The following is a 57671-nucleotide window of genomic DNA, read 5'->3' as shown; positions in this document are numbered from 1 at the left end:
CTGTTATAATAAATGTACCACAAATTATAGTGTTGAAGGTGATTAAATGGCGTATCAGGCAATATATAGAAAGTTTAGACCCAAGACCTTTGACGAGGTTTTAGGGCAAGAGCATATTACTACCATATTAAAAAATCAATTAAAAAATGATAATATAGCCCATGCCTACCTTTTTTCTGGAACCAGGGGAACAGGTAAAACATCTACTGCCAAGATATTTGCTAGAGCTGTAAATTGCACAGATAATATTGATGGCAATCCCTGTAATAACTGTGAAGTATGTAATGGGATACTAGAGGAAAACATAATGGATGTTGTAGAAATGGATGCTGCATCTAATAATAGCGTAGATGATATTAGAGAATTGAGGGAAAAAGTCAAGTATTTACCTGCAAAGGGTAGATACAAGGTCTATATTATAGACGAGGTCCATATGCTGTCAAAGGGTGCTTTCAATGCATTATTAAAGACATTAGAAGAACCTCCAAAGCATTTATTGTTTATATTGGCCACAACAGAACCCCAAAGGTTACCAGCTACAATACTATCACGATGTCAAAGGTTTGACTTTAAAAGACTTACTGTAGATACGTTAAAGACCAATATGCAGAATATATGTGAAGAAATAGGGGTCAATATAGAAGATAAAGCAATGAGCCTCATAGCTAGAAATGCCGATGGTGCCATGAGAGATGCCCTTAGCATTTTAGATCAATGTATATCCTTTGTGGATACTTCTGAAGGGGCAAATACTATAACTTATGACTATGTGACTTCAGTACTGGGAACAGTAAATAATGATACACTTTTTCAAATGTCAGATTATATAATAAGTAAAAATTTAGATGAAGGTCTAAAGTTGATAGATTATATAATGAGACAGGGGAGAGATATTAAGCAATTTGTAAAAGAGTTAATAATCCATTTTAGGAATATAATGATAATAAAAACTACTGAAGATGTATATGATATCATAGATGGCACTGAAGAAATGATAAATATGCTTAAAGAGCAAAGTCAGACCATACAACTTTCAGAGGTTATAAGGATATTGAATATATTATCTGATATAGAAAATAAGACTAAGTGGGCATCACATCCTAGGATATATTTGGAGACTGGATTAGTAAAGATTATTACACCACAAAATGACTATACAATAGAGGCATTGGCTCAGAGAATATCCACATTGGAAAAGATGATTGGAGAAAATGATTTCAGTAAACAGAACATATCCAAACCTAAAGAAGATAAAAAACCAGATCCAATTAAAGCTATGGATACAAAAAAAGAAGAAATACCTAAAAAGGTAAAAGACGAGGATAAGGACATTGAATTGGATAATGGGGATAAAAGAGATACAAGGGTTAGTGAAGATGAAAAGGTACAAAATAGTATTAGTGAAGTTAATGGTGAAGGTATAATCAATATGTGGCCTCAAATATTAAAACAGGTGAAGAAGAAGCGAATAACTACCCATGCTCTTTTGATGGAAGGAAAGCCAGCATATGTTGAAGGTAATGTTCTAACAGTAGCATTTGACGAGCAATTTGGTATACATAAAGAAGCAATAAACAAAAAAGAGCATAGGACATTTATTGAAGATGTAGTTAAACAGTTTGTAGGTGCAGATATAAAAATTAATTTTGTTATGGCATATGAGGTCAGCACAAAAGATCCAAAAACTGGTACTGAAGACGATGTAGAAAAGATGATAAATAAGGCAAAAGATATCTTTGGAGAAGATATTGTAAAAATAGAAGAATAAAAAATGGAATAAAATTACTTTGAAGGAGGAAAATTTATGGCTAAAGGAAAGTTTAAAGGAATGGGAAATATGGGGAATATGATGAAACAAGTTCAACAAATGCAAAAGAAGATGGCAAAGGTTCAAGGAGAAATCGAAGAAAGAGAAGTAGAGGCGTCAGCAGGTGGTGGAGCAGTTACAGTTAAAGCAAATGGAAAAAAAGAGATATTGGATATAGTTATAGAACAAGATGTAGTTGATCCAGATGATGTAGAGATGCTTCAAGACCTTATATTGGCAGCAACTAATGAGGCATTGAGAAAGGCAGAAGAGATGATGACCACAGAAATGCAAAAGATTACTGGAGGATTAAACATACCAGGGTTATAGAAATTTAGCGTAAGATATACCTTTAGTGTGATTTTAATATTACAAAATTTTGGTATGTATTATGCTCTCAAGAGGTGAAATTATGGATTACCTTGCAGCGCCTGTAGCTAAACTTATAGAAGAATTTTCTAAATTGCCGGGGATAGGGAAAAAAACAGCCCAGAGATTGGCATTTCATGTATTAAATATGAGTGAATCCAATGCCAATGATTTGGCAAAGGCTATAGTAAGTGCAAAGAAGAATATAAAGTATTGTAGTATATGCACTAATCTTACTGATATAGATCCTTGTAATATATGTAGAAATAAGAAGCGAGATCAAACCTCCATATGTGTGGTAGAGGACCCTAGGGATGTAATAGCCATGGAAAGAATAAGAGAATACAATGGACTATATCATGTCCTCCATGGCAGTATATCACCCATGGAAGGCATAGGGCCTGAACAGATAAAAATCAAAGAGTTGTTAAATAGAATAAGGGAAAGTAAAGATATAAAAGAGATAATATTAGCGACTAATCCCACAATAGAGGGAGAAGCCACGGCTATGTATATATCTAAACTCATAAAACCCTTAGGGATAAAGACCACAAGAATAGCCCATGGTATACCAGTTGGAGGAGATTTAGAATATGCAGATGAGGTAACTCTGTCCAAGGCATTGGAGGGGCGTAGGGATATATAGAAAGGCCTTTTAAAAAGAAAATAAACTTCTTTCATTACAAATAAAAATTTATAACTGAAAACAAAGTTTTATCAAAAGCATGCTGTTAAAGATATCTTTAACAGCATGTTTTTTATTTATTTTTGAAAAACTCTATAAAAGTCTCCTGCTTTTTTAACATAAAATATATTTGATATGTCTTTTTATTGCTATGATATAATTATTATTGATGTCTATAATAAAATAGAAATATATTTAAGAGGGGGATATGATATGGGGAAGTTAAAAGATGTATTATCTATATTTTTTATAATATTACTTTTTATTGTATACATATTTTATAGAGACAATGTTATGGCTGTTTGTATAGTAGCAGCTGTATTATGGATAGATTTGATTATTACAATATTAAACAAAAAGACCTTACCAAAACCTGATTATTATATACATAGAACTATAATAGCTAATATTTCTAAATGTAGTATAGCAATACTTTCCATCATTTTAGCAATTATAAACATTCGTTTAATGATTACTAAGGGATTTTATGAAGAATTTGATGGCTTTATAATTATAATTATTCCTTTGATACTATTAAATTTTTTAAATGATGACAGAAGAGTGTATTTTTATGATAATGGATTAGTATATCATGGAGAAGCATTGGAATTTATTAATATTAATTCTTTTGAATGGAAAAAAGAGAGAAAGTATGAGATTATCCTTCATTATAACGATGAAGAATACGATATAAAAGTATCTGAAGATAAAGTTGAATATGTAGATAAAATACTAAGAGAAAATATACTGTAATAGGATGTGAATATATTGGAATTGAATAGAAAGATATTGAGGTTTGGGTTATTCCTAATTGTACTGTCATTAATTTTTACAGTTGGATTTGTAATAATATATAGACTGGATAATCCTGTGTTTTTGAAGATGTATGTTGAAGAATATGTATCTAGCAATAAAAATTATAATATGGTAGATAGGATTGAACTTAAATATATAACTAATTTATCCGATGATAGAAAGGTTACAGATATATACTTTGAAGAGGAACCTAATATTGAAGTCCTTGTTTCCCATCAGCCCTTTGGAGGAGGGGGATTCTCTTTTTTTGATAATAGCAATAACAATCAAAGGGAAGATATATATGGAAGATATGTACTTCGAACATTGTATCTTAAGATAGATCTAAACAATATAGATAGGGAAAACTATGAAATTGAGCTTAACAATGCCCATATAGAATTCAATGATAGAAGTACAATAGATGTTGATCTAGGAAGGATAATAATATATAGAGATGAAAGAAGAAGTAATAATATAACATCTATAAGTTCTAGCAGTTCTTCCGATGGGACATCGTCTTTTCATGGCAATGTAGAAAAGGATATAGAATTATTGGATATTAGGTCTCCACTATTAGAAGATTTAAAGGATTATCTGGATATTTCCATAGGAGATATTGATTATAGGGAGATTTCAGGAATTAAATGCAAACAAAATCAGACCTTGAGTATATATACTAAATTTAAAACGCCAGAAAATATATTAGGAAGATATACTTTCTATGACATAAAGCCCAAACTATATTATCAAGATAAAAATGGAGAAAAAGCATATGAGAGGATATATAATATAGATTATACCCCTTATGATTTTGACTTGAAGGGTATATTTAACTATTTGAGGGCAAGGGGGGCAATCTAATATGTATAATGGATATAATAAAATATTTTGGGGGATATTTATTGCAACATTCAATATAAAATTAGGAATGATAAAGATATTACCAGGGTTTATAGGGTTTATGATTATATTAAGTGGAATGGGTTCTTTATACAGACATACCCATATAGAATCATTTAATAGGGCTAAAATTTTTGGAATAATGACAGTCATTGGAACCTTTATTGGATTTTTTTTATCCATTCAAGCAATGAGATTTTCTATATTTAGTCAATTATTAATAGTGTTTTATACTGTAATGGAAGTAATTATGTTTTATAAATATATTGAGGGTTCTATAGAATATTTTAACAATAACGATTATGAAGAATGGGCTAATGAGTGTATAAAAAAGCTGAGATTTTATACTGTAGTTTCAATAACTAATCTTATATTATTGAACTTTACACTTATGTTCAACATAACATATTTGCATATTTTAGTAGGTATTATATTTATTGTGTTGAGGATATATCTGATGGTGATGACCTATGGTTTTAGAAATACATTTGATAAAGATTTAAAAAAAGGATAAAAGATTTAAGGGGGATGTATATGAACAAAATTGCAATTATATATAAATCCAAATATGGTAGCACAAAAAAATATGCACAGTGGATAGCTAATGAATCCCATGGAGATCTGCTTGAGGTTTCAGAGGTTGAAATTAAAGATTTATTACTATATAATACAGTAATTTTTGGGGGCGGACTTTATGCCAGTGGGATTAATGGAGTATCTATTATAACTAAAAATTTTGAGAGACTGAAGGATAAAAATATCATTGTTTTTACAGTGGGTCTTGCATCTACAGACGATATAGATATCTTTAAGCCAATTATTGAAAAGAATTTCTCAAATGGAATGGCAGAAAGAATAAAGTTTTTTCACTTTCGGGGTGGAATTGATTATAAGAATCTAAGTTTTACCCATAAGGCTATGATGGCAATGCTTAAAAAAATAGTTTCTAAGAAAAAACCTGATGAAATGTCTAAAGATGATAAAGATATGTTAGAATCATATGGAAAGAAGGTTGATTTTACAAATATAGATGCAATAGAGCCATTGATTATGTATATTAAAGGCCTTAATAAATAAAAACGTGAAAGGTCTAAGGAGATAAGTATATATGAAAAAATTATTGAATATAAATAATTTTATAAAATGTCTATTATTCTTATTTTTGTGTATTATAATTGCCAATTTGATATCAACATATATGACTACTCGTGCTAGTGTAGACATAATAGGGGGAGCTGATGGTCCCACAGCTATATTTTTAACAACTAGTAATAATACGAATTTTATTGTAATATTAGTCTTAATATCTATAGCTATAGTATTTTTGTATAGATATATGAGACATAGGTTTTGAATTTAAGAAAGTATATAATGAGTCAGTAGGTAATAGTTAGTGGTTAGTAGTTGATGGTAGAAATCCTATGGATTTCATCATTAAACTACTTACTACTAACTATTTTTTTTAAAAAATAATTTTGATAAATATTATCAATAACACTTGACAAAGGAAAATAATTGAACTATAATTAAAAATGTAATCATTACAAATTAAGAATAATTACAAATTACATATGTCTAATATGAATTAGATTAAAATATATTATTTATAAAATATAAGGAGGAGATTTTTGTGGAAAAACAAAACAAATTACCATTATTAGGAGATGCATTTCCAGAAATGGAGGTCAATACTACCCATGGAGTAAAGAAATTACCAGAAGATTATAAAGGGAAATGGTTTGTATTATTTAGTCATCCAGGGGACTTTACTCCAGTTTGTACTACTGAATTTGTAAGCTTTGCTAAGAAAGCAGATGAATTCAAGAAATTAAATACAGAGCTTATAGGATTATCTGTAGACCAAGTATTTTCTCATATAAAATGGGTACAATGGATTAATGAAAAAACAGATGTAAAGGTACCATTCCCTGTTATAGCAGATGAATTGGGTAGAGTTTCTAATAAATTAGGTATGTTACATGAGAGCAAGGGAACTAATACTGTAAGGGCAGTATTTATAGTAGACGATAAAGGAATTTTAAGGCTTATGATGTATTATCCACAAGAGATAGGAAGAAGTGTAGACGAAGTTTTAAGAGCAGTAAAGGCATTACAGACATCGGATAATAATGGAGTAGCAGTACCTGAAAATTGGCCAAATAACCCATTGATAGGGGAAAAGGTAATAATACCTCCTGCTGGTACTGAAGAATTAGTAGAGGAAAGACTTAAAAAGGCAGAGTCTGGAGAGATAGAGTGTTTAGACTGGTGGTTCTGCTATAAGGATTTAAAATAAGTGATATAAAAACTAAGGGATATTTCATAGTGAAATATCCCTTTTCTAATTGCTCTTGACATACATATGCCCATAATATATTATTAATTTAACGATAAGTTAATAAATGGGTATAGGTTTAGATATTATTTTTAAGATATCTATGAAAAGGGAAGACAGGTGAGATGCCTGCACGGTCCCGCCGCTGTATTAGAGGAGTTTTTCCAAGTTATTACCACTGATCTTCGGGAAGGTATGGAAAAACTATGATTCTTAAGTCAGAAGACCTGCCTATATCATGTGCCAGGAACTCTACGGAAGATAGGGGGGTATGTTTTATTACGTTTTAATGATTTTTGAAATGTGAGACACCTCTTAACTGTTTTATTGAGGTGTCTTTTAGTTTTATTCTTATCTAAAAAGGAGTGGGTAAAGTGGATATAAAAACTTTTGATGATATGTGGCGAGAATCTTCAAATATGAATTTATCAGCTACTAAAGATGTATGGGATTTAAGGGCAAAGGAATTTAATGGCAAGGATAAAAATGCTAGAATGGATGAGGTAATAGAGTTCTTGTTATCTAAAAATATAGTCAATAAATCATCAGAGATATTAGATATAGGTTGTGGGCCTGGTAAATATAGCGTAGAATTTTCGAAAAAGTCAAAATATGTAACAGGTATAGATATATCTCCCAATATGATTAAGTATGCTAGAGAGAATGCAGAAAAATTAAATATAAGGAATATTTCCTTTGATGCAGTACCGTGGCAGCATATAGATTTAAATCAAAGGGCATGGAATAATAGATTTGACCTTGTATTTGCATCTATGTCTCCAGCAATAGATAGTAAGGATACTTTAGTAAAGATGAATGAAGCTAGTAAAGGATATTGTTTTTTAAGTGGTTTTGTGACTAGAGAGGACGAGGTAAGGGATACTATAAATAGATTATCCTCTAAAGGCAAATATATTAATAATTGGGGAATTAAGATGTACTGTGCATTTAATATATTATGGCAATTGGGTATATACCCTGAGATATATTATAGGGATGTGCAATGGGAAAATAAGAGGAGATTAGAAGATGCGATAAATGTGTATACTGTACATATTAAAGAAGAACCTCAGATAGTATATGACATAAAAAATTATTTAAATAGTATATCCAAAGATGGTATTATAGTAGAAAATACTAAAGCCAAAATAGGTTGGATGATATGGAGGGTGTAAAATGAAGAAAATATATAAACTAATGATTTTGACAATGGCATTTATGATGATTCTCTCGGGATGTGGCAATGGAGAAGTAACCAATGTAGATGGGAATAATAATGAAGAAGTAGTATTGAATCTTGAAGGGGGAGATTGGGGATATCCTAGTCCTTATGCCCATTATTCTAGGGGTCCTGGTGCATATAAGATGAGACTTATATTTGACAGTTTATTAGAGCGAGGAGAAGAAGGCTTTATACCTTGGCTTGCTGAAGACTGGAAAGTAAGTGAAGATGGAAAAACATACACCTTTAAATTGAGAGAAGGAGTTAAATGGCAGGATGGTCAGCCTATGACAGCAGAGGATGTAAAGTTTTCCTTTGAATACTACGCTGAATATCCACCAGTCTCAGATGAATTAAATATAAGTAAGGACAATTTTATAAACGAGATAAATGTAATAGATGAACACAATATTAGCATAAATGTAAATGAACCCAATGCAACTTTGTTGAATAGATTTGGAGCAGCAAGGATTATACCTAAACATATATGGAAAGATGTAGAAGACCCTAAAAAATTCAATGGTCCTGAGGCAGTTATAGGATGTGGACCGTATATACTTAAAGAATATAGCAAGGAGCAAGGTGCATATAAATTTGAAGCATTTAATGATTATTGGGGACCTAAACAGAAGGCAGATATAATTCAATTTGTGCCTGTGAGTGATACTATATTGGCCTTTGAAAAGAGAGATATAGATATAACAGAAGTTACACCTGATATATTAAATAAATATAAAAATGATTCCCAATATAAAGTTATAAATGACCCTGCATTTTGGGGATATAGAATTATGTTTAATATGGAAAAGAGATCCGAACTTAAAAACAAAAATTTAAGACAGGCTATGGCCTACGGTATAGATAAAGGTGAACTCATAGAAAAGGTTGCAAGGGGAGCTGCTAAGCCTGCCAGTGCAGGTTATTTGCCAGTAGATCATATCTGGTATAATAAAAATATTAAGCAATATGGGTTTGATTTAGATAAGTCTAAACAGCTATTAGAAAATAAAGAATACAAATTCACATTATTAACTGGTAATGATAATAAGGAAGTTAGAATTGGAGAACTAATCAAATTAAGTCTTGAAAAAGTGGGCATTGATTTAGAGATAAAGAGTATAGATAAAAAATCTAGAGATGCTGCAGTAAAAAATGGAGATTATGAAATGGTACTTATTGGCCATGGGGGTTGGGGAAATGATGCAGATATATTAAGGGAGCAATATGCCTATGGAAAAGATGATACAAAATCTACATTTATTGGAGGAATCCCAGGATATAATAATGATAAGATAAATGAATTATGCAAGTCACAATTATTGGAACTCAATTCAGATGATAGAAGAGATATAATTTATCAACTTCAAGAGGTCATAGCAGAGGAAGTTCCTCAAATACCACTGTACAATACTGCAACATATACTGTATTTAGGCCAGCAAAATATGATAATTGGAAGCATGTATTTAACCACCATGAAGTAACCCATAATAAAATATCTTATTTAGAAATGGAATGAGTTGGAAATAATGAAGATTTCAAAAAAGATTGTAGAGTATGCAATTACATTCTTAGTTATAATAACATTAAACTTTTTCATCCCCAGGTTAATGCCTGGGGACCCCTTTACCTTTCTCTCGTCTGAGGAAGGGAGCGTAAACTATACATATACACAGGAACAGATAGATATGTATAAGTCTTATTATAGATTAGACAAACCATTGAGAGAACAATATAAAAACTATATAGTAAATATGTTTAGAGGCAATATTGGATATAGCATTTATTATAATGACTTAGTGTTATCTATAATACTTAAGAGGGCCATATGGACATTGGGAATAGTGATTATATCCATAATAGCAAGTAGTTCTATTGGTACTGTTATAGGTGCCTTTTCTGCATGGAATAGAAAGGGTTGGATTGATAAAACCATATATTCCGTCATGATAATATTTTCCGAAATTCCAGCATTTCTAATAGCTGTGTTACTGCTGTTTATATTAGCAGCTAAAACTGGACTTTTTCCATTGTCAGGAGGTATGACAGTTTTTGCACAGTATGACAATATTGTAGAAAGGATATTAGATGTTATACATCATGGTTTACTCCCTGTTATGGCATTGTCCTTATCGCGGGTAGGAGGATTTTACTTATTGTCAAGAAATAGTATGATATCAGTTCTTACTAAAAACTATATGAAGACTGCCCAGGCTAAAGGTCTAAGGGATAGAACTATTATATTTAAACATGCACTTAAAAATGCTATGTTACCTGTTATAACTAGGATATTTTTAAGTCTGGGAGGAGTTTTTGGAGGAGCTATATTAGTAGAAAATGTATTTAACTACCCAGGATTGGGGCGACTCATGAGGGAAGCAGTTATGGTCAGGGACTATACTTTAATCCAAGGCATATTTTTATTTGTAACTTTTACTGTATTAATTATGAATCTTTTAGCAGATATAATATATAAAAAAATTGATCCGAGGGTGAATTAGATGAGAGATGTGTTTTTATGGTTTAATAAATTTACTAGTATTGGGAAGGTATCTATGTTGTTTATAGTGATAATCATACTTATAGGACTATTTTCCCAATATATGTATCCATATCCATATAATTTACCTTCGGGGCAGTCTTTAGAGCACCCTAATGAGGAGCATTGGTTAGGTACAGATGATTTGGGAATCGATTTATTGTCACAGATATGCTTTGGTGCTAAACTCAGTGTATTGATAGGGGTTTCTGCTTCTATGATAGCAGGGTTTGGAGGGGGAATATTAGGAATGATATCGGGATATTTTGGAGGTACTGTAGATAGGGTTATTATGAGAATGACTGACATAATGTTAGTATTACCCGATTTGCCGATGATGATATTATTAGGTGCCTTTTTCGGACCAAGTACTAAAAATATTATAATAGTGTTGGCATTATTTTCATGGACAACTCCTGCCAGGATAGTTAGATCTAAAATAATGGCTATGAAAAGTGAAAATTATATTGTGGCAGCCCAAAGCTATGGTGCTAGCTTTACACATCTTCTGGTGAAACATTTTGTGCCAGGGGTATTGCCTATTTTACTAGTAACAGTTATAAAACTTACCAGTAAGTCAATAGTAGCTGAAGCAGGACTATCTTTTTTGGGATTAGGAGATCCCACATCAAAGAGTTGGGGATTGATACTTAACCATGCCATAAATTTTCAAGGTATATATTTTACTGATTATTGGAAATGGTGGGTTATTAGCCCACTAATGGCTATTATATTATTGGTTCTTGCTATTTCATTTATAAGTAGAGATCTCGAAAGGATATTAGATGATAAACTGTAAAAGAGGTGGATTATGGATAGCTCATTATTAAAGATAGAAGATCTTTCAGTGAAATATAAATTGGATAAAGAAACTATTGATGCCGTTAGGGATGTAAATATTGTTCTTAATAGAGGAGATAGCTTAGGTATTATAGGGGAGTCAGGTAGTGGTAAGACTTCTTTGGCGATGGCAATAATGGGTCTTATAGAATCACCAAGTGATATAAGAGGCCATATTTATTATGAGGGCAAAGATATGAACAGATTATCTAAGGATAAACTAAATAGTATTCGATGGAATAATATATCTATAGTTTTTCAAAATAGTTTAGATGTATTGAATCCTCTGTTAACTATACAAGAGCAAATATATGAGGTCATCTATAAGCATCTAAATATTTCAGAAAAAGAGGGATATAAAAGGGTAGTGGATTTAATGGATATGGTAGGCCTTGATAGACAATGGAGGAAATATTATCCCCATCAATTGTCAGGTGGTATGAGGCAAAGGGCACTTATAGCAATGGCACTTGCGTGTAACCCTGATTTACTTATAGTAGATGAACCTACAACAGCCTTAGATGCTGTGTCTAAAAGAGACATCAGAAATTTGATTTCAAGACTTCATAAGGAGCAGGGCTTTGCATTAATAGTAATATCCCATGAAATAGAAACTATTTCTGAACTCACATCTAGAACCAATGTTATGTATTCTGGATGTATAATAGAGAAGGGGATTACCAGTGAAATTATAAAAGATCCTATGCATACTTACACTAGAGGGCTACTAAATGCATCCCCTTCAATTAATCCCTATCGTGATATGTGGGGAATACCAGGAAAATCTGGAGCACTTAGAAAGTTAGGATGTCCTTTTTATGAAAGGTGTACTCAAAAGTTAGAATTATGTGAGACTAAGAAACCAGAACTTCATTATGTATCGGTGGAACGACAGGTTGCATGTAATAGAGGTGGAATAGTTACATTGCTTGAAGGTAAAGGTGTAGAAAAGTCTTATAAATTTAAAGGCGAAATAATAAGGGCTTGTAATAAATGTAGCATGAAGATAAGATGGGGAGAAGTAGTAGCACTTATAGGGGAATCAGGATCTGGAAAGACTACCTTGGCCAGTATATTAGCGGGGATATTACCATGGGATGATGGAGAATTATTATTTGAAGGTACTAAAGTTTCAAAACATAATGTAACTAGTCGGAAAGAAGGTGTACAGATAGTATTTCAAGATCCATTTTCTGCTATAAATGATAGGTTCACTATAAAAGAGGCTATAATGGAACCATTAAATATAATAAAAGACGGTAGTCATGAATATCGAGAAGAAAAGGCAAAAAATGCATTGCAGGATGTTCAACTGCCATTTGATGAAAGTTTTTTATCTAGAAAATGTCATATGTTGAGTGGAGGTCAAAGGCAAAGGGTAGCATTGGCTAGGGCATTAGTGATGGAGCCTAGACTATTGATAGCTGATGAGATAAGCTCTATGTTGGACCCTTCTACACAGGCAAATATTCTGCGGCTTTTAAAAGGGCTGCAAAATAAGAAGGGGTTTGCTATGTTGTATATAACCCATGATTTATTTATTGCTAGAAAGATTGCAGATATAGTATATGTGATGAATAAAGGCAAAATAGTAGAATATGGATTGGCTTCAGATATATTTTCTAATCCAGTCAATAGTTATACAAAAAAACTAGTTAAGGAAGGTATTGGAATATACGAATAAAACATCCTACCTATGTCAATAATTATAAATAAAAGGAGAAGTCAAATTATTGATATTGGGGGAATGAATATGGAAGAATCTCTATCTAAAAATAATGAAGAAAAAGTTCGGGAGAAGAGTAGATTAGATATACTGAAAGTGTTGAAAAATAAAATTATATTTGATACTGACAAAGAAAAAGATGATGTTACCTCTTTGAGAAATGCATACAAAGAATGGAAGATAGCCCAGATTTATTTTGAAAATGTTACCGATCCAGATTTAGTAGACCACGCTATATATAGTATGGAAGCAGCTAGACTTAAATACATTTATTTCTTAAAGAAGTTGAAAAGAGAAAATAGCAAGGCAAAATATATATTAATGGAACAATAGCGATTAATTTTATAAAGGTATAAAAAAGTTAGTAGTTCGTAGCTAGTAGTTAGTAGTTGATGGTGGAAATCCGAAGGATTTCATCATAAAACTAAGAACTACTAACTATTAGCTACTAACTTATTTTATACTTGCTACTGTTCTATTTATAGAGAAAAGGGTATATATTATTAGTAAGGACAAAGATAGTTTTTGGTAAAAGTAGTTCTTAGATCTTAGATCCTAGTTCTCAGGAAAGAAGGTGGGCGCTAGTGCCCCCTAAGAGCTAAGAACTGAGAACTAAGAGCTAAGAACTAAGAACTGAGAACTAAGAGCTAAGAACTAAGAACTAAGAGCTAAGAAGAAGGTGGTGTTATTTGGGTATGGGAATTGAGCTTAGTGTTATATTTGCTTATGCCTTTGGTCTAATATTACTCTATGTATTAGGTATGATTCTTATTGTTCCCCTTAAATATATTTTCAAGCTCATAATAAACGGACTAATAGGTGGTGTTGCTTTATTTTTAATAAATATAGTAGGGGGTTTTTTTGGTATATCTTTGGGTATAAATCCTATTACAGCATTGGTAGTAGGCTTTTTAGGAGTTCCAGGGGTCATACTCTTATTGATAATTAAATATGTGTTATAGATGATAAAACCCATTATGGGTTTTATTTTTTTGCTTATTATGTATTAAAACTTGAAATGGAAGGAAAAATATCATCGTATAGCTTTAATAAAATTTATATATAAGGGAGGTAGAGCATGTGTCAAAGGAAATAGTAGAGATAAGGTGGCATGGTAGAGGAGGACAAGGAGCTAAAACAGGGTCTTTGCTTTTAGCTGAAGCAGCATTTGCTACAGGGAAATATATACAGGGGTTTCCTGAGTATGGCCCAGAAAGAATGGGGGCACCTATTACTGCCTATAACAGAATCAGTAATGAAAAGATAAGATTACACTCCAATATTTATGAACCCGATTATGTGGTAGTAGTAGATGAGTCATTAATAAAAGATATTGATGTAACAGCTGGATTAAAATCAGAGGGAGCCATAGTAATAAATTCTAAAAAAAGTCCTGAAGAATTTAGAACACATCTAAATGGATATAAAGGGAAGGTCTATTGTATAGATGCACATCAAATATCTATGGATACAATAGGAAGGTATTTTCCTAATACCCCTATGCTGGGAGCAATAGCAAAGGTAATAAATATAATGGACGGGGATACTTTTTTAGATGCAATAGAAAAGGCTTTTCAGCATAAGTTTTCCACTAAGCCTAATCTAATAAAGGGGAATATGGATGCTGTTAAATTAGCATTTGAGGAGGTAAGCAGAGGTGAAGGATAAGAGTAATAGGGCAATGATTATAGGTGGAGATAAACACCAAGCTGGGGATAAAAGCAAGGGGAATTTATCTTGGCGTGAGATGGATAAAGCGGGGATTATTCGCAAGACGGGAAATGCTAAAGAATATAAAACTGGAGAATGGAGATCTATGAAACCAGTGTGGAAAAAAGATATATGTAAGCAGTGTGGTATGTGTTTTCCAGTTTGTCCAGATGTATCTATTTTGGTGGATAAAGAAGGCAGGGTTACAGGTATTGATTATGACCATTGTAAGGGCTGCGGAGTATGTGTAGAGGTATGTCCCTTTGATGCTTATGATTTTGTAAAGGAGTGATTTTAATATGAGTATAAAGGATAAATTAAGTGGAAATGAAGCTATTGCAACAGCTATGAAACAGATTAATCCCGATGTAGTGGCAGCATTCCCCATAACACCGTCGACAGAAGTACCTCAATATTTTTCTCAATTTGTAGCCAATGGGACTGTGGATACAGAGTTTGTTGCAGTAGAAAGTGAGCATAGTGCCATGAGTGCATGTGTAGGTGCATCGGCAGCGGGAGCAAGGGTAATGACAGCAACATCCGCCAACGGATTGGCATTGATGTGGGAAATATTATATATAGCATCATCTATGAGACTCCCCATAGTTATGTCTGTTATAAATAGGGCATTATCAGGACCTATCAACATACATAATGACCATAGTGACTCCATGGGCGCTAGAGATTCAGGGTGGATACAGCTTTATTCAGAAGATAATCAAGAGGCATATGACAATATAATTCAAGCAATTAAGATATCGGAACATGGTAATGTTAAACTGCCAGTAATGGTATGTTTGGATGGCTTTATAATAAGTCATTCTGTAGAGAATATAGAGATTTTAGACACCAATAAAGTCAGAGCATTTATAGGAGAATATAATCCCACAGAATACTTATTGAATACCCAGGAGCCTGTAGCCATGGGACCATTAGATTTACCGCCCCATTATTTCGAACATAAGAGGCAACAGGCTGAAGGTATAAAAAATGCCAAAGATATTATATTGGATGTGGCAAAAGAGTACGAGCAAATATCTGGAAGAAAATATGGTCTTTTTGAAGAGTATAGAATGGAAGATGCAGAGGTAGCAATAATAGTATTAAATTCTACAGCAGGAACTGCAAAAGAGGTTGTAGATATGATAAGAGAAAATGGTGCCAAGGCAGGTCTTATAAAGTTAAGGGTATTTAGACCATTTCCATCTTCGGAGTTGAAAAAGGCCCTTTCCAATGTAAAGGTTGTAGCAGTAATGGATAAGGCTGAAAGCTTTTCAGATGCAGGAGGCCCTATGTTTGTAGAGGTAAGATCTGCATTGTACGGACAAGAGAGTCCTAAGATTGTAAATTATATATATGGACTAGGAGGAAGGGATGTAAGAAAGGATGACATATTAAAGGTATACGATGAGATGTTTTGGATATTAGAAAGGGGAACAGTAGATAATATATATAATTATTTGGGACTAAAGGAGTAGGAGGGATAAAATGGCTATAACATTAAAAGAAGCTGCAAAACTAGAAGACAGATTTACTGGAGGACATAGACTTTGTGCTGGATGTGGTGCTGGTGTAACAGTAAGAGCAGTATTGAGGTGCATAAAACCTGAAGATAAAGCTGTAATAGCAGCAGCTACTGGTTGTTTAGAGGTATCTTCATTTTTATATCCATATACAGCATGGAAGGATTCTTTTATACACAATGCCTTTGAGAATGCGGCAGCTACATTGAGTGGGGTGGAGGCAGCATATAATATATTGAAGAAAAAGGGCAAAGTAAAAGATAATCATAAGTTTATAGCCTTTGGAGGAGATGGTGGAACGTATGATATAGGTTTACAGTCACTATCTGGGGCAATGGAAAGAGGGCATGACATGGTGTATGTATGTTATGACAATGGGGCGTATATGAATACAGGTATACAGAGGTCTTCTGCAACGCCTAAATATGCTAATACTACAACATCACCTGCTGGAAAGGTATTACCTGGAAAGCAACAATTTAGAAAGAACTTGACAGAAGTAATGGCGGCCCACAATATACCATATGTGGCACAGACTGCCCCCTTTGGAGCATTTAAAGATATACATGAAAAGTCAGAAAAGGCCATATATAAAAATGGACCTGCATTTTTGAATGTATTTACTCCCTGTCCCAGAGGATGGAGATACGAGACTCCTAAACTAATGGAGATAATAAAACTTGCTGTTGATACGTGCTATTGGCCACTATATGAAGTGGAGGATGGACAATGGAGGCTTAATTATAGACCTAAAGAAAAAAGACCAATAACAGAATTTTTGAAGTTACAAGGACGGTTTAAACATTTGTTTAATGAAGAAAATAAAGGTTTGTTAGATGAACTTCAAAATGAAATAGATATAAAATGGGAAAATTTATTAAGTAAATGTGAAGCGAAAGAAAAGTAATGCTTTGACATAGAAAAGAAAAAATATTAAACTAGTTAGTAGTGGTAAGTAGGGTGGGGTGGAAATTATGGAAGAGTTAGATTACAAGAGGGTACATTCGAGGATTATGTATTCTACTAGATTAGAGTGTTACAGATACTATGAAAATAATGAGCTTAAGAGGTATAATCCTCCTATGGAATTAATAATGTTTGATCTATCTCTTGGAGGTATAGGGGTTATTTCAGAAGAATATTTGAAAATAGGAAATGTATTGATGTTTACATTGAAATTAAATATAATGCCCTATCAAGTTATGGCAAAGGTAGTATGGACATATAAGATAGGTCATATGTATAGAAGCGGTTTAGAATTTGTAGGTATGCCCAATGGGCTTGTTAGAGAGATAAAAGAATTGCAATAAAAAAGTGGCCAATATTGGCCACTTTTTTTACATGTCTAATATGCTCTTATCACTCTCATATAGAGATTCATCTTCTTCCTCAGATTCACCCATCGAGGCATAAGTAAGTGTAGCAATAATCTCTTGCTCATCGTTCAATACTTCAATATTTTCATCCTTAAATATATCTAAGTTCCCTATAGTTATGGAATTTTCTTTCTTCAGCATATTTGCATCTACGTAAATTGCAGAAGGTATATATTTAGGTAAACATTGTAACTCAATATCCATCAACTGTTGTTGAACTATAGTAGTGTTGTCTTCTACTTTTTCTTTATTTTCCAAAACTATTGGAATTGTAAGTTTTACTTTAACGTTTTCGGAAAGTTGTTGGAAATCTACATGAAGAAGTTTCTCCTTAACCACATCTCTTTGAATTTCTTTTATTATGGCAGGTAGAAAACTTCCCCCAAGTTCAATACTTACCATAGCACCATTACCATGTTCTTGTATAACCTTGTTTAGAACTTTGGTTTGTAATTCAATATTTTTTGTTTCTGCTCCTCCACTATATAGCACTGCTGGCGTAAAGCCACTATTCCTTAGCTTTTTAGCATTAGTAGTACCATTTACTTCTCTAATATTTGCTTTTAGCTTTGGTGCTGCCACATTAACTCCTCCTTTGAATATTTTATTGGTTAGAGAAAATATTAATTTCCTCTAATATATATATTAAAACAAACATTTCAGAAAAATTCAAATTTTACATATTGGAAAAACCACTACAAAATAGGATTAGCACAGAAAAACAGTAATATTCAGGGAATAATGGATGAAATTAAAATATTTCAAATGAAACTTATTACTCAAAGACTATTACAAAAGTCGACATAATGTTATATAATATTTATAAAAGTATGGGGAGAGGGTGTTATGGATTGGATTATAGTATGTATATTTTTGATTCCCTTCACTATTTTTCAAATATATATATTTAAAGATGTTATAAAATGTTATAATAATGCTAAAAATAGATCTGTAAACAATATAAAGAGGTCTAATGAGAATATAAGAAGAAATAGAGATAGAAATTTTGGAGTCATAAAATAGTCATTATCTTATTTATTGGGGGTAATGACTATTTTGTTTTATAATGTATTATAGAAATAAGAAAAGAGAGGATGATATTATGAGAGTAGTTAATTGGGAAGATATAGTTATAGCGATAGAAAAAATGTGTATAAAGGCCAATTGTCAATTAGATGACAAATTACTATTAAAGATAAAAGAAATGAGAGGCAATGAAGAATCACCTATAGGTCAAGACATATTAGATAAAATAATAGAAAACTCAAAGATAGCCTATGAAAATACCATGCCTTTATGTCAAGATACTGGAATGGCAGTATTCTTTGTTGAAATGGGACAGGAAGTCTTTATAAAGGGAGGAACAATAAAAGATGCGATAAATGAAGGTGTTAGAAGAGGATATAAATCAGGTTATTTACGGAAGTCTGTAGTTAAAGATCCTATTATAAGAGATAATACCAAAGACAATACTCCTGCTATAATACATTATGATATTACAGGAGGAGATAAGTTAAAGATAGATTTTGCTCCCAAGGGATTTGGTAGTGAAAATATGGGAAGATTGTCTATGCTGAAACCCTCGGACGGGATAGAAGGTATAAAGAATTTTGTAGTAGAAACTGTTGAAAAAGCAGGACCGAATCCATGTCCTCCATTAATAGTAGGAGTGGGTATAGGAGGGACTATGGAAAAGGCATGTATACTAGCTAAAAAGTCACTATTTAGAGAAGTAGGCAAATATAATACTAAGCCCCATATAAAAGAATTAGAAGTGGATTTATTATCTAAGATAAACAGCTTAGGGATAGGGCCTCAAGGTTTAGGTGGTAGAACTACTGCATTGGCAGTAAATATAGAAACATATCCTACTCATATAGCGGGATTGCCCATTGCTGTGAACTTAAATTGCCATGTATCTAGGCATGAATCTATAGAAATATAATAATCTGTTAATATTTATTTTAAAAGGGAGTGATATTGTGAAAGAGATCCATATAAACACACCATTGAAAAAGGAAATTGTGAAGAAACTAGTTGCAGGAGATAGGGTATATATAACTGGTGAAATATATACTGCTAGAGATGCTGCTCATAAAAGAATGATAGAGGGTATGAAAAATGGTCAGGAATTACCCTTTGATATAGAAAATGCAATAATTTATTATGTGGGACCATGTCCACCAAAACCAGGTCAGATTATAGGTTCAGCAGGGCCTACAACGAGTTATAGAATGGATGATTATACTGTGCCCCTATTGAAATTGGGACTTTCAGGAATGATAGGTAAAGGAGAGCGGAGTCCAATAGTTAAAGAAGGGATGAAAGCATATAATGCTGTATACTTTACAGCTATAGGTGGAGCAGGTGCTCTTATTTCCAGTACCATAAAGAGTTCAAAGGTAATAGCATATGAAGATTTACAATCAGAGGCTATAAGAAAATTGTATGTAGAAAATTTTCCAGCCATAGTTACTATAGATTGTAAAGGGAGAAATTTATACGAGGTTGAGAGAGAGAAATATAGAATATAGTTAGTGGTTAGTAGTTAGTGGTTGAAGGATATAGGATTTATGTCACTAATTAATAACCACTAACTATGTACTAATAAATACTTGACATGCATATAAAATAGTGGTAACATAAATTTGAGAATGAGAATTGTTATCAATATAACGATATTTGATGGGGGTGTTTAACATGGTTAGGACATTGAAAGAATTAAAACCTGGAGAGAAGGCTTCTATAGTCTCTATGAAAGTAAAGGGACCTTTGAAAAAAAGACTTATGGATATGGGCATGACTATGGGCGCTGATATATACGTGGAGAAAGTGGCACCTTTAGGCGATCCAATAGAGATTAAAGTCAAGGGATATAATCTAAGTATTAGGAAGAATGATGCTCAAAATATTTTGGTAGATTAATTTTTTTTGAACATCAAATGATAATGAATATCAGTATCGAAAAGGAGGAGGATATTATGGCAGAACAATGTGCTATATCAAAGGGAGCTGCTAGTTTTGCATTGGCGGGGAATCCCAATAGTGGCAAGACTACATTGTTTAATGCATTAACAGGAGCAAGACAATATGTGGGAAACTGGCCGGGAGTAACAGTTGAAAAGAAAGAAGGAGAGGCAAAGTTTAAAGATAATAAAATAAAAGTAATCGATTTGCCAGGTACGTATAGTTTATCACCATATTCTATGGAAGAGATTATAGCGAGAAATTACATAGTGGAGGAAGGACCAGATGTAGTTATAAATATTGTTGATGCATCAAATATAGAGAGGAATCTATATCTGACTCTTCAATTGATAGAATTGGGCAAACCAGTTGTAGTTGCACTTAATATGATGGATATAGTGAAAAAAAGAAAACATGAAATAAACATAAAGAAACTTTCTAATTTATTGGGAGTTCCTGTTGTACCTATGATAGCAAGCAAGTCTGAGGGTAAAAATGAATTGATGGAAATATCTATTGCACTGGCTGAAGGAACTATGGAGTATAAACCAACAAAGATAGATTATGGCAAAGATATAGAAAAAAACATCTCAGAGATTGAAAAGAAGGTAGAGACATTACCTAATGCTAGAAAGTATAATTCCAGGTGGCTGGCTCTCAAAGTTCTTGAGGGTGATAAAGCAGTTATGGATGCAGTAGATATAGATGAAAGTGAATTTTCTATAGAAGATAAAGAAGAATTAGAGATGACGGCTACAGAAGCTAAATATGAATTCATATCTGATGTGATAAGTAAATCTATAAAGAGACCAAAAGTTGAAAGCCTTACTCCTTCGGATAAAGTAGATAAGGTACTTACAAATAGGTTTTTAGGATTACCCATATTTGCACTTTTAATGTATATTGTTTTTTATGCAACATTTAATATAGGAAATATTTATTTAGATAAAATAGATGTATTTTTTGGAGAAACAGTATCGGGATGGGCCTCTACAGCACTTCAAGCATTAGCAACTCCAGAATGGCTTCAATCTCTGATTGTTGACGGTATAATAGGAGGGGTAGGAGCAGTACTCACTTTTCTACCAAATATATTAATATTATTTTTCTTTATATCTATCCTTGAAGACAGTGGATATATGGCCAGAGTGGCATTTATTATGGATAGAGCTATGAGAAAGATAGGACTTAATGGTAAGGCATTTATTCCTATGCTTATAGGATTTGGATGTACAGTGCCAGCTATAATGGGAACTAGGACTTTAGAGAATGAAAAAGACAGGTTGGCGGCTATACTTTTAACTCCATTTATGTCTTGTAGTGCAAGGCTACCTGTATATGTACTATTCGCGGCAGCATTTTTTAAAGGCAATGAGGGAACAGTGGTATTTTCATTATATTTATTAGGTATATTTGTGGCTATAATTATGGGACTTATATTTAAGAATACATTATTTAAGGGTGACTCAGTACCTTTTGTTATGGAACTGCCAGCATATAGAATACCCACTATAAAGGGAGTAGCATTACATGTATGGGACAGATTTAAAGCATATATACTTAAAGCAGGTACAGTTATATTTGTGGCATGTGTAGTGTTATGGTTTATACTTGGATTCAATTTTTCAGGTCCAGCAGAGATATCCAACAGTATTGGTGCTAGCATAGGTAAAGTTATATCTCCTATATTTGCCCCATTAGGATTTGGAGATTGGCAAGCATCGTTGTCATTATTGAGTGGTCTTTTGGCTAAAGAGGTAGTTATAAGTAATATGGCCATAGTTTATGGATTAGGGGATGTTGTAGCTGAAGCAGCTTTAGAGGGAGATATTGGTGGTTTTGCACCTACATTGGCAGCATCTTTTAGTCAGCTTACTGCATATGCATTTATGGTGTTTGTACTACTTTATACTCCTTGTGTGGCGGTAATAGGTGTAGTTAAGAGAGAAACAAACTCTTGGAAATGGACTATTTTTTCAGTGGCATACCAATTTGTTGTAGCGTGGACAGTGGCATTTTTGATAGTACAAGTGGGAACGCTATTAGGCATTGGCATTTAGAGTATATATTGACTGACATGGAGGTATCCCATGGTAGAAATAACTAAAGAAATGACAAGAAATAAAATCAATATAATGATGTATCACGATATTATAGAATGTTTAACCGAGGCATTGGAGGCTAAAGATATATATACAAAGGGACATTCTGTAAGAGTAGCAGATATGGTATATGAGTTTGAAAAAAGCATAGGATTAACTGGAAAAGAGTTAGAAAAAATTCATATTGCAGCCCATTTACATGATATAGGTAAAATAGGAATTCCTGATTATATACTCAGAAAAAAAGGCAAATTAAATGCTATTGAATGGGAGTGGATAAAAAAACATCCAAAGATTAGCAGCGATATCTTATCTAAATCGTGGGTTCTAAAGGACATATCTAATATAGTATTACACCATCATGAGAGATGGGATGGAAAGGGGTATCCCCATGGAATAAGTGGGGAAGATATACCCTTTGGAAGCAGGATAATAGCAATCTTTGATACCATAGATGCAATGAGATCCCAAAGGCCATATAGGATGCCTATACCATGGGAACAATGTAAAAGGGAAATAGAGATAAATGCAGGTACTCAGTTCGATCCTTATTTAGTAGAAAAGACATTATCTAATTGGGATAAGTGGAAAAAAGTAGCATATTAAAATATATGAAAGGAGGATATCATGAGTGTTGTTTTAGTCGGGGGACATGAGAGAATGGAAAAGATATATAAAAATACTGGAAAAGACTATGGATGTAGAACAAAGGTATTTACTAAGCTTGAAAAAAATCTCCATAGAAAGATAGGAGATCCTGATTATATATTGATATTTACTGATGTTGTATCCCATAGATTGACTGACATAGCCCTTAAAGTATCTAAGAAGAAAAAGATACCCAAGATGAGGGTTCACAATAGTAGTTTAAATACATTGAAACTGGCGTTAGAAGAAATAACTAGTTGAATGATAAAGTATAATAAAGTTAGTAGTTAGTAGCTAGTAGTTAGTAGTTGATGGTGAGGATTCTAGAGTTTACATCGAACTATTAATTGCTGATAGTTAGCTACTAACTTTTTTGTTATCTATGATATAATTGTTCTATAATTATAGTCAAAGGAAGGAGTATATGATATATGAGTATGCCATTGGTTGAGGGGCTATTGAAATATAATAAAGAAATACAGGCTAGGTTTCATATGCCCGGACATAAAGGGAAGAATATTGGGATTAATTGGGATAAGATATTGCCCTATATCGATGTAACTGAGGTGGAAGGAACAGATAACTTACATAATCCCAAGGATATCATAAAAGATGCCCAAGCTATGGCAGCTAAGGCCTTTGGTGCCAAGGAAACATTCTTTTCTGTAAATGGCACTACCGGTGGCATATATGGGGCTATAACATCGGTAACAAATAGTGGAGACAAGATACTTGTGCAAAGAGATTGTCATAGATCTGTATATAATGCTGCTATACTGGGAAGATTGAATTTAGAATATATTTTTCCAAAATATGATAATAATAAACATATGGTTATGGGAATAGATCCTGAAGATATAGATAAAATTCTCAATAAGGACAAAGAAATAAAGGCAGTAGTTATAACATATCCATCATATTATGGGATATGTATAGATATAAAAAAGATAGTTGATATAGTACATAGGCATAATAGAATAATTATAGTAGATGAAGCCCATGGAAGTCATTTGACATTTAGCAGAAAACTACCTATGTCATCTCTAAGTGCGGGAGCAGATATAGTAATCCAAAGTACCCATAAGACATTACCTGCATTTACTCAAAGTTCTATGGTACATTTGGGAACGGATAATATAGATAGATGGAATCTTAAAACTAAGATGGATTTATTTCAAACCACAAGTCCATCATATATGCTAATGGCTTCATTAGATTTTGCTAGGAGTTATATGGAAGATGAAGGATATAAAAGATTAGATAAGATAATCGATAATATATATGTAATGAAGTCAAAATTAAAATTTATTGAAGGAATAAAGCTCTTTGATACAGAAGATATAGATAAGAGATATGCGGTTGACTTTGATATTACAAAATTATTGGTAAGTGGAATAGATAAAGGGTTACAGGGAAGAGAGTTAGAGAGAATTCTTAGAGAAAACTATAACATACAAATAGAAATGGCCGATAAATATTATATACTTTCGATATTAAGTGTTATGGATGATGTTTTGGATTTAGATATCTTGAAGAATGCATTAAAGGATATATTTCAATCTAGAGATAAAGATTCTAAGAAAACTGATAACCTAAAGGTCAATATATTTAATAGAAATATAAGCGATATGAGTATATATGAAGCTGTGGAGAAACAAAAAAAATTTACTGTCTTGAATCAATCCATAGGCTGTATATCAGGTGATTATATAATTCCATATCCTCCAGGTGTTCCAATTTTACTCCCTGGCGAAAGAATAACCTATGAGATAGTAGAATATATAACAGAATTAATTCATGCTGGTATTGAAATTATGGGATTAGAAGACAAAAATGAAATAGCCATTATAATATAATATGTAAAAGGGGATGAAATAATTTGAGAGGCATATTTATTACTATAGAAGGTCCAGATGGTTCGGGGAAAAGCACTCAGATAAAGAAATTATCGCATTATCTTAATGAAAAGGGATATAATGTATTGTTTACTAGAGAACCAGGAGGAACTAATATAGGTGAATATATAAGAAAAATCATTCTTGATAAAAGAAATACAAAGATGTCATATGAAACGGAGGCTCTATTGTATGCGGCATCTAGGGCACAACATGTATCAGAAAAAATCAAACCTGCCTTAGAAAAGGGGACAATAGTTATATGTGATAGGTTTGTTCACTCTAGTCTTGTTTATCAAGGTATAGCTAGAGGCATTGGTATAGAGGAGGTAAATAATATAAATCAATTTGCCATCCAAGGCATTAAACCTGATGTGACATTATTTTTTGATATATCACCAGAGATAGCATTAAAGAGAAAAAGAAGAAATAATAAAGGTGATAGATTAGAAAGAGAAGATATTTTATTTCATAAGAAAGTTTATAATGGGTATTTAAAACTTAAAGAGATGTATCCAAATGAGATAATATCCATAGATGCAACCAATAGTATAAATACTATATTTAACGAAATTAAAGGTGTTATAGATAGCATTTTAACACGTTCTTAAGCTCTATATTCTATATAAAGGAAAGGAGAGGGTTAGTATGAAACTTGTTATTTCGATTGTTCAAGATGAAGATGCCCCAAAATTAGTAGATAGACTTATGAAAGAAGGATTTGGTGTAACAAAATTGGCATCAACAGGGGGATTCCTAAGGGCAGGAAATACTACTCTTCTTATAGGGGTAGAGAAGGCAAAGGTAGATTATGTGATTGAAATCATAAGCGATTTATGTCAAACGAGAACTCAATTAACTACATCTCCAGCGCCTACTACATGGTCATCAGGGGTATATATGCCATATCCCGTTGAAGTGCAAGTCGGAGGCGCTACTATATTTGTATTGGATGTAGATCAATTTCAAAAGGTATAAGAGGGAGATATTATGAAAATAAATGATATTTTAAATAATACATCTAAGGGTATAGATGTAAAGTCCACTGAAAAGGCAATCAATACAAGAGTTAATAACAAAACTTTCATGGATAAATTAGACTCTATGAAAGGAATGAGTGCCAAAGAAAGATTGAATACATTATTAGATAGAATAGATAAACAAGCTGCTAGGATATCTAAGAATGTGGATATAAAAGAAGTAGTAGTATATAAAAAACTTATATCGGAATTTATGAAGGAATCAGTAGATAATATGGTGAAGTTCAGCAAGAATAATTTCCTGGACCGAAGGGGCAGACATAGGGTATATGGCATAATAAAAAAAGTGAATACAGAGTTAGAAGAATTAACGAAAGACGTATTACAAAAAGAGAAGGATAATATAAAGATATTGAAGAGATTAGATGATATTAGAGGACTTATATTGGATATATATATGTGATTTAGTACTCAATAGAGACTCACAATAGGGAGGATAAATATGGATTTTGAAGATATACTTGGTCATGATATGATCAAAAAAAGTTTTAAAAGCGCCATAAAAACTGGAAATATATCCCACAGTTATATATTTGAAGGACCAAGGGGTTCAGGAAAAAAGATGATGGCAAAGGTTTTAGGAAAGACCCTTCTATGTGAGAAAGCAGGAGAGGCACCTTGTAATAGATGCCCTTCCTGCTTAAAATTTGATACAGAAAATCATCCTGACTTTTATATTATAAATCCAGAGGGGAATTCTTTTAAAAAAGATAAAATAGAGCTATTACAAAAAGAGATAATGACAAAACCCTATGAAGGTAAGAGAAAGATATTTATATTAGAAGATGGAGATAAGATGACATTAACTGCACAAAATAAGTTTTTAAAGACATTAGAAGAACCTCCCAACTACGTAATAATAATTATAATTTGTAAAAATAGTGGAGATATGTTGCCTACTATATTATCTAGGTCACAGCTTATAAGATTCAGCCCTGTAAATAATGATATGATTATAGATATGCTTGTCAAGAATTATGATATTTCTAAAGAAAATGCATTAATATTAACTGCATTTTCCCATGGGTTAGTGGGAAGAGCTATAAAATTGGTACAATCGGAATATTTTAAAACCCTCAGGGAAGATACGCTAAGTATAATTATGGAGATTATGGATGGAGATAAGATAAAGGTATTTACTCGGAGTGATTTTTTCCAAGATAAAAAAGAGGAAATAGGGGAGATTTTAGATATATTACTTCTATGGTTTAGAGATTTACTTTTAATTAAGTCAGATGGTCATCAAGAATTAATAATAAATAGAGATAAATTGGATAAGCTTAACTACTATGGAAATACTATATCTGTGGAAAGCATATATGATATAATAGATACAATAACAGCTACAAAGGAAGACATAAAATCAAATATAAGTTTTCAGTTGGCAATTGAAACTATGCTTTTGAAAATACAGGAGGTAAAAAATATATGGTAGAAGTAGTAGGAGTAAGGTTTAAAAAGGCGGGTAAGATATATTATTTCAGTCCTGCGGGTATTGATATAAATCCTAATGATGATGTTATAGTAGAAACTGCTAGAGGAATAGAATATGGTCAAGTAGTAGTAGGGCCTAAAAATATAAAAGAAGAAGAGATTGTAGCCCCTCTTAAAGATGTATTGAGAGTAGCTACTGAAGAAGATGTGCAAAAGAATAAGGAAAACAAGACCAAAGAGGTAGAGGCCTTTGATATATGCTTAAAGAAGATTGAACAACATAAACTGGAGATGAAGCTTATAGATGTGGAATATACCTTTGACAATAATAAAGTAATATTTTATTTTACTGCTGATGGCAGAGTTGATTTTAGAGAATTAGTAAAGGACCTTGCATCTATATTTAGAACTAGGATAGAGTTAAGACAGATAGGAGTAAGGGACGAGGCTAAAATGATTGGAGGATTGGGACCTTGTGGAAGAGGTCTATGTTGTAGTAGCTTTTTAGGAGATTTTGACCCAGTTTCCATAAAGATGGCTAAGGAGCAAAATCTTTCATTGAATCCAACAAAGATATCTGGCATATGCGGAAGGCTTATGTGTTGTCTTAAATATGAACATCAGGCATATGAAGAGTCTTTGGGCAAAATGCCTGAAGTAGGGAGTAAAGTGATGACTGAATATGGAGAAGGTATAGTAATGGGAACTAATACATTGTTGGAGACATTGAAACTAAAAATAAGGTTAAATGATGATACAGAAGAAATAAAGTCTTTTAAGCTTGAAGAGGTGGACATTTTAAATAAATAGTATTAAATTTAATAAAAATGCTTTTATTAACCACTAATAAATGTTAAAATATAAAGGAATTATACTTAATGTTTGCTTAAGGAGGTGAACATAATGGCTTATAAAATCACAGAAGCTTGTATTAGCTGTGGGGCTTGTGAATCAGAATGTCCAGTAAATGCTATTAGTGCAGGAGACGATAAATATGTAATTGATGCAGGTGCTTGCATTGATTGTGGGGCGTGTGCGAATGTTTGTCCAGTAGATGCACCTCAACCAGAGTAAAAACTATATGGAATACATAAAAAAAGGTCCCTAGAGGGATCTTTTTTTATAACATAAGTAATGTATATTTACTGAAATAATGGCAAGGATGTGTTTATAGATGAGGAACTCAAATATATATAAAAATATATTTATGATGATGATAGTATTTACACTTACATTTGTTAGTGTTTCAAGTATTGTATTTGCTGAAGATACATTAGTAGAAGAGGATTTGGAAAAGCCTAAACCAGTTAGGGGAAAAGTTATAGAGATGGTTTCGGAAGAGACTGCAGAAGAAGGTTTTTTTGGAGATAATAGTACAACTATTATTCAAAATGTTAAAGTTGAGATTCTTACAGGGGATCATAAAGGAGAAATATTACATGTAGAAAATATGATAGATGATATGTTGGCATATAATATAAATGTTGAAGAAGGAGACAAAGTTTTATTATATCTTGAGCAGGATACAGAGGGAAATATAATTAATGGATATATTAGTGATATAGCAAGGGATAAATATCTTGTTTATTTAGGAATATTTTTTGTACTTCTATTGATAATTGTTGGGGGTATGAAGGGTATTAAGTCCATTATAACATTGGGACTTACTATATTAGCTGTATTTAAAATATTATTACCTATGATACTAAAGGGATATAATGCCACAGCTATATCCATATTAATATGTATAGGAGTTACAACAATCACCTTAATGATAATAAGTGGTATAAATCAAAAGACCTTTTCAGCCATAATAGGTACCACTGGTGGGGTACTAGTTGCAGGGATAATTACATGGATTATGAGTAATGTAGCCAATTTAACAGGGTTAGGAAGTGAAGAGGCTCAAATGCTGATGTTTATACCTGGAGCTGAAAATTTCAATTTCGAGGGTATATTATTTTCAGGGATTATTTTAGGGGCATTGGGGGCTGTAATGGACGTAAGTATGTCTATAGCATCCTCATTGAATGAACTTAAAATCACTAATCCTGATATAGATAAGAAGTCATTGATAAAGTCAGGTATGAATATTGGAAAGGATATTATGGGTACCATGTCCAATACTCTAATATTGGCATATACAGGTGGAGCCCTCCACATGATGCTTTTATTTATGGCCCATGATTTTTATTTTACAGAGATAATAAATAGAGATATGATAGCATCTGAGGTAGTAAGGGCGTTGGCAGGAAGTATAGGACTCATATTTACTATACCTATAACTGCTTTTGTAGCATCAATATTTATAAAGGAATGACCATTGTATGGATAGAGATATAAAATTAAAAGAAAATGAAAGAATAGATGATTTACAACTCAAAGGGCTTAAAATTATACAAGATACTAATGGGTTTTGTTTTGGAATGGATGCAGTGTTGCTGGCAAATTTTTGCGATATAAAAAAGAATTCTTTAGTTGTGGATTTGGGAACAGGTACAGGGATTATACCGTTAATTTTATGGGGAAAGAACCAAATAAAAAAGATATATGGTATAGAAATTCAACAAGAAGTTTCTGAAATGGCCCAAAGAACTATGAAAATTAATGGCTTGGACCATAAAATAGAAATATTAAATGAAGATTTAAAAGAGATTTTCAATGTTTTAGGAGTTAATAGATATGACGTAGTAGTATCTAATCCTCCATATATGGGAAGGGGTAATGGTATAGTAAATCCCTATGATAGAAAGGCCATATCAAGACATGAAATAGCGTGTAATCTAGAGGATGTAATTTTATCTGCTAGTAAATTACTTAAGCATAATGGAAAATTTTATTTGGTTCATCGCCCCCATAGGATAGTAGATATATTTTGTATATTAAGACAATATAAACTAGAGCCCAAGGAGATAAGATTTGTACATCCTAAGGTATCATCTAAGCCAAATATGGTACTTATAAAAGCAATAAAGGCTGCTAAACCAGAGTTGAAGTTTCATACTCCCCTTTATGTATATAAGGATAATGGTGAGTTTACATCAGAAATTCATGAAATATATGGCTTAGATAATAAGATTTAATATATGGAAAGTAGGTGACTAAATGGCCGAAGTAGGTACATTATATATATGTCCCACTCCAATAGGAAATTTAGAAGATATAACTCTAAGGGCATTAAACACCCTTAAAAGCGTCGATATAGTCGCTGCAGAGGATACAAGACATACTATAAAATTATTGAATCATTTTGATATAAAAAAACCTCTTACCAGTTATCATGAACACAATATAAAAGAAAAGGGACCCTTGCTTATAAATAAATTATTAAATGGCAATGATATAGCATTGGTCTCCGATGCAGGAATGCCGGGCATATCTGATCCAGGAGAAGATTTAATAAGATTGTGTATAGATGAGGGGATAATAGTAGATGTATTACCAGGTGCGACTGCTTCCATAACTGCCCTTGTATCCTCGGGATTGTCTACAGAACGATTTGTATTTGAAGGGTTTCTATCTTCAAATAAAAAAGAGAGACAAAAACAGATTCAAGAATTAAAAAATGAAACGCGGACTATTATACTTTATGAATCTCCCCACAGATTGAAATCATCTTTGAAAGATTTAAATGAGATATTGAATGACAGAAAAGTGTGTGTTGCACGGGAATTGACTAAGAGATATCAAGAGATATTTAGAGGAAATTTATCTGAGGCATTGAAAAAATTCTCTGAGGAAAAAATAAGGGGAGAATTTGTTATTGTTTTAGAAGGAATATCTACAGATAGTTTAGAAATAATAAAGGATAAATTTTGGGATGATCTGAGTATAAAAGACCATATAGGCCTTTATGTAGATACTGGATTTAGCAAAAAGGAAGCAGTAAAAAAGGTAGCTAAAGAAAGAGGAATACCTAAAAGAGATGTATATAGGGAAAGTATAGGGATGTAAATTTATACTGGTATGTAATATTGGAAATTCTAATTATTTCTTTAGTGTTGTTCCCTAGTAATTAAGAACCAAGAGCTAAACAAAGGGGAGATATATATGTTTAATAAAGATATGACTATAGCAGAAATTATATTTAAGGATAGAAGAACTATAAAGGTTTTTGAAAAGTATGGAATGGGTTGTAAAGGGTGTAATGGTTCAAATACTGAAACATTGGAGTCGGCATTGAGGTTTCATGGAATAGATGTAGATGAAATGCTTAGGGAATTAAATAAAATAGTTGAGTAAACAATAAAAGCAGCTATTAGCTGCTTTTATTGGAGTTAAATGTTATTTTTTTAGTTCTTCTAAACATTGAGGGCAGATGTTTTTGCCTTTGAAAACAGATATGTCTTTAGCTTGACCACAGAATATACAAGCTGGAGCATATTTTTTCAATATGATTTGCTCCCCATCTACATAGATTTCTAGGGCATCTTTTTCAGCAATATCAAGAGTTCTTCTAAGTTCGATTGGTATTACTACTCTACCCAGTTCGTCTACTTTTCTAACTATACCAGTTGATTTCATCTCATAACCTCCTTCAAATTTAGCCATCAATCGACAAATTTCTACACTAAAATAGTACCAGATATTCCAATAAAAGTCAACCAAAATTTTTCATTTTTTTAAAAATTTTTTTTAGAGGTGTTTTTATGCTTGATATAAACAGGAATTTAAAATTAAAACTTAGTGAATTGAACGATTTGCTTAACGAAAAATACAGAGATATACAGGATGTTAATAGTGACAATATGCGACATTTTATATCTACTCATATAGGATATATAGAGACATTAGAAAAATTAGATAACAGAAATTTAACTGAAATATATGAATCTGGTGGAGTATTGGCAGTAGATGGTTCTAAAAACCGTATAGGAGGAGCTTATCCCCATTTTGTAGAACTATATCAAGGACTAGCAAAGAATTCCACAAAAAAAGAGAGCAATCTATTTGAAGTAGATTTTTATACTCCATTATATGGAGAGAGGGAAAGGGAAATACTGAAAAAGATTAAAAAGGAAAATCCTTCTAGAGAAGAGATGGATACCTTTGTAAAGAATTATAAATTGGCATCAATAGAAGTGGAGGCTGCTATAAAAGGTATAGAAAAATTTAACCCCTGTGTAGTTATGATGGACGGTTCTCTGATAAGATATAAGATAGAGTGTTCTGATAATTGGCAAAGGTTAAAAAGAATATGTGAGGATAAGAACATATATCTTTTGGGAGTGACAAAAGATATTAAGACCAATATTATAGGGAATAAACTTGGAGAATTGGAGATGGTATCTCCACCACTACACTGTCTTTACGATAGGGAACTAATGTATGGAATATTAGAATATGGAGAAATACTTTTAATAAAAGATGAAAACATATCTAAGGAGGGATTAAGTTCTTGTTTCATGAGGACATCTAAAGCACCTTCTGTTATTGGAGTAGATATATTGACAAGTCAAGAGAGACATATTCGGAAGTTGGCAAATTTAGTATATACGTTGACGCCTAAAAATAGCAGGGGGGTCCCCCTATGGATAGATATAGTAGATAAGGAAGTGAGGATAACAGATAAAATGATGGAAATGCTTATGGATAAATATATTGATAAGGAGTTATTGGAAAAATTATTGATTCCAGAGAGAAAAAAAAGGACACTTTAGATATATGGGAGGTATGATTTATGAAGGTAGTAGGTATTACAACTCAACAAGAAGTGTATATAGGTTCCAATAAACGCCCCTTTAGGATAAATGAGATGCTCATAATAGCAGACAAGCTTCAAGGAGATTTGATGGGAGAAGTGGTTGAAACCAGTTCCTATAATAGGTATATTCCATTAAATATAGATGGGGGTATGGTGGATTCATCAGTGATGGAGTCTTTAAAGGCCATAGGATATAGTATAGATGATGAAACAATCCATATAGCTAAAGTAAGGCTTTTAAATGAGGCACAATATCCTGTAGAGACAGGGTCAGATGTTAGACCCCCATTATTTTCTGAGGTAAAACATATTTTGGTTAAGACTATGCCAGATGATGGTGCAGTAATAGGGGTAATAAAGAGTTCCGATAAGATGACAGAAGATATGGATGAAAAGCTTAGAGGGATAGCACCTTTATTTGAAGATGGTTCACTGATAAAACAAAATGGGATACCGTTTATATTTGATATAAAGAGCATGAATCAGTATCCCCATATAGGTATATTTGGTGGGTCTGGCTCTGGAAAATCTTTTGGTATGAGGGTGATTTTAGAAGAAACTATGAAGCTTAAAATACCAACAATAGTATTGGATCCACATTTTGAGATGGACTTTTCTACAATGGCTTCATATATGGATGATGAATACAAAGAAGATTTTTCCCATAGATTCAAATGCCTTCAAATAGGATATGATGTGGGAGTAAAATTTACTGATTTATCCACTGGGGATCTTAAAAATCTTTTAGATGCATCTGGAAGATTGTCCGATGCTATGAGTAATGTTGTGGATATTCTCCATAAGAGCAGGGACTCATATCAGAGTTTTTATGATAGATTGAAGATGTTGTCAGAGGGACAAGACTTAGGTTCTACAGCTAAGATAGATAGCATGATAAATAGCGCCAAATCTTCAGTTGAAAGAGATAGATGGAAGATGTGCAGAGATCTCTTTGATAAGTATGACAAAACATGTCCTCCAAGCTCTGTTAAGGGAATAGTATGGAGATTGGTAAGGCTTTATAATGATGGAGTATTTAGCAATGATATATCTGCTATAATAGATGGCATAAGTAGTACAAAGCTCATAGTAATACAGGGGAATATGAGGCTTTTACAGGTTTTTTCTACTTATCTTCTCAATAATTTGTACCATAAAAGGAGGGCATTTAAAGATGCCCAATACAGAAATATAAATGAGAAATATTTTCCACCGTTTATAATAGCTACTGATGAAGCCCATAATTTTGCTCCCAAGGGTTACGAATCTCCTTCAAAGTCTATATTGAAAGAGATATCTCAGGAGGGTAGAAAATATGGCGTATTTTTGATATTAGCTACTCAGAGACCTACATTATTAGATGAAACTATAACTGCACAGTTAAATAGCAAATTAGTATTTAGGACTGTGAGGAGTTCAGATATACAGACCATACGAGAAGAGACAGATTTAACTCCAGAAGAGGCAAAAAGGTTACCATATTTAAAATCAGGAGATGCATTTATATCTTCTGCAATAATGGGAAGAACTTTGGCCATAAGAGTTAGAGCAGCAATAACATCTAGTCCCCATACATTAAATCCCTTTGAAGAGTTGGAAGAGAGAAAAGGTATGGAACAAAATGCATTCTATGATCTTATAAAGGGTAAATTACCTATTACAGAGCTTAATATGTCAGAGGTATTAATGGAGATAGAGGAACAGGGGATTAATCTAGATATAGATACTTTAAAAACAAGACTAGAAACATTAGTAGAAGAAGGCAAACTTAAAATGAGGAAAACTGCATTTTGTATTTCCTATGAAGATACTAATAAATAAAATTATATATTTTGGGGTATACATTAGGTTATAGGATATATATCAGGGAATAGGGGTGATTTAAATGGATACAATATTTGAGATATTAAAAAAAATAAGTACTGAAAGGGATATAAAGATATATATAGTAGGTGGATATATAAGAAATTATATTATGGGGGATAAAAGCTCTGATATTGATGTGGTAGTCGATAAGAGTATAGAGGATGTAGTGAATGATTTTGCTAATGCAATAAATGGCAAAGTGGTGTCATTAAACAACGCCTATAGTGTATATAAGGTTATTGATAAACAACGGGGTATTCATGTAGACTTTTCTGATATGGATGGGATAGATATAAATGAAGATTTGTCTAAGAGGGATTTTACCATAAATAGTATGGCTATAGATGTATCTAATGATATAGACATAAAAAATATTATTGACCCATTAGGAGGAAAGAAGGATTTAAAAAATAAAGTCATAAGGGCTGTTCATGATAAGACATTTACAGATGATCCCATAAGGATGCTTAGGGCAGTTAGATTTATGGCACAAATGAATTTTGAATTAGATTGTAAATCTAAGGAATCCATAAGAAGGAATAAAACGAAAATTACCACTGTATCTGGAGAACGTATAGCAAATGAATTTTTCAAGATATTGAAGTTCAACAATACCCATTACTATTTTAAATTTATGGATGAAGAATTAAATATATTTGAACAGATATTTCCTGAAGTTGCAGGGATGAAAGAAGTTGGTAGATGTGAATATCATGTAGTAGATGTGTTTACTCATTCATTATTCACATTGAAGATAATGGAAGATATAATAAATGATAATGGTTATTTTGAAGAACATCTAAGGGCTGCCTATGAACAACATAGCAGTCAGACTATATCTGGAGAACATAGGAGATTAGAGCTTATAAAATTGGCTGCATTTTTCCATGATGTGGGTAAACCTATATCTAAATGGGAAGATAATACAGGTAGGACAAGATTTAGAGGTCATGAAGTAACAGGTGCAGAAAGTATTAGAGATATAGCTAGGAGATGGTCTTTAAGCATAAAGGAAAGGGAGATATTGTATAGAGTAGTACATTATCATATGCTTCCATTGGTATCATATAAGGCAAACGATGTGGGAGGAGAGTTTTTATATGATATGTTTACAAAATGTGGAAATGAGACTTTGGATGTATTATTAGTCGCTTTAGCAGATATAGTATCTACTCGTAGACTTTTGTTTCCTGAAGAAGAAATGGGTAAATTTAAAGTCCATATAGAATATATGGCAAATAATTATTTGACTAGATATAAAGATGTAGAAGATATATCTCATATTATTACAGGAACGGATATTATGTCGGAGTTCAATATAGATGAAGGAATTAAGGTAGGAGAATTAATTGGAGAGGCTAAAAAGGCAATCTATCTTGGAAAAGTGCCGCCTAGAAAGAATGCTGTAATTGATTATTTAAAAAATGTTCTCTGATCTTGTGATGATAATACGTAGTTCGTAGCAGGTAGTCTGTAGCACAACGAAGAAACCCTCTATATTTAATTTAATTATTTCGCCAACATCTTTAAAACATTCCCGTTAGTTTAAGGGAATGTTTTTTTATTTATAAAATATATATATAGTAGTTAGTAGTTAATAGTTAGTAGTTGATGTTGGAGATATTGTGTTTTATAGGAGCTAAAAAGAGGTGTTTGTGTGATAAATCATATATGGTTCTTTATCATATTTTTATCTGTGATGTTTGGTTTAGTTACCAATAGATTAGATATAGTAAATGAAGTTATACTCAGGGAGTCCCATGAGGCGATTAAGTTTACTATAGGGTTAGCAGGGATTATGGCCTTTTGGATGGGGATTATGAATATAGCTAAGGAATCTGGACTTATGAGATATCTTGGCAGAGTATTGAGTCCTATAATCAGGATATTGTTTCCTGAAATACCAAAGGGGCATCCAGCTATATCATCTATAACAATGAATATAATAGCAAATATGTTTGGAGCAGGGAATTCTGCCACAGCATTTGGCATAAAGGCTATGGAGGATATGAATACTCTAAATAGATATAAAGATAGGGCTACAAATGCCATGTGTATGTTCTTGATTATAAATATGTCTTCAGTACAATTATTACCTTTGACTGTATTGAAGATAAGGGCTCAAGAAGGTGCATCTAATCCCACAGATATTATAGGGACCTCTTTGATAGCTACTTCTATATCAACGATTGTAGCTATAATAATAACTAAAATAGTGCAAATTAAGGAGAGAATTTAATTGATTAACATTATATGGGCATTATCAATAGCTGTACTACCCATATTGATTACTATTATTTTAGTTCATGGTTACATAATGGATATAAAAATATATGACAAATTTGTAGAAGGAGCAAAGGAGGGTATTAAAACATCTATTAAGATAATGCCTTATCTATTGGCTCTATTTATTGCAGTGGGCATGTTTAGAGATATAGGTTTTATGGAGATATTGACAGATATATTATATCCAATAGTAAAACCATTTAATATTCCCAAGGGCGTTATTCCATTGGCAATAATTAGACCCATATCTGGTAGTGGAGCATTGACGGTAGTTAAAGATATTACACATTTTTTTGGTCCAGATTCATTAGAGGGGCGAGTAGCAGCCACTATGATGGGCTCTGCGGAGACTATATTTTATACTATGGCAGTATATTTTGGAGCCATAGGCATAAAGAAAACTAGATATACACTGTGGATAGCACTGTTATCCCATATAGCAGCAGTATTAAGTGCTGTATGGATTTGCAAAGTATTTTTTGGCTAGTTGTATATCTTGACTAAGTATATTATATATGGTATATTTGCTCATATGTATATAAAGGCTATTGGAACTTAATCCAATAAGTGGTATTTGATGCAAATAGGTTATTTAAAGGTTTCAAAGGAATTTTCCTTTGAAACCTTTGATTATATTATTTAAAATACAAAGGAGAAAAATTATGGATAATAATAGAGGTATTATTTTAAAGACATTTTATACTTTCTTTGTCAACGGTTTAATGGCATTAATGATAGGCTCTGTTATGCCATTTGTTATTGAAGAATATGGAATTAACTATGGCATTGCAGGTATATTTTTGTCTCTTCATTCAATGGGGAATTTATTTGCAAGTTTTATTGCTGGGTATTCCATATATAAATTTGGAAGAAAACGATCCATAGTATTTCTTTCTTCTTTTATAGCCATATCTTATTTTGGCATAATTACCTTAGATTATTTGCCTTTACTTTTTGTTATGTTTTTCCTCACAGGTCTTGGAAGGGGTAGTATAAGTAACGTCAATAACGCCATTATTAATGATATAGCTGTGGGAAAATCATCTTTACTTAATTTATTACATACTTGTTTTGCAGTTGGGGCCTTTTTAACCCCTATATTGGCATCTTTTATCACTGGTGCAGGATTTGATTGGAAGATAGTTGTTGTAATAGGAATTGGATTTTCTATAACTATGGTATTTACATATTTATTTATGGATATGGGCAAAATAGAGGTGAAGAATTCAAGTAATGAAAAATCTAAAAGCAATGTCTTTTATAGAAATATAGATTTTTATTTGGCATCATTGCTATTGTTTTTTTATTTGGGTGCTGAAAACTCCGTTAATGGATGGTTGGTAACGTATTTTAAAGATATGGGTATTATGAGTACAGCCTTTGCTCAGAGACTTTTATCTACATTATGGGTTGTAATAATATTTGGCAGGTTGTCCACTGCTTATTTGTCAAATAAGTTTAAAAATCAAACCTTGATACTCATAAATTCCACAGGGGCAACAATATTTTTTATACTTTTATTAATTTCTAAAGATGTTTGGGTTATAACTGGCGCTATTGTTGGGTTTGGTTTTTTTCTCGCAGGAATATATCCCACAACTATTTCTTCCACTGGAAAGATTATAAAGGGTTCAAGTGCTGCAATGGCTACAATACTGGCAGTTGCTGGAGTTGGTGGTATTATAATGCCATATATGACAGGTGTTATAGCTGAAAAAAAAGGGATTGCTGGTGGTATGTCCGTTATAATTGTCAATATTGCACTTATGCTTGTTTTAGCGATTATATTAAAAATTAGAGAAAATAAGATTTCTGTAAATGCCCTTGACAAAATATAGGGGATTATATATCATTAATAAATAATAGTAGAATTTTAAATCTTAAAGGTTATGATGGGAAGAGTAAATATATTCTTTTACTGTAGAGAGCCAGATTAGGTGAAAGCTGGTGTTTAAGACTATATTGAAGATGGCCCCTGAACTTTACAGCTGAATAAAAGTAAGCTGTTACGGGTTTGTATCCGTTATATATACAAGGTTATAGATGTAACCTATTGAGTTTTAGGCTGTGAAGTCTAAATGAATTAGAGTGGTATCGCGAATACACCCTTCGTCTCTATATAGAGATGGAGGGTTTTTTTAGTGGATAGAAAAGGTAAATGTTAATATGAGGAGGAAGTATTTATGAAAAAACCATTTTATGTAACAACCCCAATTTATTATCCTAGTGACAATCTTCATATAGGACACACATATTGTACAGTAGCTGCAGATACAATAGCTAGATTCAAAAGAACTATGGGATATGATGTAAAATTTGTTACGGGAACAGATGAACACGGTCAAAAGATTCAAACGGTAGCCCAATCAAAGGGAATGGAACCTAAAGAATATGTAGACGGTATAGTAAAAAATATTAAAGAATTGTGGGAAAAATTAGAGATAAGTTATAATGGTTTTAGAAGGACATCAGATAAAGACCATGCAGAAACAGTACAAAAGATATTTAAAAAATTATATGACCAAGGGGATATCTATAAAAGTCAATATGAGGGACATTATTGTACTCCTTGTGAAGCATTTTGGACTGAGAGTCAACTAAAGGATGGAAAATGCCCTGATTGTGGTAGAGAAGTACAATTGGCTAAAGAAGAGGCATATTTCTTTAAACTTTCCAAATATCAAGATAGATTGATAAAATTATTGGAAGAAAATCCAGAGTTTTTACAGCCAGAGTCTAGAAGAAATGAGATGATTAATAATTTCTTAAAGCCAGGGCTTGAAGACTTATGTGTAACAAGGTCTTCATTTGATTGGGGAATAAAGGTGCCCTTTGATGAAAAACATGTAATATATGTATGGATAGATGCACTAAGTAGTTATATATCTAGAATAGGATATTTACAGGATGATGACAGTGAATTTAAAAAATATTGGCCTGCAGATGTACATTTAGTAGGTAAAGAGATAGTGAGGTTCCATACTATAATCTGGCCAGCACTCCTTATGGCATTAGGGATGGATCTACCTAAAAAAGTATTTGGTCATGGCTGGATATTATTTGAAAATGATAAGATGTCTAAATCTAAAGGAAATGTTATATATCCTGAACCAATAATAGATTTATACGGAATAGATACATTAAAATACTTCTTATTAAGGGAATTTACATTTGGTCAAGATGGCTCCTTCTCTAGAGAGAAATTCTTAAATAGAATAAATTCTGATTTAGCCAATGATTTAGGAAATCTAGTCAGTAGAACAGTGGCTATGATATCTAAATATAATGATGGTATAATCCCTGAACCTAAAGAAGTGGGTGAATATGATGAGGATTTAAAGACAATAGCTACATCTACTTCTGATAAGGTAAGTAAATATATTGATAAATTAGATTTCAGTAATGCATTGGAGGAGATATGGAAACTTATTAGGAGGACTAATAAGTATATAGATGAAACTACTCCATGGATTTTAGCCAAGGATGAATCTAAAAAGGATAGACTAGACACTGTATTATATAATCTTTCAGAGTCTTTAAGGATAGTTTCTGTGTTGATAAGACCATTTATGGAAAAGACATCAGACAGTATTTGGAGACAATTTGGCATTGAAGAGGGTAAAGGAACATTATGGGAAGATTTATCTGAATGGAACAAACTTTTATCAGGAATTAAAGTTAAAAAAGAAGGACCAATGTTCCCAAGATTAGATGTAAAAAAAGAACTTCAGAGATTGGACGAGGCCAATGACAAGCTTATTGAATCTAGAAAGATAGTGTCTAAAAATGAGCCTGAGGAGGATAAGAAAGAAGTGGAAGAGATAACTATAGATGATTTTGATAAACTAGATTTGAGAGTTGCAGAAATAGTGGAAGCAAAAAAACACCCAAATGCTGACAAATTACTAATCTTCAAACTCAAAGTAGGAGAAGAAGAAAGACAAGTGGTATCGGGTATATCTAAGTATTATGCACCTGAAGAATTAATAGGTAAAAAGGTTATTTTAGTGGCCAATTTGAAACCTATAAAATTAAGGGGCGAGAAGTCCCATGGTATGATAATGGCGGCAGAAAAAGGCGATAATTTGACCCTATTATCTGTATTGGAGGATATTGAAAGTGGTGCTGAAGTAAGCTAATTTATTTCTATTTGAAAAAATCTTAAAACATAATATAATAATAATTAGAGCAGAGGATATCCTCTGCTTTCTAATTATGGAATAGACAATAGAAAATATGGAAGGGCGATTTAATATGAATATTTATTTATTTTTAGTATTATTTATGGCAGGGTTATTAGGGTATAGTATATTAAGATTTATCAACAATAAGAAGAAATCGGGGGAAGTCCTTTTAGAGTTGAAGCAGTATGGTAACTTTTTTCTTATATTTTTAGCTATAATAGTGTTAACCATGGGCGTATGGATATATAAGACTGTTGAAGGCAATTTGATAAATAAAGATACCATATATCAATTTGTATTTATGATATTGTGGTTTTTATATTTTGGATCTAAGATAATGTCAAAGGCTAAGATTTCAGAACATGGGATACTTAAGTATGATTTCTTTTCTCCGTGGGACATGGTAGAATCATATAGATGGGATAAGATATCTAAAACTAAAGATAAATATAGATTGGAATTGAGATATAGAAATAAAAGTGACCGTGTAAAGAAGATGTTTATTATAGTAGAAGGACATAAAGGAAAGACTGATCAGATAATTAAGAAAAATACTAAACTGTCCAAAGGAAATAAAAACAAAAAAAAGAAAAAGGGGCGAAAATAATATGCTTTTAGATAGTCATGCACATCTTGATGATAAGAGATTTGATAGAGATAGGGATAAATTAATAAGAGAATTGAAGGAAAACGATGTATCATTAGTGATAAATCCTGGAGCTGATGTGGCATCTTCTGTTAGAGCAGTGTCTCTAGCAGAAAAATATGATAATATATATGCCGCAGTGGGCGTACATCCCCATGAGGCCAAGGCAATGGATGAAGATACCATAGAGATTCTTAGAAATTTGGCTAAAAAAGATAAGGTTATAGCAATAGGAGAAATAGGACTAGATTATTACTACGATAACTCTCCTAGAGATATTCAAAAAAAGTGGTTTAGAGAACAAATAAAATTGGCTAAAGAATTAAAACTACCTATAATAGTCCATGATAGAGATGCCCATAAAGATACCTTTGATATAATAAAGGAAGAAAAAGATGAGAATTTGACTGGAGTTTTGCATTGTTATGCCAGCAGTGCTGATATGGCTAAAGAGTATATAAAATTAGGATTTTATATATCCTTTGCAGGTCCTATAACATTTAAAAATGCAAAAACTCCTAAAGAAGTAGCTAAGGCTATTCCATTGGAGAGGATATTAATAGAAACCGATTCTCCATATCTTACTCCAGAACCCCATAGAGGTAAACGTAATGACCCAGTATATGTAAGATATATTGCTGGTATTATTGCCGAATTAAAGGGAATTACTTTCGAAGAAGTAGCCAATGCCACAGCTAAAAATGCAAAAGAGTTATTTAATATAGAATAATAAGAAATAGTTGGTAGTTAGTAGCTAGTAGTTATTAGTTGGTAGTTGATGTTGGAAATCCTGTGGATTTCATCATTAGACTGCTAATTAATAACCAATAACTACTAACTATTTTTATATAATTTAAAAATTATATAAAAAATAGAACAGTATTCCTTGATACGAAACAGAAAAAGCTATATTATATATATAAGATGAAATATATTTTAGGGAGGAAAAATAATATGAAAATGACTTTTAGATGGTATGGAGATGACGATAAGGTTACCCTTGACCAAATTAGACAGATACCAGGAATGGTAGGAGTTATTTCAGCAATATATGATATACCAGTGGGAGAGCCTTGGCCTCTTGACAAGATATTAGAATTAAAAAATAAAATAGAGAAAAAAGGACTTACATTAGAGGCGATAGAGAGTGTTCCAGTACATGAAGATATAAAACTAGGGTTAGATTCCAGAGATAAATATATTGAAAACTATAAAACTACATTGAAAAATTTAGGAGAAGCTAAAATAGGAGTAGTATGTTACAACTTTATGCCTGTATTTGATTGGACTAGATCAGATTTGAATTATGAGCTTGAAGATGGTTCAAATGCCCTTATATATAATAAGGATGAAGTAGATAAAATGAATCCATTATCTGGAGATTTAGAACTTCCGGGATGGGATACATCTTATGATAAAGCGGGATTAGAAGCACTATTAAAGCAGTATCAAGATGTAACTGAGGAAGATTTGTGGGACAATCTTAAATATTTTTTAGAGCAAATTATTCCTGTTGCAGAACAATGTGATATAAACATGGCAATACATCCCGATGATCCACCATGGTCAATATTTGGGTTGCCAAGGATAATAACTAATAAGGAAAATCTTGATAGATTTATAAATTTAGTAGATAGTCCTAATAATGGATTGGCCCTTTGTAGTGGATCTTTAGGGGTTACTAAAGAAAACGATGTACCAGAGCTTATAAGATACTTTGGAGGAAAAGGAAGAATACATTTTGCCCATGTAAGAAATATTAAAATTACTGGTGATAAGTCCTTTGAAGAGTCATCGCATAGATCGGCCGATGGTTCTTTAGATGTATATGAAATCATTAAGGCATATCACGATACAGGATTTGATGGTCCATTGAGACCAGACCATGGTAGAATGATCTGGGGAGAAACTGGAAAACCTGGATATGGTTTATATGATAGGGCATTAGGAGCCACATATATTAATGGTCTTTGGGAAGCAATAGAAAAAAGCACGAAATAGATTATAGCTAAACTTATTCTATTAAAGCTAGTAAATATAAAGGAGAGGAAAACTATGAAGATACCTTTTAATATAGACTTAAATGATAAAGTTGTTGTTGTAACAGGTGGTGGGGGAGTACTATGCGGTGAGTTTTCTCATGCCCTTGCTCAATGTGGTGCTAAGATAGCTATTCTTGATTTAAATAAAGAAAAGGCTGAAGAAGTAGCAGAAGAAATAAATAGCTTAGGAGGCAGGGCCATAGGAGTAACTGCTGATGTGTTAAATAAGGAGAGCATAGAAGAGGCAAGAAAATATGTAAACGATATGTTTGGAAAATGTGATATATTAATAAACGGTGCTGGGGGAAATCATCCCAAAGGGACTACAACTAAAGAATACTTATTTGAAGAGGATATAGATAGCACAGAGGATTTAATAACATTTTTTGATTTAGATCCAAAGGGTGTAGAATTTGTATTTAATCTAAATTTTTTAGGAACATTGTTGCCCACACAAGTTTTCTCTAAAGATATGATAGGAAAAGAAGGTTGCTCTATAATAAATATTTCTTCTATGAATGCATTTACTCCATTGACTAAGATTCCTGCATACAGTGGAGCTAAGGCGGCCATTAGTAACTTTACACAATGGTTAGCAGTGCATCTATCAAGGGTAGGAATAAGGGTAAATGCAATAGCACCAGGATTCTTTTTAACTAAGCAAAATGAAGCACTTTTGTTAAATGAAGATGGTAGCTATACTGAAAGGTCAGAGAAGATATTAAGTCAGACTCCAATGTCTAGATTTGGTAAAACTGAAGAATTAATAGGAACACTTTTATGGTTAGTAGATAATGGAGCGTCTGGATTTGTAAATGGAACAGTTATACCTGTAGATGGAGGGTTCTCAGCCTACTCAGGAGTGTAGTATGAAAATATTGTCGTATTTCCCGGGAAAAAGCAATAAAGTTATTACAGTATTTGTAACAGTCGGCGTGAATATTCATATAATGTAATTAAGTAGTATATAAGATTCTCTTAAGAAGGAGATGAGTTCATGCGAAGAGAAGATGACTGTTATAGAGAACCCATAGTTGAGGAGCCAATGGAGTGTAATCCATATCCTGATTGGCCTACTATGCCTGATATGGATATGATGCCTCCAATGATGCCACCCAATATGGGAATGATGCCGTACATGGCTGTAAATCCCATGATGATGATGTGCTGTATGCTTGATTGCATGCGAAAATGTCTATGTGGAAATATGCCGATGCCTTATAGCGGCTGTAATGACCCAATGATGGGCATGTACCCAATGTATCCATATGGAATGTATCCAGGTATGGAAGAAGATATGGAAAATATGATGTAACAAAAACTTAATACAGATAATGCTAAAACTAACACCTCGAGTTCTAGAACTCGAGGTGTTAGTTTTTTGCCGAAATATTAATTTTATTATATATTTTAATTATTTAGTTTTAAATATAGAATGAGTAACATAAATATAGTGTTAAAATAGTGCATAAAAAATTTGACAAAATCAAAAACTTAGAATAAACTATTATGAAGCTTAAAGCTTTTAGGAGGTTTTAAAGATGAATAAGTTCCATGATTACAAAAATATGGCAATAGCCATATTGGTAGTATTGGTCTTAACTCTATTTGCTAGTTACAATTATAGGGATAAAAATGTATGTATCACCATAGACCAAAAAGAAATGGACATAAACACAAAAGCTAAGACTGTAGGAGAATTGCTAGAAGAAAACAATATATCACTTAAAGATGATGACTACATAAATGTGGATTCAGCCCAAAGGATAAAAAATGATTTAGAAATAGAAATAAAAAGAAATAAACCAGTAATACTTAATTTAAACGGGTACCAAGTTTCTATAGATACCCATGCCTCTACAGTAAATGAGTTATTAGAGGAACTAAATATAGAAAAAGATGGAGACGATATAGTAAAACCACATATATCGGCAAAGATCACGCCAAAAATGGATGTAGAGGTTACCCATATAGACAAGGTGCTTGTGGAAAAATCCGTTAATATTCCCTATTCTAAGGTATATAAAAAGGCTAAAGATTTGGAAATAGGAAAAACCAGAGTATTTAAAGAAGGTAAAGAAGGAATAAAAAAGCTCTTTGTAGAACAGACATTTAAAGGTAATGAGTTAATTTCAGAAAATGTAGTAAAAGAAGAAACCATTACAGAGCCTATTCCTGAAGTGGTAGAAGAAGGCACAAAAAATATACTAGTTGCATCAAGGGGAAATACGAGATATAAGAAAGCGATTATAATGAATGCAAGTGCCTATGATCTTTCCTATAAAAGTACTGGTAAAAAACCTGGAGACAGTAATTATGGGCTTACTGCATCAGGGACTAAGGCCAGACCTGGAGTCGTAGCAGTAGATACCAAGGTTATACCATTGGGCACTAAGCTATATATTGAGTCTACAGATGGCTCCAAAGATTACGGATTTGCTGTTGCTGAAGATACAGGTAGTGCGATAAAAGGGAAGAGAATAGACTTGTTTTTTGAAAGTCATAGTAAGGCATTGGCGTTTGGAAGAAGAAAGGTAAAAGTATATATATTAGAGTAGGGGGACATAAATAGATGGTAAAGGAAGTAATAGTTGTAGAAGGAAGAGATGATGCCGATGCCATAAAAAAGGCATTAGATGCAGAAATAATAATTACTGGTGGATTTGGATTTCCAAAGGATTTAATGCATAGAATAAAACTAGCTGCTGAAAGAAGGGGAGTAATAATCTTTACAGATCCAGATTTTGCAGGAGAAAAAATAAGGAATATCATTTCACAGAAGGTGAAAAATTGTAAACATGCATTTTTACCCAGAGAAAAGGCCACTAAAAATGATAATATAGGGATAGAAAATGCTAAACCTAAAGATATAATAGAGGCCCTTAAAAAGGCTAGAATGGAATCAACAGAATGTAGAAATGAATTTACTAACAGAGACCTAACTATGTTTGGACTTATAGGGGTAAGAGATTCTGCCGAAAAAAGGGACAAATTAGGTAAGATATTAAGGATAGGATATTGTAATTCCAAGCAGTTTCTTAAGAGATTAAACAATTATGGTATAACTAGAGAAGAGTTTCAACAGGGTATTGAAAGGATGAATAAATATGGAGAAGTATAAACTGTATTCTCCTAAGGTAATAAAAGAATTATTGCAGAACCACGGTTTTAGATTTTCTAAGAGTTTAGGTCAAAATTTTTTAATAGATGGAAATATAATAGACAAGATATGTGATGGGGCTAAAATAACTGAAAAAGACAATATATTAGAGATAGGTCCAGGAATAGGTACATTGACCCAAGAACTTTGCAATAGAGCAGATAAGGTAGTAGCTATAGAAATAGATAAGAGACTTATACCAATATTAGAAGATACATTATCGCCATATGATAATTTAGATATTATTAATGATGATATATTGAATATAGATCTAATAGGTCTCGTGAAAAATAGATTCCATAATTCTGAAGTAAAGGTAGTTGCAAATTTACCATACTATATAACAACCCCTATAATTATCAAATTATTAGAGGATAGAGTGAAATTGGATAGTATAGTAGTTATGGTACAAAAAGAAGTCGCCCAAAGGATGAATGCATCTCCAGGGGGAAAAGATTATGGGGCATTGTCTGTTGCAGTACAATACTATTGTGAGCCTGAAATAATAGTTAATGTACCTAAGACAGTATTTATGCCTATGCCCAATGTAGATTCAGCAGTAATAGCTTTAAAAGTACACAGGTCCCCAAGGGTAAGTGTAGATGATGAAGTATTGTTTTTTAAAATTGTTAAAACTGCATTTGGGAAAAGAAGAAAAACCCTGTCCAACAGTCTAAGTACGGGTGGATTAGGCATAGAAAAAAAGGATATAGTGAGGATTTTAGAAAAATTAAATATAGATCCCAAAAGAAGAGCAGAGACTCTAGATATAGAGGATTTTGCAAAAATAACCAAAGAAATTTATAACCAATATTATTGATAAATATGTAGTAATGATGAAGGATAAAGTAAGTTAGTAGTTAACTACTAACTAATAACTGTTTTTACCTTCGTCATTACTCTAACAATCAATAATATTGGTTCTTTTTTGCAACTATTTCACCTTCTAAACATATATTGTTAATAGTAAAGGTATATGAATTTATGGAAGGGGGGAAATAAAAAAATGAATGATTCAAATACTTACAAGAGAAAGTTTATTATATTTAATAATTATTCTGATAAAAATATAAAGGGAGTTAAGGGATACGGAAAGTTAGAGATTAGAGAAGGCAAAGGTAAATTGGAAGTAAATGTTGAGGGATTAAAGCCATATTATACTGAAGATAAAGTGGGTAAGATATATCTAATACCTAAAGAAAATCCAAAGGATACTTTTGATTGTGGATTTATGGAGATAGATACAAGGGGAAAAGGTAGATTCAAGAAAGAATTTATAGGTGGAAAAGAAAGATCCATAGAAGATTTTTCTTTGATATTGTTCGAGTTTATAGATTTATCAACGGAAGATGATAAATCTATAAAAATGGTAGGGAAAATAGAAGATATGTCCATAGATATAGAGAATATATTACAGAATTTAGGTAAGAAAGAACATCCAATACAGAAGTCTAATGAATATGACAATCAGGAAGAATTAGAATATAATGAGGATGAATATGTAACTGAGGAAGTGGAAACTGAAGAAGAAAAGGAAGAAACAAAAATAGAAAATAAAGAGGAAATAGAGCTAGAAGAGGAAAAGGAAAAGATTTTAGATAGTATATCACCAATAGAAGAGGAAGAAAAGCAATATGATGAGTCGAAAGAATTGGATGAGGATGATGATATATATCAAGGGTATAATGAAGAAGATAAAGAAATGGAGACAGAAGAGATTGAATACCACAGTGATGTGGAATCAATAGATGATTTATCTAATGAAATAGGTACTACAGATGATGCAATAAATGAATATGAAAATACAGATACTAATAAAAATGAAGATAAAGAAGTGTATAGAAATGTTAATGCAAATTATGAGTATAATAGGGATAAATATTATGGTCAATCCATAAGGGCTAATAACAAACATTTCAATGTTACTATGAATTATAATAGCCAAGTAGCTCAATATACCTATAATATACTTAGATATTTTCCAGAAGTCCAACCCTTTGAAAATCAATTGGAAGGGTATAGATGGTGGGAAATAGGATATGATGAAAGAAATGTACAAAGGGGATTTTTGCCTTTTTATAATTATGTAGTAAATATGTACTATCCATATTCTTTAACATCTAAGATACCTACATGCCAAAGGATGATGACAAAATATGGCCATTATATATTTGGCATATATGATGGAGAAGATGAGGTTAGATATTATGTATATGGTGTTCCTGGTAAATTCAATATTGGAGAGCAACCTTTTAGAGGAACAACAGGCTTTGTGACATGGTTACAGAGTAAAGAAGATAAAAATTTAGGATATTGGCTATTACATGTGGACAGTTTAATGGGTAGAGTAGTAAATCCTTTGCGTCCCACATATCCTAGGTAAAATGTACTCAACCAAATAAAAAATTGATTATTGATACCCAGTTAGGGTATAATAAAGATTAGGAAAAGTAAAAAGAACATAGGAGGTTTTTGAAAATGGCAAATGTAAAAATTTATACAAGTAATACTTGCCCCCATTGTGTAGCGGCAAAAGACTATCTTTCAGGAAAAGGCGTAAATTATGAAGAAAAAAATGTTCAAACAGATGCCGATGCGAGGAAAGAACTTATGCAAATGGGTTACATGGGAGTACCAGTGATTATTGTTGATGGAGAAGAGATAGTGGGATTTGACAAAAATAGATTAGAAGAGTTGTTATAAAAATAAGGTCCTTGAAAATAAGGACCTTATTTTTATTAACTATTTAATTCTTTCAAAAGCTCATCTAATTTTATTCCATGAACTAAGGATGCTTCTTCCAAAGATTCCATTTGGGCAGAAGGACAACCTACACATCCCATACCATATCTCATGAGAATTTGAGCAGCTTCAGGTTTAGCTTTCAATAATTCTCCTATAAGCATATCTTTAGTGATATTCAATTTATATTCCTCCTTTTATTTAATTATGAAACTGTATAATATATTTAATTAAATATAAAATACTACTATATAGTTTCATTAGTTTATTATAATAATAACATAAATAAAAAACAAAATGGAAGTTTTTATTTGAGAAAATGAATAGAGATTGTACAATTTTCTCATATATATGTTATATAATTATAATACCCTTATATTATTTTATATAAACCTTAAAGTTTGTTAAAAATATGTGATAATATAGGGTATATATAGATAATATAGAAAAGAGTGATCTAATCATTTATAATGGCATTTAATGCAATTTATAAAACAAAAGGGGTGATTTTGATGAGAGAGAAAATAAAAGAATATATAATTATAACTATTGGAATAATCATTGTGGCATTTGGATTGACTTATTTTTTGGTGCCATCAAAACTTGCAGTGGGAGGAGTTACAGGTCTGGCCTTAGTTGTAAATAGTATATTTCCTAATATATCTATAGGGGCTATAATGATAACTGTAAATATATTATTATTTATTGTTGGATTTGCACTTATTGGACCTCAGTTTGGTGCCAAAACTATATATGCCAGCTTTGGATTGTCAGGTATGGTATGGATTATAGATACATTTGCACCTATGAAGGAGCCATTAACCGATGATCTACTAATAAATCTATTTTATGGTATATTAATATCTGCTATAGGGATGGCAATAGTATTTTTTCAGAATGCATCCACAGGGGGAACAGATATAGTTGCCAAGATACTAAATAAGTACTTTCATATAAATATAGGGAAGGCCTTATTACTATCAGACTTTCTTATAACACTTATGGCAGGTATGGCATTTGGTATAAAATTAGGGATGTATGCATTACTGGGTGTAATCATGAATGGATTCTTGATAGATAATGTAATAGAAGGATTTAATATAAAGAAAAATGTATATATAGTTAGCAATTATCCTAAAGAGATTAAAAAGTTTATTATAGAAGAACTGGATAGGGGAGTTACATTATATATAGCAGAAGGGGGATATACTGAAGAGCCTAAATACGTTATAATGGCAGTTATGAGTAAGAGACAGTATATATTATTAAGAAAATATGTAAAGGATATTGATAATAAGGCATTTATACTTGTAAGTAATGTGCATGAAGTGTTAGGAGAGGGATTCAGCGTTAATGAGTAAAAGATAGTTAGTAGGTATTAGTTTAGTAGTTAGTAGTTTAATGAAGAAATCCATAGGATTTCTACCATCAACTACCAACTACTAGCTAGGAATTACCAACTATCAATCTACATATGGACAATTAGCTGCATTTATACCCATGCCTGGGGCAACATTATTATTTCTACCTCTACCATATCCACGTTGACCATTTCCTTTACCTCTTTGTCCTGCCCATATAGGCCTATTGTCTTCTCCTCTTAATGTAAGTTCTTTGTCTCCTGATTTAATAGTTTTGGGAACAAATATTTTTACATCTTCATCGTCTATTGTAAATGTTCTATAAAATCCTTCTAATTCAACATTAGCATCTTTTTTCAAATCAAGATTATTAAATTCTTCGCTAAATGCTATTCTTCCAAGCCTTACATCTAAAGTTTCATTATCAGTTTTTACCTCTAGATTAAATGGAGGAGTAGTTGTGTTTATTTCTTCAATAGAGCCTTCTTCGTTAATGATATCTTCATCTGTCAATGTAGAGGCATATTTACTATCAGTAATATTATCTCTACCAAATCCCAATTGCCATCCCACCTTTGTTGTACTCACATCGTCTGCTAGGGCAATCCCCGCAGTAGTTATTAATGACAAAACCAATACGCCTGTAATTAATAATTTTTTCATAAATATCATTCTCCTTTTTTATATTTTTGGTATGAGGATTCCAGCTCAAAATTCTTAGTTAGCATATATGCTTTTTATATATATTTGAACTGAGAGCTGGATCTCATTTGTATATCTATATTTTAATCTAATTTTGTGACAACACTGTGACAATAAAGGTAAGCTTCAGTGAAATAGGTATTTATATAAGGATATTTTTTATATAATATGGGTAAATAGTTTTATAGAGGAGATGAATATGGAATGGAGAAAAAGATACTTATAATAGAAGATGAATCTAGAATGAGGAGGCTTATAGGAGACTATCTTAAAAGGGAAGGATATATGGTGATAGAGGCAGAAGATGGCAATGAAGGTTTGGAGAAATTTCAATTTGAAAATGTGGATTTAGTAATATTAGATATAATGATGCCTAAATATGATGGATGGACAGTATGTAGAGAGATAAGGAAAAAGTCAACAGTTCCCATAGTTATACTTACAGCTAGAAGTCAAGAGTCTGACCAATTATTTGGATTTGAATTGGGAGCTGATGAATATATAACTAAACCCTTTAGTCCTAAATTATTAGTGGCTAGGGTAAAGGCATTATTAAGAAGGTATAAAAAGGACGGTTGCAGTAATAATACTACAGATTTAGATGGTCTAAGGATTGATACAGATGCCCATAGAGTATTTATCGATGATAATGAAATCGAATTAACACCAAAGGAATATGATCTATTAGTATTTTTAGTGGAAAAAATGGGAAAGGCATTGACTAGAGAAAATATTTTAGATGGTGTTTGGGGATATGATTATTACGGGGATTTAAGAACTGTGGATACCCATATAAAAAGATTGAGAATAAAATTATCAGGGAAAAGTGATTATATCCAAACCATAAGAGGTGTAGGATATAGATTCGAGGTGTAATATGAAAAGATCTATAGCATCTAAATTGTTTATTAGCATAACATTGCTAATAGTCTTTATAGTAGGCATATCTTGGATAATACATACACAATATTTAGAGAAGTATTATTTAGATAATAAAAAAGAAGATCTATATAAATATGGGATGGAGTTAAAAGATATATATGGGAAAAGTCAACAGGATTTATATAATAGAATAGAATATATAGAAGATGCTACCAGTAGTGAAGTAATGATATTTGATATAAATGGTTTAATGGAATATGGTCCTACTATTAATAGACCAGGTATGGGAAGAAATAGTAGGCTGGGAATGATGGGTATATTTAATAAGAGACTATTGTCACAAATTATTGAGGATGAGGTGGCATTTCAATTTTATGAACATCCTGTATTAAGTACTCAATTTATGTTATATGGATTTAGACTAAACCCAGAGAAAATACTAATTATACAGAGTTCTGTTTCTTCAATTTCCGATAGTGTAAAGATAGCTCAGGACTTTTACATATATATAGGCATAATATCTTTAATAATAGGGACTATAGTTGCATATTTATTATCTAGGGCTATATCTACTCCAATAATAAGGCTAAATAATGTTGCGACAGAGATGTCTAAACTAAATTTCAAGCATAAATATATAGTAAAGTCTAATGATGAGATAGGAGATTTAGGGACTACATTGAATTATTTATCTGAACAGTTGGACAATACTATAACTAGTTTAAATAAGGCAAATAAAAAATTGAAGGCAGATATAGAAAAGGAGAAAGAATTAGATAATATGAGAAAGGAATTCATATCAACTGTATCCCATGAATTAAAAACACCTATAGCATTAGTATCGGGATATGCTGAAGGACTAAAGGATAATATTGTAGATAACAAAGAGGACAGGGAATTTTACTGTGAAGTAATAATGGAAGAATCTAATAAGATGAAAAATCTTGTAGATGATCTTTTAGATATATCTCAAATGGAATCGGGACAGTTTACGTTAAATAAAAGACTATTTGATTTGAGTTGGTTAGTGAACAAAGTTGTGGATAAATATAGACCTATTTTTCGTGAAAGGGACATAAATATAAAAGATGAAATAGTGGGAAATACCTTTAATGTCTATGGAGATCCAGAGAGGATAGAACAAGTACTTATAAATTTTGTGAATAACAGTATAAATCATGTGGATGATAAGAAGATTATACAGATTAAAGTCCAAGAGTTTGTGGATAAAGTAGTGGTGACTATATTTAATACAGGAGAATTGATACCAGAGGAAGAAATATATAAGATATGGGATAGCTTTTATAGAATAGATAAATCAAGAAGTAGAAAATATGGAGGAACTGGACTGGGACTATCCATAGTGAGCAATATATTAAAAATACACAATAGTATTTTTGGAGTTAATAACTTAGAAGATGGAGTCGAATTTTGGTTTGAGATCAAAAAAAGTGAAGGGGAACAGTTTTCAATTGATAATAAAAACCATTGACGAAACAGAGTTATAATTGTTGAAAAATACAGATTTACATTAATTAAGTTCAATGTTATAATGGGGTTAACAATATTCAATTGATAATGAGGTGTTTTTTTGAAAAATTTTATTCAAGGTAAGAGTAATGATAGATATAAAATTGGTCAACGGGTAATATGGATAACAATATTGCTAAATATATTATTGGCAATTATAAAAATCATAGTGGGTATAATATCAAATTCCAATGCAATACTGGCTGATGGAATCCATACTGTATCTGATGTGGGTAGTTCACTGGGATTGATCGTGGGTTTATTTATATCCAATAAACCAGAGGATAAACAGCATCAATATGGACATGAAAAGGCTGAGTCCATAGCAGCTTTTTTATTATCTGTAATACTTATTGCTGTGGGATTTAAGCTAGGAATTTCTTCATTCAAGTTGCTATTCAGTAAAGAACTTACTATACCTAGTATATCTGCAGTTTGGGCAGCTATAATTTCTATATTAGTTAAGGAATTACAGTTTAGGCTATCTATCAATACAGGGAAAAAGATAAATAGCAATGCCTTGATAGCTGATGCTTGGCATCATAGATCTGATGCATTATCATCTATAGCTGCATTTATAGGTATATTAGGTGCTAGATTGGGCTATCCTTTTTTAGACCCATTGGCGGGTTTGATTGTATCAATTGTAGTTATAAAAGTGGGCATAGAGATATTTATGGATGGATATAATGAACTTATGGATGAATCCATTGAAGAAGAGAAACTTAAAGAGCTTATACAAAAGATATCTAGACATAGAGATGTTGTTGCAATAAATGATATCAAAGCTAGAAAGCATGGCTCAAAGGTATTTATAGATATGGCCATATCTGTAGATGCAAATATAACTGTGAAGAAGGGGCATGATATTGCTGTAGATGTTGAAAATATAGTATATGATAACATAGATAATGTGAAGGATGTATTAGTTCATGTGAATCCTTCTAAAAATGGCAAATATAAAAAATAAAAAGTAAGTCTTGAAAACTATACCCCCCTATGGTAATATTTAATGAAGGAGGTGGTATATTGACAGTAGATGTTTCTTTACCAATAGCCTTTGGGGCAGGATTTCTTTCTTTTTTTTCACCATGTATATTGCCTCTTATACCCGCTTATATAATGTACATAACGGGTACATCTTTGGAGACGGAAGTGAAAAAAAAGAGGATATTTGCTCTGATAAGGACTATTGGTTTTATTTTGGGATTTACAGCCATATTTATGATGATGGGACTATCGGCTACTTTTTTGGGGAGATTATTTGTAAGAAATAAAGTCTTATTTACCAGAATAAGTGGTTTATTAATAATATTTTTTGGATTAAATATGGTAGGCATATTAGATATAAGTTTCTTTAAAAATAGTAAAAATATAAAAGCGCCTAAGATAACTAACTGGTTTAGTTCGTTTCTTATGGGGATGGCATTTGGAGCAGGTTGGACCCCTTGCTTTGGTCCTATTCTTGGTTCTATTTTAGTATTTGCTGGAACAAGTGATGTCATATCTGGAGGTACTTTTCTATTATGTGCATATTCATTGGGGATGGCTATACCATTCATATTGACAGCTCTTTTTATAGATACATTTACTAATTTTATGAATAAAGCCCAAAACACAGTTTTCTATATCACTAAAATCGGAGGAGTTGTATTAGTCATATTTGGATTATTACTGTTGTTAAATAGATTTAGTGTTATAAGTAATTTATTTATATAGGGGTGTGATTTAATGAATAAAAAAACCATAATAATGGTATTGTTGATATTAATACTTATTGGCGGAATATATTATTCTGTAAATAAGGTAGAGAATAGTGACAATGGGAATATGAGTCAAACTGATATAGAAGATAATATGGGAGGCATTGACAAGGAAGAAGAGATTACTCAAGATGGAGAAGAATATTTCCATGATATAAAAGTGGGAGAACCAGCACCAGATTTTACATTGAAAGATTTAGATGGTAATGAGGTATCTTTGTCAGACTATATTGGAAAAACTGTAATAATCAATTTTTGGCAGACCACATGCCCTTATTGCAAGATAGAGATGCCAGATTTAGAAAAAATATATAAAGAAAATGATAAAGATGTAGTTGTATTGGCAGTATCTGTAGCGGAAAATGAGAAGATAGTGAGACCTTTTATAGATGATGGAGGGTATACATTTCCAGTATTATTAGATGAAAAAGGTGAAGTTGCCACTATATATCTAGTTGGTGGATTTCCAACATCTTATTTTATAGATAAAGATGGTATATTATTAGGAGGAGTACCAGGGATGATGAATTATCAGCAATTGACAGGAATAATAAATGATATAGAAGGGTCTGAATAATAATGAGACCCTTTTTTTTCGTCTATAAAAACATAACAATTACATGGTTTCTTGCATTTACTATACTGGGAATATTCATCGGATATATGACATTTAGGGTTATGTTTAAAGGAGAAAAATCATCTAGAGATAAAATAGAAGATTTACTTTTCACTATAATATTTTCAGGGTTTATTTTTGCCAGATTATTTTATGTGATTTTTAATATTGACATGTATAGAGATAATATATTTGGCATATTTAAACTTAGCCATTACAATCTTTCATTTATAGGTGGAGTAGTAGGTGCTATATTTACAATGGTATTTTTTG

67 protein-coding genes, 1 riboswitch and 1 other annotated feature (1 of these 69 only partly in view) are annotated in these 57671 nt (G+C 32.1%); of the genes, 63 read left to right on the top strand and 4 right to left on the bottom strand.

What is annotated here, in order from left to right:
• Window positions 1-46 precede the first annotated feature (46 nt).
• The 21 genes from dnaX to Q326_RS0100705 all read left to right on the top strand — a co-directional run bounded on the left by dnaX (window position 47) and on the right by Q326_RS0100705 (window position 17762).
• A complete protein-coding gene (gene dnaX, locus Q326_RS0100805) occupies window positions 47-1768 on the top strand; it encodes a DNA polymerase III subunit gamma/tau (RefSeq protein WP_026893643.1) in 1722 nt (573 codons plus the stop codon).
• 36 nt (window positions 1769-1804) lie between these two features.
• The gene (locus tag Q326_RS0100800) at window positions 1805-2137 is read left to right on the top strand and encodes a YbaB/EbfC family nucleoid-associated protein (protein WP_026893642.1); all 333 of its coding nucleotides are present in this window, start codon (window positions 1805-1807) and stop codon (window positions 2135-2137) included.
• Window positions 2138-2219: 82 nt separating this feature from the next.
• Complete coding sequence (recR, locus tag Q326_RS0100795) at window positions 2220-2822, top strand: recombination mediator RecR (protein ID WP_026893641.1); 603 nt, start codon at window positions 2220-2222, stop codon at window positions 2820-2822.
• A 252-nt stretch (window positions 2823-3074) separates the two neighbouring features.
• A complete protein-coding gene (locus Q326_RS0100790) occupies window positions 3075-3614 on the top strand; it encodes a DUF5673 domain-containing protein (RefSeq protein ID WP_026893640.1) in 540 nt (179 codons plus the stop codon).
• 15 nt (window positions 3615-3629) lie between these two features.
• Window positions 3630-4520, top strand: a complete 891-nt coding sequence (locus Q326_RS0100785; RefSeq protein WP_026893639.1) for a hypothetical protein — start codon at window positions 3630-3632, stop codon at window positions 4518-4520.
• Between the two features lies 1 nt (window position 4521).
• Window positions 4522-5073 carry a hypothetical protein gene (locus Q326_RS0100780; protein WP_026893638.1) on the top strand — a complete coding sequence of 184 codons (552 nt, stop codon included), beginning with the start codon at window positions 4522-4524 and terminating at the stop codon, window positions 5071-5073.
• A 20-nt stretch (window positions 5074-5093) separates the two neighbouring features.
• Window positions 5094-5636 (top strand): flavodoxin domain-containing protein, encoded by a 543-nt coding sequence (locus tag Q326_RS0100775; protein ID WP_034600676.1) that lies wholly within the window; start codon window positions 5094-5096, stop codon window positions 5634-5636.
• A 31-nt stretch (window positions 5637-5667) separates the two neighbouring features.
• A complete protein-coding gene (locus Q326_RS0100770) occupies window positions 5668-5913 on the top strand; it encodes a sodium ion-translocating decarboxylase subunit beta (RefSeq protein ID WP_026893636.1) in 246 nt (81 codons plus the stop codon).
• A 276-nt stretch (window positions 5914-6189) separates the two neighbouring features.
• Window positions 6190-6855, top strand: a complete 666-nt coding sequence (locus Q326_RS0100765) for a peroxiredoxin (protein ID WP_026893635.1) — start codon at window positions 6190-6192, stop codon at window positions 6853-6855.
• Window positions 6856-6952: 97 nt separating this feature from the next.
• Window positions 6953-7143, top strand: a riboswitch (cobalamin riboswitch).
• 125 nt (window positions 7144-7268) lie between these two features.
• Window positions 7269-8069 carry a class I SAM-dependent methyltransferase gene (locus tag Q326_RS0100760; protein WP_026893634.1) on the top strand — a complete coding sequence of 267 codons (801 nt, stop codon included), beginning with the start codon at window positions 7269-7271 and terminating at the stop codon, window positions 8067-8069.
• Between the two features lies 1 nt (window position 8070).
• Window positions 8071-9633 (top strand): ABC transporter substrate-binding protein, encoded by a 1563-nt coding sequence (locus Q326_RS0100755; RefSeq protein ID WP_026893633.1) that lies wholly within the window; start codon window positions 8071-8073, stop codon window positions 9631-9633.
• A 10-nt stretch (window positions 9634-9643) separates the two neighbouring features.
• A complete protein-coding gene (locus Q326_RS0100750) occupies window positions 9644-10615 on the top strand; it encodes an ABC transporter permease (protein WP_051531000.1) in 972 nt (323 codons plus the stop codon).
• Window positions 10616-11452 (top strand): ABC transporter permease, encoded by an 837-nt coding sequence (locus Q326_RS0100745; protein ID WP_026893631.1) that lies wholly within the window; start codon window positions 10616-10618, stop codon window positions 11450-11452.
• Window positions 11453-11464: 12 nt separating this feature from the next.
• Window positions 11465-13177 carry an ABC transporter ATP-binding protein gene (locus Q326_RS0100740; protein WP_026893630.1) on the top strand — a complete coding sequence of 571 codons (1713 nt, stop codon included), beginning with the start codon at window positions 11465-11467 and terminating at the stop codon, window positions 13175-13177.
• A 69-nt stretch (window positions 13178-13246) separates the two neighbouring features.
• Window positions 13247-13552: a DUF2508 family protein gene (locus Q326_RS16370; RefSeq protein ID WP_051530999.1), complete on the top strand. Its 306-nt coding sequence runs from the start codon at window positions 13247-13249 to the stop codon at window positions 13550-13552.
• A 362-nt stretch (window positions 13553-13914) separates the two neighbouring features.
• Window positions 13915-14181, top strand: coding sequence for a pro-sigmaK processing inhibitor BofA family protein (locus Q326_RS0100730; protein ID WP_205687629.1), 267 nt, complete (start codon window positions 13915-13917; stop codon window positions 14179-14181).
• A gap of 118 nt (window positions 14182-14299) precedes the next feature.
• Window positions 14300-14887, top strand: coding sequence for a 2-oxoacid:acceptor oxidoreductase subunit gamma family protein (locus tag Q326_RS0100725; RefSeq protein WP_026893628.1), 588 nt, complete (start codon window positions 14300-14302; stop codon window positions 14885-14887).
• Window positions 14877-15221: a 4Fe-4S binding protein gene (locus Q326_RS0100720; protein WP_250160283.1), complete on the top strand. Its 345-nt coding sequence runs from the start codon at window positions 14877-14879 to the stop codon at window positions 15219-15221. Before Q326_RS0100725 ends, Q326_RS0100720 begins: the two co-directional genes overlap by 11 nt.
• Window positions 15222-15228: 7 nt before the next feature.
• Window positions 15229-16407: a pyruvate ferredoxin oxidoreductase gene (locus tag Q326_RS0100715; RefSeq protein ID WP_026893626.1), complete on the top strand. Its 1179-nt coding sequence runs from the start codon at window positions 15229-15231 to the stop codon at window positions 16405-16407.
• A gap of 10 nt (window positions 16408-16417) precedes the next feature.
• Entirely contained in the window at window positions 16418-17359 is a 942-nt protein-coding gene (locus tag Q326_RS0100710) for a thiamine pyrophosphate-dependent enzyme (protein ID WP_026893625.1), read from the top strand.
• A 67-nt stretch (window positions 17360-17426) separates the two neighbouring features.
• Window positions 17427-17762 (top strand): PilZ domain-containing protein, encoded by a 336-nt coding sequence (locus tag Q326_RS0100705; RefSeq protein WP_026893624.1) that lies wholly within the window; start codon window positions 17427-17429, stop codon window positions 17760-17762.
• A gap of 27 nt (window positions 17763-17789) precedes the next feature.
• Here Q326_RS0100705 and Q326_RS0100700 read toward each other — a convergent pair whose 3' ends face one another.
• A complete protein-coding gene (locus Q326_RS0100700; RefSeq protein WP_026893623.1) occupies window positions 17790-18410 on the bottom strand; it encodes a 50S ribosomal protein L25 in 621 nt (206 codons plus the stop codon).
• A gap of 264 nt (window positions 18411-18674) precedes the next feature.
• On the opposite strand from Q326_RS0100700, the gene Q326_RS18390 reads away from it, so the two are divergent.
• The 18 genes from Q326_RS18390 (at window position 18675) to Q326_RS0100610 (ending at window position 32156) form a co-directional block, all read left to right on the top strand.
• Window positions 18675-18851, top strand: coding sequence for a hypothetical protein (locus Q326_RS18390; protein WP_156936213.1), 177 nt, complete (start codon window positions 18675-18677; stop codon window positions 18849-18851).
• Window positions 18852-18930: 79 nt separating this feature from the next.
• Entirely contained in the window at window positions 18931-19773 is an 843-nt protein-coding gene (locus tag Q326_RS0100690) for a fumarate hydratase (protein ID WP_026893622.1), read from the top strand.
• A 37-nt stretch (window positions 19774-19810) separates the two neighbouring features.
• Complete coding sequence (locus Q326_RS0100685; RefSeq protein ID WP_205687624.1) at window positions 19811-20362, top strand: Fe-S-containing hydro-lyase; 552 nt, start codon at window positions 19811-19813, stop codon at window positions 20360-20362.
• A 166-nt stretch (window positions 20363-20528) separates the two neighbouring features.
• Window positions 20529-20753, top strand: a complete 225-nt coding sequence (locus Q326_RS0100680; protein WP_026893620.1) for a FeoA family protein — start codon at window positions 20529-20531, stop codon at window positions 20751-20753.
• Between the two features lie 56 nt (window positions 20754-20809).
• Window positions 20810-22855, top strand: coding sequence for a ferrous iron transport protein B (feoB, locus tag Q326_RS0100675; protein WP_034600673.1), 2046 nt, complete (start codon window positions 20810-20812; stop codon window positions 22853-22855).
• A 30-nt stretch (window positions 22856-22885) separates the two neighbouring features.
• Window positions 22886-23503: an HD-GYP domain-containing protein gene (locus tag Q326_RS0100670; RefSeq protein WP_084489484.1), complete on the top strand. Its 618-nt coding sequence runs from the start codon at window positions 22886-22888 to the stop codon at window positions 23501-23503.
• A 21-nt stretch (window positions 23504-23524) separates the two neighbouring features.
• Window positions 23525-23806: a DUF2325 domain-containing protein gene (locus Q326_RS0100665; protein ID WP_026893617.1), complete on the top strand. Its 282-nt coding sequence runs from the start codon at window positions 23525-23527 to the stop codon at window positions 23804-23806.
• A 170-nt stretch (window positions 23807-23976) separates the two neighbouring features.
• Window positions 23977-25401 (top strand): aminotransferase class I/II-fold pyridoxal phosphate-dependent enzyme, encoded by a 1425-nt coding sequence (locus Q326_RS0100660; protein WP_026893616.1) that lies wholly within the window; start codon window positions 23977-23979, stop codon window positions 25399-25401.
• Between the two features lie 23 nt (window positions 25402-25424).
• A complete protein-coding gene (tmk, locus tag Q326_RS0100655) occupies window positions 25425-26051 on the top strand; it encodes a dTMP kinase (RefSeq protein ID WP_026893615.1) in 627 nt (208 codons plus the stop codon).
• A 37-nt stretch (window positions 26052-26088) separates the two neighbouring features.
• Window positions 26089-26418 carry a cyclic di-AMP receptor DarA gene (locus Q326_RS0100650; protein WP_026893614.1) on the top strand — a complete coding sequence of 110 codons (330 nt, stop codon included), beginning with the start codon at window positions 26089-26091 and terminating at the stop codon, window positions 26416-26418.
• A 12-nt stretch (window positions 26419-26430) separates the two neighbouring features.
• Window positions 26431-26883 (top strand): YaaR family protein, encoded by a 453-nt coding sequence (locus Q326_RS0100645; RefSeq protein ID WP_026893613.1) that lies wholly within the window; start codon window positions 26431-26433, stop codon window positions 26881-26883.
• A 39-nt stretch (window positions 26884-26922) separates the two neighbouring features.
• The gene (gene holB / locus Q326_RS0100640; RefSeq protein WP_026893612.1) at window positions 26923-27915 is read left to right on the top strand and encodes a DNA polymerase III subunit delta'; all 993 of its coding nucleotides are present in this window, start codon (window positions 26923-26925) and stop codon (window positions 27913-27915) included.
• The gene (locus tag Q326_RS16365) at window positions 27909-28724 is read left to right on the top strand and encodes a PSP1 domain-containing protein (RefSeq protein ID WP_034600671.1); all 816 of its coding nucleotides are present in this window, start codon (window positions 27909-27911) and stop codon (window positions 28722-28724) included. The genes holB and Q326_RS16365 overlap by 7 nt, the downstream gene beginning before the upstream one ends.
• Before the next feature lie 93 nt (window positions 28725-28817).
• Window positions 28818-28988 carry a 4Fe-4S ferredoxin gene (locus Q326_RS0100630; RefSeq protein ID WP_026893611.1) on the top strand — a complete coding sequence of 57 codons (171 nt, stop codon included), beginning with the start codon at window positions 28818-28820 and terminating at the stop codon, window positions 28986-28988.
• Window positions 28989-29088: 100 nt separating this feature from the next.
• Window positions 29089-30234 (top strand): YibE/F family protein, encoded by a 1146-nt coding sequence (locus Q326_RS0100625; protein ID WP_245592037.1) that lies wholly within the window; start codon window positions 29089-29091, stop codon window positions 30232-30234.
• A gap of 7 nt (window positions 30235-30241) precedes the next feature.
• Complete coding sequence (locus tag Q326_RS0100620) at window positions 30242-30997, top strand: tRNA1(Val) (adenine(37)-N6)-methyltransferase (protein ID WP_034600669.1); 756 nt, start codon at window positions 30242-30244, stop codon at window positions 30995-30997.
• 22 nt (window positions 30998-31019) lie between these two features.
• Window positions 31020-31868: a 16S rRNA (cytidine(1402)-2'-O)-methyltransferase gene (rsmI, locus tag Q326_RS0100615; protein WP_026893608.1), complete on the top strand. Its 849-nt coding sequence runs from the start codon at window positions 31020-31022 to the stop codon at window positions 31866-31868.
• A 96-nt stretch (window positions 31869-31964) separates the two neighbouring features.
• A complete protein-coding gene (locus Q326_RS0100610; RefSeq protein WP_026893607.1) occupies window positions 31965-32156 on the top strand; it encodes a DUF1858 domain-containing protein in 192 nt (63 codons plus the stop codon).
• Window positions 32157-32198: 42 nt separating this feature from the next.
• Here the strand turns inward: Q326_RS0100610 and Q326_RS0100605 are convergent, their stop codons facing one another.
• Complete coding sequence (locus tag Q326_RS0100605; protein WP_026893606.1) at window positions 32199-32438, bottom strand: AbrB/MazE/SpoVT family DNA-binding domain-containing protein; 240 nt, start codon at window positions 32436-32438, stop codon at window positions 32199-32201.
• Window positions 32439-32563: 125 nt separating this feature from the next.
• Between Q326_RS0100605 and Q326_RS0100600 the strand changes: the two genes are divergently transcribed.
• The 17 genes from Q326_RS0100600 (at window position 32564) to Q326_RS0100520 (ending at window position 50505) form a co-directional block, all read left to right on the top strand.
• Complete coding sequence (locus Q326_RS0100600) at window positions 32564-33574, top strand: DNA double-strand break repair nuclease NurA (RefSeq protein ID WP_026893605.1); 1011 nt, start codon at window positions 32564-32566, stop codon at window positions 33572-33574.
• A 20-nt stretch (window positions 33575-33594) separates the two neighbouring features.
• Window positions 33595-35439 carry an ATP-binding protein gene (locus tag Q326_RS0100595; protein WP_026893604.1) on the top strand — a complete coding sequence of 615 codons (1845 nt, stop codon included), beginning with the start codon at window positions 33595-33597 and terminating at the stop codon, window positions 35437-35439.
• A 64-nt stretch (window positions 35440-35503) separates the two neighbouring features.
• The gene (locus Q326_RS0100590) at window positions 35504-36919 is read left to right on the top strand and encodes an HD domain-containing protein (RefSeq protein WP_026893603.1); all 1416 of its coding nucleotides are present in this window, start codon (window positions 35504-35506) and stop codon (window positions 36917-36919) included.
• A 222-nt stretch (window positions 36920-37141) separates the two neighbouring features.
• Window positions 37142-37723 (top strand): nucleoside recognition domain-containing protein, encoded by a 582-nt coding sequence (locus Q326_RS0100585; protein WP_026893602.1) that lies wholly within the window; start codon window positions 37142-37144, stop codon window positions 37721-37723.
• A complete protein-coding gene (locus Q326_RS0100580; protein ID WP_026893601.1) occupies window positions 37724-38257 on the top strand; it encodes a spore maturation protein in 534 nt (177 codons plus the stop codon).
• A gap of 175 nt (window positions 38258-38432) precedes the next feature.
• A complete protein-coding gene (locus Q326_RS0100575) occupies window positions 38433-39608 on the top strand; it encodes an MFS transporter (RefSeq protein WP_026893600.1) in 1176 nt (391 codons plus the stop codon).
• Window positions 39609-39650: 42 nt separating this feature from the next.
• Window positions 39651-39890: a binding site (T-box leader), on the top strand.
• A gap of 63 nt (window positions 39891-39953) precedes the next feature.
• On the top strand, window positions 39954-41909 hold the full coding sequence (metG, locus tag Q326_RS0100570) for a methionine--tRNA ligase (RefSeq protein ID WP_026893599.1): 1956 nt from the start codon (window positions 39954-39956) through the stop codon (window positions 41907-41909).
• A gap of 115 nt (window positions 41910-42024) precedes the next feature.
• Complete coding sequence (locus tag Q326_RS0100565; RefSeq protein ID WP_026893598.1) at window positions 42025-42561, top strand: DUF5673 domain-containing protein; 537 nt, start codon at window positions 42025-42027, stop codon at window positions 42559-42561.
• Window position 42562: 1 nt separating this feature from the next.
• On the top strand, window positions 42563-43330 hold the full coding sequence (locus Q326_RS0100560; RefSeq protein WP_026893597.1) for a TatD family hydrolase: 768 nt from the start codon (window positions 42563-42565) through the stop codon (window positions 43328-43330).
• A gap of 224 nt (window positions 43331-43554) precedes the next feature.
• Window positions 43555-44601, top strand: coding sequence for a mannonate dehydratase (gene uxuA / locus Q326_RS0100555; RefSeq protein ID WP_026893596.1), 1047 nt, complete (start codon window positions 43555-43557; stop codon window positions 44599-44601).
• Window positions 44602-44655: 54 nt separating this feature from the next.
• Complete coding sequence (locus tag Q326_RS0100550) at window positions 44656-45510, top strand: SDR family oxidoreductase (protein WP_026893595.1); 855 nt, start codon at window positions 44656-44658, stop codon at window positions 45508-45510.
• Window positions 45511-45639: 129 nt separating this feature from the next.
• A complete protein-coding gene (locus tag Q326_RS0100545) occupies window positions 45640-45957 on the top strand; it encodes a hypothetical protein (RefSeq protein ID WP_026893594.1) in 318 nt (105 codons plus the stop codon).
• Window positions 45958-46183: 226 nt separating this feature from the next.
• A complete protein-coding gene (locus Q326_RS0100540; RefSeq protein WP_026893593.1) occupies window positions 46184-47200 on the top strand; it encodes a resuscitation-promoting factor in 1017 nt (338 codons plus the stop codon).
• A 14-nt stretch (window positions 47201-47214) separates the two neighbouring features.
• Window positions 47215-47763, top strand: a complete 549-nt coding sequence (gene rnmV / locus Q326_RS0100535; protein ID WP_026893592.1) for a ribonuclease M5 — start codon at window positions 47215-47217, stop codon at window positions 47761-47763.
• Complete coding sequence (gene rsmA, locus Q326_RS0100530) at window positions 47750-48622, top strand: 16S rRNA (adenine(1518)-N(6)/adenine(1519)-N(6))-dimethyltransferase RsmA (RefSeq protein ID WP_034600666.1); 873 nt, start codon at window positions 47750-47752, stop codon at window positions 48620-48622. The genes rnmV and rsmA overlap by 14 nt, the downstream gene beginning before the upstream one ends.
• Window positions 48623-48808: 186 nt before the next feature.
• Entirely contained in the window at window positions 48809-50185 is a 1377-nt protein-coding gene (locus tag Q326_RS0100525; protein WP_026893590.1) for a hypothetical protein, read from the top strand.
• Between the two features lie 95 nt (window positions 50186-50280).
• On the top strand, window positions 50281-50505 hold the full coding sequence (locus Q326_RS0100520) for a glutaredoxin family protein (protein ID WP_026893589.1): 225 nt from the start codon (window positions 50281-50283) through the stop codon (window positions 50503-50505).
• 35 nt (window positions 50506-50540) lie between these two features.
• Here the strand turns inward: Q326_RS0100520 and Q326_RS0100515 are convergent, their stop codons facing one another.
• A complete protein-coding gene (locus tag Q326_RS0100515; protein ID WP_026893588.1) occupies window positions 50541-50726 on the bottom strand; it encodes a DUF1858 domain-containing protein in 186 nt (61 codons plus the stop codon).
• A gap of 330 nt (window positions 50727-51056) precedes the next feature.
• Between Q326_RS0100515 and Q326_RS0100510 the strand changes: the two genes are divergently transcribed.
• Complete coding sequence (locus Q326_RS0100510) at window positions 51057-51905, top strand: YitT family protein (protein ID WP_026893587.1); 849 nt, start codon at window positions 51057-51059, stop codon at window positions 51903-51905.
• A 102-nt stretch (window positions 51906-52007) separates the two neighbouring features.
• Here Q326_RS0100510 and Q326_RS0100505 read toward each other — a convergent pair whose 3' ends face one another.
• Window positions 52008-52568 carry a hypothetical protein gene (locus Q326_RS0100505; protein ID WP_026893586.1) on the bottom strand — a complete coding sequence of 187 codons (561 nt, stop codon included), beginning with the start codon at window positions 52566-52568 and terminating at the stop codon, window positions 52008-52010.
• A gap of 243 nt (window positions 52569-52811) precedes the next feature.
• On the opposite strand from Q326_RS0100505, the gene Q326_RS0100500 reads away from it, so the two are divergent.
• From Q326_RS0100500 to Q326_RS0100475, 6 genes are all read left to right on the top strand, one after another.
• The gene (locus Q326_RS0100500; RefSeq protein ID WP_026893585.1) at window positions 52812-53483 is read left to right on the top strand and encodes a response regulator transcription factor; all 672 of its coding nucleotides are present in this window, start codon (window positions 52812-52814) and stop codon (window positions 53481-53483) included.
• A 1-nt stretch (window position 53484) separates the two neighbouring features.
• Entirely contained in the window at window positions 53485-54981 is a 1497-nt protein-coding gene (locus Q326_RS0100495) for a sensor histidine kinase (protein ID WP_026893584.1), read from the top strand.
• 99 nt (window positions 54982-55080) lie between these two features.
• Window positions 55081-55989, top strand: coding sequence for a cation diffusion facilitator family transporter (locus Q326_RS0100490; protein WP_026893583.1), 909 nt, complete (start codon window positions 55081-55083; stop codon window positions 55987-55989).
• Between the two features lie 59 nt (window positions 55990-56048).
• Window positions 56049-56738 (top strand): cytochrome c biogenesis CcdA family protein, encoded by a 690-nt coding sequence (locus Q326_RS0100485; protein WP_245592036.1) that lies wholly within the window; start codon window positions 56049-56051, stop codon window positions 56736-56738.
• A 12-nt stretch (window positions 56739-56750) separates the two neighbouring features.
• The gene (locus Q326_RS0100480) at window positions 56751-57359 is read left to right on the top strand and encodes a TlpA family protein disulfide reductase (RefSeq protein WP_026893581.1); all 609 of its coding nucleotides are present in this window, start codon (window positions 56751-56753) and stop codon (window positions 57357-57359) included.
• A gap of 2 nt (window positions 57360-57361) precedes the next feature.
• Window positions 57362-57671 carry the 5' portion of a prolipoprotein diacylglyceryl transferase family protein gene (locus Q326_RS0100475; protein WP_026893580.1) on the top strand. Its footprint extends 266 nt past the window's final position, so only the first 310 of its 576 coding nucleotides appear in the window; its start codon is at window positions 57362-57364; its stop codon lies beyond the right edge, outside the window.

It is taken from the genome of Clostridiisalibacter paucivorans DSM 22131, assembly GCF_000620125.1.
Lineage (GTDB): Bacteria > Bacillota > Clostridia > Tissierellales > Clostridiisalibacteraceae > Clostridiisalibacter > Clostridiisalibacter paucivorans.
Note: the sequence above shows the minus strand (reverse complement) of the source record. Positions and strands in the feature narration are given on the sequence as shown.

Excerpts from the sequence above, each read along its gene's own strand:
- uxuA (WP_026893596.1), top strand. The coding sequence starts at position 43,555 with ATGAAAATGACTTTTAGATGGTATGGAGATGACGATAAGGTTACCCTT.
- rsmI (WP_026893608.1), top strand. The coding sequence starts at position 31,020 with ATGGCCGAAGTAGGTACATTATATATATGTCCCACTCCAATAGGAAAT.
- Q326_RS0100775 (WP_034600676.1), top strand. The coding sequence starts at position 5,094 with ATGAACAAAATTGCAATTATATATAAATCCAAATATGGTAGCACAAAA.
- Q326_RS0100705 (WP_026893624.1), top strand. The coding sequence starts at position 17,427 with ATGGAAGAGTTAGATTACAAGAGGGTACATTCGAGGATTATGTATTCT.
- Q326_RS0100620 (WP_034600669.1), top strand. The coding sequence starts at position 30,242 with ATGGATAGAGATATAAAATTAAAAGAAAATGAAAGAATAGATGATTTA.
- dnaX (WP_026893643.1), top strand. The coding sequence starts at position 47 with ATGGCGTATCAGGCAATATATAGAAAGTTTAGACCCAAGACCTTTGAC.
- Q326_RS0100790 (WP_026893640.1), top strand. The coding sequence starts at position 3,075 with ATGGGGAAGTTAAAAGATGTATTATCTATATTTTTTATAATATTACTT.
- Q326_RS0100595 (WP_026893604.1), top strand. The coding sequence starts at position 33,595 with ATGAAGGTAGTAGGTATTACAACTCAACAAGAAGTGTATATAGGTTCC.
- Q326_RS0100590 (WP_026893603.1), top strand. The coding sequence starts at position 35,504 with ATGGATACAATATTTGAGATATTAAAAAAAATAAGTACTGAAAGGGAT.
- Q326_RS0100770 (WP_026893636.1), top strand. The coding sequence starts at position 5,668 with ATGAAAAAATTATTGAATATAAATAATTTTATAAAATGTCTATTATTC.
- Q326_RS0100565 (WP_026893598.1), top strand. The coding sequence starts at position 42,025 with ATGAATATTTATTTATTTTTAGTATTATTTATGGCAGGGTTATTAGGG.
- Q326_RS0100780 (WP_026893638.1), top strand. The coding sequence starts at position 4,522 with ATGTATAATGGATATAATAAAATATTTTGGGGGATATTTATTGCAACA.
- Q326_RS0100750 (WP_051531000.1), top strand. The coding sequence starts at position 9,644 with ATGAAGATTTCAAAAAAGATTGTAGAGTATGCAATTACATTCTTAGTT.
- Q326_RS0100540 (WP_026893593.1), top strand. The coding sequence starts at position 46,184 with ATGAATAAGTTCCATGATTACAAAAATATGGCAATAGCCATATTGGTA.
- Q326_RS0100645 (WP_026893613.1), top strand. The coding sequence starts at position 26,431 with ATGAAAATAAATGATATTTTAAATAATACATCTAAGGGTATAGATGTA.
- Q326_RS0100550 (WP_026893595.1), top strand. The coding sequence starts at position 44,656 with ATGAAGATACCTTTTAATATAGACTTAAATGATAAAGTTGTTGTTGTA.
- Q326_RS18390 (WP_156936213.1), top strand. The coding sequence starts at position 18,675 with ATGGATTGGATTATAGTATGTATATTTTTGATTCCCTTCACTATTTTT.
- Q326_RS16365 (WP_034600671.1), top strand. The coding sequence starts at position 27,909 with ATGGTAGAAGTAGTAGGAGTAAGGTTTAAAAAGGCGGGTAAGATATAT.
- Q326_RS0100670 (WP_084489484.1), top strand. The coding sequence starts at position 22,886 with ATGGTAGAAATAACTAAAGAAATGACAAGAAATAAAATCAATATAATG.
- Q326_RS0100665 (WP_026893617.1), top strand. The coding sequence starts at position 23,525 with ATGAGTGTTGTTTTAGTCGGGGGACATGAGAGAATGGAAAAGATATAT.
- Q326_RS0100480 (WP_026893581.1), top strand. The coding sequence starts at position 56,751 with ATGAATAAAAAAACCATAATAATGGTATTGTTGATATTAATACTTATT.
- Q326_RS0100520 (WP_026893589.1), top strand. The coding sequence starts at position 50,281 with ATGGCAAATGTAAAAATTTATACAAGTAATACTTGCCCCCATTGTGTA.
- Q326_RS0100545 (WP_026893594.1), top strand. The coding sequence starts at position 45,640 with ATGCGAAGAGAAGATGACTGTTATAGAGAACCCATAGTTGAGGAGCCA.
- Q326_RS0100600 (WP_026893605.1), top strand. The coding sequence starts at position 32,564 with ATGCTTGATATAAACAGGAATTTAAAATTAAAACTTAGTGAATTGAAC.
- Q326_RS0100715 (WP_026893626.1), top strand. The coding sequence starts at position 15,229 with ATGAGTATAAAGGATAAATTAAGTGGAAATGAAGCTATTGCAACAGCT.
- Q326_RS0100745 (WP_026893631.1), top strand. The coding sequence starts at position 10,616 with ATGAGAGATGTGTTTTTATGGTTTAATAAATTTACTAGTATTGGGAAG.
- Q326_RS0100605 (WP_026893606.1), bottom strand. The coding sequence starts at position 32,438 with ATGAAATCAACTGGTATAGTTAGAAAAGTAGACGAACTGGGTAGAGTA.
- Q326_RS0100525 (WP_026893590.1), top strand. The coding sequence starts at position 48,809 with ATGAATGATTCAAATACTTACAAGAGAAAGTTTATTATATTTAATAAT.
- Q326_RS0100755 (WP_026893633.1), top strand. The coding sequence starts at position 8,071 with ATGAAGAAAATATATAAACTAATGATTTTGACAATGGCATTTATGATG.
- Q326_RS0100610 (WP_026893607.1), top strand. The coding sequence starts at position 31,965 with ATGTTTAATAAAGATATGACTATAGCAGAAATTATATTTAAGGATAGA.
- Q326_RS0100680 (WP_026893620.1), top strand. The coding sequence starts at position 20,529 with ATGGTTAGGACATTGAAAGAATTAAAACCTGGAGAGAAGGCTTCTATA.
- holB (WP_026893612.1), top strand. The coding sequence starts at position 26,923 with ATGGATTTTGAAGATATACTTGGTCATGATATGATCAAAAAAAGTTTT.
- Q326_RS0100740 (WP_026893630.1), top strand. The coding sequence starts at position 11,465 with ATGGATAGCTCATTATTAAAGATAGAAGATCTTTCAGTGAAATATAAA.
- Q326_RS0100710 (WP_026893625.1), top strand. The coding sequence starts at position 16,418 with ATGGCTATAACATTAAAAGAAGCTGCAAAACTAGAAGACAGATTTACT.
- Q326_RS16370 (WP_051530999.1), top strand. The coding sequence starts at position 13,247 with ATGGAAGAATCTCTATCTAAAAATAATGAAGAAAAAGTTCGGGAGAAG.
- Q326_RS0100625 (WP_245592037.1), top strand. The coding sequence starts at position 29,089 with ATGAGGAACTCAAATATATATAAAAATATATTTATGATGATGATAGTA.
- Q326_RS0100500 (WP_026893585.1), top strand. The coding sequence starts at position 52,812 with ATGGAGAAAAAGATACTTATAATAGAAGATGAATCTAGAATGAGGAGG.
- Q326_RS0100630 (WP_026893611.1), top strand. The coding sequence starts at position 28,818 with ATGGCTTATAAAATCACAGAAGCTTGTATTAGCTGTGGGGCTTGTGAA.
- recR (WP_026893641.1), top strand. The coding sequence starts at position 2,220 with ATGGATTACCTTGCAGCGCCTGTAGCTAAACTTATAGAAGAATTTTCT.
- rnmV (WP_026893592.1), top strand. The coding sequence starts at position 47,215 with ATGGTAAAGGAAGTAATAGTTGTAGAAGGAAGAGATGATGCCGATGCC.
- metG (WP_026893599.1), top strand. The coding sequence starts at position 39,954 with ATGAAAAAACCATTTTATGTAACAACCCCAATTTATTATCCTAGTGAC.
- Q326_RS0100800 (WP_026893642.1), top strand. The coding sequence starts at position 1,805 with ATGGCTAAAGGAAAGTTTAAAGGAATGGGAAATATGGGGAATATGATG.
- Q326_RS0100730 (WP_205687629.1), top strand. The coding sequence starts at position 13,915 with ATGGGAATTGAGCTTAGTGTTATATTTGCTTATGCCTTTGGTCTAATA.
- Q326_RS0100505 (WP_026893586.1), bottom strand. The coding sequence starts at position 52,568 with ATGAAAAAATTATTAATTACAGGCGTATTGGTTTTGTCATTAATAACT.
- Q326_RS0100575 (WP_026893600.1), top strand. The coding sequence starts at position 38,433 with ATGGATAATAATAGAGGTATTATTTTAAAGACATTTTATACTTTCTTT.
- Q326_RS0100650 (WP_026893614.1), top strand. The coding sequence starts at position 26,089 with ATGAAACTTGTTATTTCGATTGTTCAAGATGAAGATGCCCCAAAATTA.
- feoB (WP_034600673.1), top strand. The coding sequence starts at position 20,810 with ATGGCAGAACAATGTGCTATATCAAAGGGAGCTGCTAGTTTTGCATTG.
- Q326_RS0100660 (WP_026893616.1), top strand. The coding sequence starts at position 23,977 with ATGAGTATGCCATTGGTTGAGGGGCTATTGAAATATAATAAAGAAATA.
- rsmA (WP_034600666.1), top strand. The coding sequence starts at position 47,750 with ATGGAGAAGTATAAACTGTATTCTCCTAAGGTAATAAAAGAATTATTG.
- Q326_RS0100510 (WP_026893587.1), top strand. The coding sequence starts at position 51,057 with ATGAGAGAGAAAATAAAAGAATATATAATTATAACTATTGGAATAATC.
- Q326_RS0100690 (WP_026893622.1), top strand. The coding sequence starts at position 18,931 with ATGAGAGTAGTTAATTGGGAAGATATAGTTATAGCGATAGAAAAAATG.
- Q326_RS0100495 (WP_026893584.1), top strand. The coding sequence starts at position 53,485 with ATGAAAAGATCTATAGCATCTAAATTGTTTATTAGCATAACATTGCTA.
- Q326_RS0100560 (WP_026893597.1), top strand. The coding sequence starts at position 42,563 with ATGCTTTTAGATAGTCATGCACATCTTGATGATAAGAGATTTGATAGA.